The organism is Oricola nitratireducens (genome assembly GCF_014904745.1).
Taxonomy (GTDB): Bacteria; Pseudomonadota; Alphaproteobacteria; order Rhizobiales; family Rhizobiaceae; genus Oricola; species Oricola nitratireducens.
In genome coordinates, this window is record NZ_JACZCS010000001.1 from 281903 (window position 1) to 337995 (window position 56093).

General features: G+C 64.7%; 55 protein-coding genes and 1 tRNA gene (2 of these 56 running past the window's edge). 32 read left to right on the forward strand and 24 right to left on the reverse strand.

Features of this window, described 5'->3' with window-relative positions:
- A protein-coding gene (locus IG169_RS01390) for a 3-hydroxybutyrate dehydrogenase (protein WP_193174349.1) crosses the window boundary here: on the forward strand, window positions 1-155 show its 3' end. 628 nt of this gene lie to the left of the window's left edge; the window shows 155 of its 783 coding nt (coding positions 629-783); the start codon falls outside the window, past its left edge; the stop codon is at window positions 153-155.
- Entirely contained in the window at window positions 152-1276 is a 1125-nt protein-coding gene (locus tag IG169_RS01395; RefSeq protein WP_193174350.1) for a patatin-like phospholipase family protein, read from the forward strand. Before IG169_RS01390 ends, IG169_RS01395 begins: the two co-directional genes overlap by 4 nt.
- On the opposite strand, the gene IG169_RS01400 is transcribed toward IG169_RS01395, so the two are convergent.
- Window positions 1273-1875, reverse strand: a complete 603-nt coding sequence (locus IG169_RS01400; protein WP_193174351.1) for a TetR/AcrR family transcriptional regulator — start codon at window positions 1873-1875, stop codon at window positions 1273-1275. The two genes, IG169_RS01395 and IG169_RS01400, sit on opposite strands and share 4 nt — an antisense overlap.
- A gap of 108 nt (window positions 1876-1983) precedes the next feature.
- Between IG169_RS01400 and IG169_RS01405 the strand changes: the two genes are divergently transcribed.
- The 4 genes from IG169_RS01405 (at window position 1984) to IG169_RS01420 (ending at window position 9263) form a co-directional block, all read left to right on the forward strand.
- Window positions 1984-2457, forward strand: a complete 474-nt coding sequence (locus IG169_RS01405; protein WP_193174352.1) for a (2Fe-2S)-binding protein — start codon at window positions 1984-1986, stop codon at window positions 2455-2457.
- Between the two features lie 4 nt (window positions 2458-2461).
- The gene (locus IG169_RS01410) at window positions 2462-4726 is read left to right on the forward strand and encodes a xanthine dehydrogenase family protein molybdopterin-binding subunit (RefSeq protein ID WP_193174353.1); all 2265 of its coding nucleotides are present in this window, start codon (window positions 2462-2464) and stop codon (window positions 4724-4726) included.
- A 176-nt stretch (window positions 4727-4902) separates the two neighbouring features.
- Window positions 4903-6051: an efflux RND transporter periplasmic adaptor subunit gene (locus IG169_RS01415; RefSeq protein ID WP_193174354.1), complete on the forward strand. Its 1149-nt coding sequence runs from the start codon at window positions 4903-4905 to the stop codon at window positions 6049-6051.
- A 5-nt stretch (window positions 6052-6056) separates the two neighbouring features.
- On the forward strand, window positions 6057-9263 hold the full coding sequence (locus IG169_RS01420) for an efflux RND transporter permease subunit (protein WP_193174548.1): 3207 nt from the start codon (window positions 6057-6059) through the stop codon (window positions 9261-9263).
- A 66-nt stretch (window positions 9264-9329) separates the two neighbouring features.
- Here IG169_RS01420 and IG169_RS01425 read toward each other — a convergent pair whose 3' ends face one another.
- Both IG169_RS01425 and IG169_RS01430 read right to left on the reverse strand, forming a co-directional pair.
- Window positions 9330-9770, reverse strand: a complete 441-nt coding sequence (locus IG169_RS01425; protein WP_193174355.1) for a MarR family winged helix-turn-helix transcriptional regulator — start codon at window positions 9768-9770, stop codon at window positions 9330-9332.
- 216 nt (window positions 9771-9986) lie between these two features.
- Complete coding sequence (locus IG169_RS01430) at window positions 9987-11021, reverse strand: aspartate-semialdehyde dehydrogenase (RefSeq protein WP_193174356.1); 1035 nt, start codon at window positions 11019-11021, stop codon at window positions 9987-9989.
- Window positions 11022-11276: 255 nt separating this feature from the next.
- Between IG169_RS01430 and IG169_RS01435 the strand changes: the two genes are divergently transcribed.
- The gene (locus tag IG169_RS01435; protein ID WP_193174357.1) at window positions 11277-11948 is read left to right on the forward strand and encodes a hypothetical protein; all 672 of its coding nucleotides are present in this window, start codon (window positions 11277-11279) and stop codon (window positions 11946-11948) included.
- A 314-nt stretch (window positions 11949-12262) separates the two neighbouring features.
- Window positions 12263-14128 (forward strand): cation:proton antiporter domain-containing protein, encoded by a 1866-nt coding sequence (locus tag IG169_RS01440; protein ID WP_193174358.1) that lies wholly within the window; start codon window positions 12263-12265, stop codon window positions 14126-14128.
- A gap of 38 nt (window positions 14129-14166) precedes the next feature.
- Here the strand turns inward: IG169_RS01440 and IG169_RS01445 are convergent, their stop codons facing one another.
- The 4 genes from IG169_RS01445 to IG169_RS01460 form a co-directional block, all read right to left on the reverse strand.
- Complete coding sequence (locus IG169_RS01445; protein WP_193174359.1) at window positions 14167-14676, reverse strand: GNAT family N-acetyltransferase; 510 nt, start codon at window positions 14674-14676, stop codon at window positions 14167-14169.
- Window positions 14663-15769 (reverse strand): 3-isopropylmalate dehydrogenase, encoded by a 1107-nt coding sequence (gene leuB, locus IG169_RS01450; RefSeq protein WP_193174360.1) that lies wholly within the window; start codon window positions 15767-15769, stop codon window positions 14663-14665. Before leuB ends, IG169_RS01445 begins: the two co-directional genes overlap by 14 nt.
- 114 nt (window positions 15770-15883) lie before the next feature.
- Window positions 15884-16267: a RidA family protein gene (locus tag IG169_RS01455; RefSeq protein ID WP_193174549.1), complete on the reverse strand. Its 384-nt coding sequence runs from the start codon at window positions 16265-16267 to the stop codon at window positions 15884-15886.
- A 1-nt stretch (window position 16268) separates the two neighbouring features.
- On the reverse strand, window positions 16269-16796 hold the full coding sequence (locus tag IG169_RS01460; RefSeq protein ID WP_193174361.1) for a MarR family winged helix-turn-helix transcriptional regulator: 528 nt from the start codon (window positions 16794-16796) through the stop codon (window positions 16269-16271).
- Between the two features lie 15 nt (window positions 16797-16811).
- Here IG169_RS01460 and IG169_RS01465 point away from each other — a divergent pair, with 15 nt between their 5' ends.
- Window positions 16812-17714, forward strand: coding sequence for an alpha/beta hydrolase (locus IG169_RS01465; RefSeq protein WP_193174362.1), 903 nt, complete (start codon window positions 16812-16814; stop codon window positions 17712-17714).
- Here the strand turns inward: IG169_RS01465 and IG169_RS01470 are convergent, their stop codons facing one another.
- The 5 genes from IG169_RS01470 to IG169_RS01490 all read right to left on the reverse strand — a co-directional run bounded on the left by IG169_RS01470 (window position 17715) and on the right by IG169_RS01490 (window position 22089).
- Window positions 17715-18926, reverse strand: a complete 1212-nt coding sequence (locus IG169_RS01470) for a beta-ketoacyl-[acyl-carrier-protein] synthase family protein (RefSeq protein ID WP_193174363.1) — start codon at window positions 18924-18926, stop codon at window positions 17715-17717. It abuts the gene before it with no gap.
- Window positions 18923-19177, reverse strand: coding sequence for a phosphopantetheine-binding protein (locus IG169_RS01475; protein WP_193174364.1), 255 nt, complete (start codon window positions 19175-19177; stop codon window positions 18923-18925). The genes IG169_RS01470 and IG169_RS01475 overlap by 4 nt, the downstream gene beginning before the upstream one ends.
- A 111-nt stretch (window positions 19178-19288) precedes the next feature.
- Window positions 19289-20116, reverse strand: coding sequence for an Ivy family c-type lysozyme inhibitor (locus IG169_RS01480; RefSeq protein WP_193174365.1), 828 nt, complete (start codon window positions 20114-20116; stop codon window positions 19289-19291).
- Window positions 20117-20208: 92 nt separating this feature from the next.
- On the reverse strand, window positions 20209-20814 hold the full coding sequence (gene leuD / locus IG169_RS01485) for a 3-isopropylmalate dehydratase small subunit (RefSeq protein WP_193174366.1): 606 nt from the start codon (window positions 20812-20814) through the stop codon (window positions 20209-20211).
- A gap of 96 nt (window positions 20815-20910) precedes the next feature.
- Window positions 20911-22089 carry an NAD(P)/FAD-dependent oxidoreductase gene (locus tag IG169_RS01490; RefSeq protein ID WP_193174367.1) on the reverse strand — a complete coding sequence of 393 codons (1179 nt, stop codon included), beginning with the start codon at window positions 22087-22089 and terminating at the stop codon, window positions 20911-20913.
- Window positions 22090-22148: 59 nt separating this feature from the next.
- Here IG169_RS01490 and IG169_RS01495 point away from each other — a divergent pair, with 59 nt between their 5' ends.
- The 4 genes from IG169_RS01495 (at window position 22149) to IG169_RS01510 (ending at window position 25273) form a co-directional block, all read left to right on the forward strand.
- Window positions 22149-23039, forward strand: coding sequence for an HpcH/HpaI aldolase/citrate lyase family protein (locus IG169_RS01495; RefSeq protein WP_193174368.1), 891 nt, complete (start codon window positions 22149-22151; stop codon window positions 23037-23039).
- Between the two features lie 4 nt (window positions 23040-23043).
- Window positions 23044-23250, forward strand: coding sequence for a DUF1737 domain-containing protein (locus tag IG169_RS01500; protein ID WP_193174369.1), 207 nt, complete (start codon window positions 23044-23046; stop codon window positions 23248-23250).
- A 28-nt stretch (window positions 23251-23278) separates the two neighbouring features.
- Window positions 23279-23947 carry a DUF1194 domain-containing protein gene (locus IG169_RS01505; RefSeq protein WP_343225535.1) on the forward strand — a complete coding sequence of 223 codons (669 nt, stop codon included), beginning with the start codon at window positions 23279-23281 and terminating at the stop codon, window positions 23945-23947.
- Between the two features lie 300 nt (window positions 23948-24247).
- On the forward strand, window positions 24248-25273 hold the full coding sequence (locus IG169_RS01510; RefSeq protein WP_193174370.1) for a heme-binding protein: 1026 nt from the start codon (window positions 24248-24250) through the stop codon (window positions 25271-25273).
- Window positions 25274-25286: 13 nt separating this feature from the next.
- Here IG169_RS01510 and IG169_RS01515 read toward each other — a convergent pair whose 3' ends face one another.
- Window positions 25287-25709: a metallopeptidase family protein gene (locus IG169_RS01515; protein ID WP_193174371.1), complete on the reverse strand. Its 423-nt coding sequence runs from the start codon at window positions 25707-25709 to the stop codon at window positions 25287-25289.
- 227 nt (window positions 25710-25936) lie between these two features.
- Between IG169_RS01515 and IG169_RS23940 the strand changes: the two genes are divergently transcribed.
- Genes IG169_RS23940 through IG169_RS01525 form a run of 3 tightly spaced genes read left to right on the forward strand, consistent with a single transcriptional unit; the run spans window position 25937 to window position 31831 of the window.
- A complete protein-coding gene (locus IG169_RS23940; RefSeq protein WP_246717052.1) occupies window positions 25937-26935 on the forward strand; it encodes an ImuA family protein in 999 nt (332 codons plus the stop codon).
- 52 nt (window positions 26936-26987) lie between these two features.
- Window positions 26988-28442, forward strand: a complete 1455-nt coding sequence (locus tag IG169_RS01520) for a DNA polymerase Y family protein (RefSeq protein WP_246717053.1) — start codon at window positions 26988-26990, stop codon at window positions 28440-28442.
- On the forward strand, window positions 28442-31831 hold the full coding sequence (locus tag IG169_RS01525) for an error-prone DNA polymerase (protein ID WP_193174373.1): 3390 nt from the start codon (window positions 28442-28444) through the stop codon (window positions 31829-31831). The genes IG169_RS01520 and IG169_RS01525 overlap by 1 nt, the downstream gene beginning before the upstream one ends.
- A 48-nt stretch (window positions 31832-31879) precedes the next feature.
- On the opposite strand, the gene IG169_RS01530 is transcribed toward IG169_RS01525, so the two are convergent.
- From IG169_RS01530 to IG169_RS01540, 3 genes are all read right to left on the reverse strand, one after another.
- Window positions 31880-32683, reverse strand: a complete 804-nt coding sequence (locus IG169_RS01530; RefSeq protein ID WP_193174374.1) for a glycosyltransferase family 25 protein — start codon at window positions 32681-32683, stop codon at window positions 31880-31882.
- Entirely contained in the window at window positions 32670-34265 is a 1596-nt protein-coding gene (locus tag IG169_RS01535; protein WP_193174375.1) for a glycosyltransferase, read from the reverse strand. The genes IG169_RS01530 and IG169_RS01535 overlap by 14 nt, the downstream gene beginning before the upstream one ends.
- Before the next feature lie 244 nt (window positions 34266-34509).
- Window positions 34510-34584, reverse strand: a tRNA-Gly gene (locus IG169_RS01540).
- Between the two features lie 168 nt (window positions 34585-34752).
- On the opposite strand from IG169_RS01540, the gene IG169_RS01545 reads away from it, so the two are divergent.
- The 6 genes from IG169_RS01545 (at window position 34753) to creD (ending at window position 39527) form a co-directional block, all read left to right on the forward strand.
- A complete protein-coding gene (locus IG169_RS01545) occupies window positions 34753-35274 on the forward strand; it encodes a prolyl-tRNA synthetase associated domain-containing protein (RefSeq protein ID WP_193174376.1) in 522 nt (173 codons plus the stop codon).
- A 36-nt stretch (window positions 35275-35310) separates the two neighbouring features.
- Complete coding sequence (gene trxA, locus IG169_RS01550; RefSeq protein WP_193174377.1) at window positions 35311-36315, forward strand: thioredoxin; 1005 nt, start codon at window positions 35311-35313, stop codon at window positions 36313-36315.
- A gap of 86 nt (window positions 36316-36401) precedes the next feature.
- Window positions 36402-37073 carry an LON peptidase substrate-binding domain-containing protein gene (locus IG169_RS01555; RefSeq protein ID WP_193174378.1) on the forward strand — a complete coding sequence of 224 codons (672 nt, stop codon included), beginning with the start codon at window positions 36402-36404 and terminating at the stop codon, window positions 37071-37073.
- A gap of 35 nt (window positions 37074-37108) precedes the next feature.
- Window positions 37109-37333 (forward strand): Trm112 family protein, encoded by a 225-nt coding sequence (locus tag IG169_RS01560; RefSeq protein ID WP_193174551.1) that lies wholly within the window; start codon window positions 37109-37111, stop codon window positions 37331-37333.
- 43 nt (window positions 37334-37376) lie between these two features.
- Window positions 37377-37967, forward strand: coding sequence for a TetR family transcriptional regulator (locus IG169_RS01565; RefSeq protein ID WP_193174379.1), 591 nt, complete (start codon window positions 37377-37379; stop codon window positions 37965-37967).
- Between the two features lie 123 nt (window positions 37968-38090).
- Entirely contained in the window at window positions 38091-39527 is a 1437-nt protein-coding gene (gene creD, locus IG169_RS01570) for a cell envelope integrity protein CreD (RefSeq protein WP_193174380.1), read from the forward strand.
- Window positions 39528-39536: 9 nt separating this feature from the next.
- Here creD and IG169_RS01575 read toward each other — a convergent pair whose 3' ends face one another.
- A complete protein-coding gene (locus IG169_RS01575; RefSeq protein WP_193174381.1) occupies window positions 39537-40811 on the reverse strand; it encodes a ubiquinone biosynthesis hydroxylase in 1275 nt (424 codons plus the stop codon).
- Between the two features lie 99 nt (window positions 40812-40910).
- Here IG169_RS01575 and tesB point away from each other — a divergent pair, with 99 nt between their 5' ends.
- From tesB to xth, 8 genes are all read left to right on the forward strand, one after another.
- Entirely contained in the window at window positions 40911-41774 is an 864-nt protein-coding gene (gene tesB, locus IG169_RS01580; protein ID WP_193174382.1) for an acyl-CoA thioesterase II, read from the forward strand.
- A 213-nt stretch (window positions 41775-41987) separates the two neighbouring features.
- Complete coding sequence (locus IG169_RS01585; protein ID WP_193174383.1) at window positions 41988-42326, forward strand: P-II family nitrogen regulator; 339 nt, start codon at window positions 41988-41990, stop codon at window positions 42324-42326.
- A 28-nt stretch (window positions 42327-42354) separates the two neighbouring features.
- The gene (locus IG169_RS01590) at window positions 42355-43686 is read left to right on the forward strand and encodes an ammonium transporter (protein WP_193174384.1); all 1332 of its coding nucleotides are present in this window, start codon (window positions 42355-42357) and stop codon (window positions 43684-43686) included.
- Between the two features lie 301 nt (window positions 43687-43987).
- A complete protein-coding gene (locus IG169_RS01595) occupies window positions 43988-44326 on the forward strand; it encodes a P-II family nitrogen regulator (protein WP_193174385.1) in 339 nt (112 codons plus the stop codon).
- A gap of 33 nt (window positions 44327-44359) precedes the next feature.
- The gene (locus tag IG169_RS01600) at window positions 44360-45688 is read left to right on the forward strand and encodes an ammonium transporter (protein WP_193174386.1); all 1329 of its coding nucleotides are present in this window, start codon (window positions 44360-44362) and stop codon (window positions 45686-45688) included.
- Between the two features lie 329 nt (window positions 45689-46017).
- Complete coding sequence (locus IG169_RS01605) at window positions 46018-48486, forward strand: DNA translocase FtsK (protein WP_246717067.1); 2469 nt, start codon at window positions 46018-46020, stop codon at window positions 48484-48486.
- 100 nt (window positions 48487-48586) lie between these two features.
- A complete protein-coding gene (locus IG169_RS01610; RefSeq protein ID WP_246717054.1) occupies window positions 48587-49234 on the forward strand; it encodes an outer membrane lipoprotein carrier protein LolA in 648 nt (215 codons plus the stop codon).
- 109 nt (window positions 49235-49343) lie between these two features.
- Entirely contained in the window at window positions 49344-50153 is an 810-nt protein-coding gene (gene xth, locus IG169_RS01615; protein WP_193174389.1) for an exodeoxyribonuclease III, read from the forward strand.
- Here the strand turns inward: xth and IG169_RS01620 are convergent, their stop codons facing one another.
- Both IG169_RS01620 and IG169_RS01625 read right to left on the reverse strand, forming a co-directional pair.
- Window positions 50154-50612 (reverse strand): Crp/Fnr family transcriptional regulator, encoded by a 459-nt coding sequence (locus tag IG169_RS01620; protein ID WP_193174390.1) that lies wholly within the window; start codon window positions 50610-50612, stop codon window positions 50154-50156.
- Between the two features lie 110 nt (window positions 50613-50722).
- Entirely contained in the window at window positions 50723-51406 is a 684-nt protein-coding gene (locus IG169_RS01625; RefSeq protein ID WP_193174391.1) for a response regulator transcription factor, read from the reverse strand.
- 155 nt (window positions 51407-51561) lie between these two features.
- Here IG169_RS01625 and IG169_RS01630 point away from each other — a divergent pair, with 155 nt between their 5' ends.
- Entirely contained in the window at window positions 51562-52089 is a 528-nt protein-coding gene (locus tag IG169_RS01630; RefSeq protein ID WP_193174392.1) for a L,D-transpeptidase family protein, read from the forward strand.
- Here IG169_RS01630 and IG169_RS01635 read toward each other — a convergent pair.
- From IG169_RS01635 to tsaD, 5 genes are read right to left on the reverse strand one after another with little or no spacing between them, the layout of a single operon-like run.
- Complete coding sequence (locus tag IG169_RS01635; protein ID WP_193174393.1) at window positions 52086-52493, reverse strand: DUF1761 domain-containing protein; 408 nt, start codon at window positions 52491-52493, stop codon at window positions 52086-52088. The genes IG169_RS01630 and IG169_RS01635 overlap by 4 nt on opposite strands.
- Before the next feature lie 55 nt (window positions 52494-52548).
- Window positions 52549-53238, reverse strand: a complete 690-nt coding sequence (locus IG169_RS01640; RefSeq protein WP_193174394.1) for a class I SAM-dependent methyltransferase — start codon at window positions 53236-53238, stop codon at window positions 52549-52551.
- A complete protein-coding gene (locus IG169_RS01645) occupies window positions 53190-53621 on the reverse strand; it encodes an EVE domain-containing protein (protein WP_193174395.1) in 432 nt (143 codons plus the stop codon). Before IG169_RS01645 ends, IG169_RS01640 begins: the two co-directional genes overlap by 49 nt.
- A 52-nt stretch (window positions 53622-53673) precedes the next feature.
- A complete protein-coding gene (locus IG169_RS01650; protein ID WP_193174396.1) occupies window positions 53674-54657 on the reverse strand; it encodes an NAD(P)H-dependent glycerol-3-phosphate dehydrogenase in 984 nt (327 codons plus the stop codon).
- A gap of 24 nt (window positions 54658-54681) precedes the next feature.
- Window positions 54682-55764 carry a tRNA (adenosine(37)-N6)-threonylcarbamoyltransferase complex transferase subunit TsaD gene (gene tsaD / locus IG169_RS01655; RefSeq protein ID WP_193174397.1) on the reverse strand — a complete coding sequence of 361 codons (1083 nt, stop codon included), beginning with the start codon at window positions 55762-55764 and terminating at the stop codon, window positions 54682-54684.
- A 102-nt stretch (window positions 55765-55866) separates the two neighbouring features.
- On the opposite strand from tsaD, the gene hemC reads away from it, so the two are divergent.
- Window positions 55867-56093, forward strand: the start of a protein-coding gene (gene hemC, locus IG169_RS01660) for a hydroxymethylbilane synthase (RefSeq protein WP_428982222.1). It continues 718 nt past the right edge of the window; the window shows 227 of its 945 coding nt (coding positions 1-227); its start codon is at window positions 55867-55869; its stop codon lies off the right edge, out of view.

Genomic DNA, 56093 nt, shown 5'->3' on the forward strand with positions numbered 1-56093 from the left:
CGGTGATCCGCGAGGTGATGCTGGAACGCCAGCCGTCGAAGCAGTTCGCGACGGTCGAGCAGATCGGCGGCACGGTCGTGTTCCTGTGTTCGGATCGCGCCGAGCAGATCACCGGAACGACGATTTCCGTCGATGGCGGCTGGACCGCGCTTTGATTTCCAACGGACGTGGCAAACGCATGAAAACCATCAATCTCGCTCTGCAGGGCGGCGGGTCCCATGGCGCTTTTTCCTGGGGCGTGCTCGACGCGCTTCTGGAAGACGGGCGGCTGGAATTCGAGGCGATATCGGGCACCAGCGCCGGTGCGATGAATGCGGTGGCGCTTGCCGACGGCTGGGCGAAGGGCGGCCGCGACGGCGCGCGCGAATCCCTGCATGAGTTCTGGCAGGCGGTCAGCCGCAAAGGCCGCTTTTCGCCGGTGCAGCGCACTCCCCTCGACGTGATCTGGGGAAACTGGAGCCTCGACCATTCGCCGACCTACCGGTTCTTCGATCTCATGTCGCGGGTCTTTTCGCCGTACGACACCAATCCGCTCGGGCTCAATCCGCTGCGCGACGTGATCGAAGAGCAGATCGATTTCGAGCGGGTGAAGCGTTGTGGCGCGATCAAGACCTTCGTGTCGGCAACTAATGTGTGGACGGGCAAGGTGCGCGTGTTCGGCCAGGAAGAACTGACACCCGACGTGGTGATGGCCTCGGCCTGCCTGCCGACGGTTTTCCAGGCTGTCGAGATCGACGGGGTTCCTTACTGGGACGGCGGGTTCGGCGGCAACCCGGCGCTGTTTCCGTTTTTCTACGAGACGGAGACGCAGGATTGCCTGCTGGTGCAGATCAACCCGATCGAGACGGACAAGACACCACGCTCGGCGATCGAGATCCAGGACCGGATGAACGAGATCACGTTCAATTCAGCCCTGCTCCGTGAATTCCGGGCAATCGAGTTCGTGCGGCGGCTGATCGCCGACAGACGGCTGGACGGCACCAGCTACAGGGCGATCCGGATGCACCGGGTCGCGGCCGATGCGATCGTGGAAGAATTGTCCGCATCGTCGAAGGTCAATGCGGAATGGACGTTTCTGGAGTATCTGAAGGAGATGGGCAGGGCCGCGGCGGCCGATTTCCTTGAACAGAATTTCGACGCCGTCGGAGAACGCTCGACACTCGACCTGACGGAGGAAATCAGTGCGCATGTGCTGCCGCATACGTTGAAAAAGCCGGCCGGAAAACGCATGCGCGAAGCGATGAAACGCATGCGGCCGGGCCGGCCGGCGGCCTAGGAGGATGACTTTGCGGCAGTCAGCGCGCCGGCGACGAAGGACACCATCCTGCGCACGTCGTCCTCGATCGGATCGCCGCGCAGATATTTGCCCTTCATGCCTTCCATCGCCTGCATGACAACGGTCGCGACGGCCTTGGCATCGGTGCCGAGCGGTCCGAGCGCGATTTCGCCGGCCGCTTCTGCCGCGGAAATGCCGCTGGCGATGGCGCCGACCATCTGTTCGCACCATTTTTCCTCGATGTCGCTGGCGACCTCCTCGTTGACGCCCATCAGTTCGGCGCCGTGCGGCGTCGCGTCGATCTTGCGGTGCAGCGACAGGATGCTGCTGTCGAGCGAGTCGTAAAGCCGCTCGGCAAAGGGCTTGTCGCTTTCGAAAGCCGTTCTCGACTGATGGCCGAGCATATCGAGCAGGCTCAGGCTGGCGGCCCGGAAGATTTCCGTTTTGTTACGGAAAACCTGATAGAGCGCGGGACGCGACATGCCAGCCGCGCGCGCAATGTCGTCCATCGATGTCTTCTTGAAACCATAATTGATGAAGACCTCGATGGCCGCGGACACGATCAGGCCGCGTTTGTCAGGGGGTGTCTGGAGCATCATGGGTTGACGTTATGACATTTTTCGTTATTTTGTCAATTCGTCAGGATGCGATCTCCGTAGGGGTGCGGATGCGCGATCCTCAAAAGCAATCCGATAACGGAACCGGCCATGCAGCTCACGATTAATGGTGAATCGCGCGACCTTGACGTCGATCCTGAAATGCCACTGCTGTGGGCATTGCGCGACATCGCGGGGATCAAGGGTCCGAAATATGGTTGCGGCGTCGCGGCTTGCGGCGCCTGCACGGTGATCATCGACGGTATCGCGACGCGGTCCTGCGTGACCGCCGTCGGCGACGTGACCGGCGACGTGCGCACGATCGACGGCCTCGCACAGGGCGAAAAGCTGCATCCCGTCCAGCAGGCCTGGGTCGAGGAACAGGTTCCGCAATGCGGTTACTGCCAGGCCGGTCAGATCATGAACGCCGTCGCCCTGCTCGAAGAAACGCCCAATCCGACCGACGCCGAGATTGATGATGCGATGCAGGGCAATCTGTGCCGCTGCGGCACCTATCCGCGCATTCGCGCCGCGATCAAGCGCGCCGCCGCGCAGATGCCGGCGCAAACGGCGAGCGAGGGCTGATCCGATGGGCAAGATCCTGCGCCGCACCTTCCTGATCGGCACTGGCCTCGTCGCCGGCGGCCTGGCCGTCGGTTACTACGCCGCGAGCCGGCCGTGGCCCAATCCGCTCGAAGACGATCTCGCCGAGGGCGAGGCGACGCTCAATCCCTATGTGATCGTCGGCGCCGACGGCGCGATCACGATCATCGCTCCGCGCGCCGAAATGGGCCAGGGCGTCGCGACGACGCTCGCGGCGCTGGTCGCCGAGGAACTGGGCGTGCCGCTCGACGCGGTGACGATCGAACACGGACCGGCCTCGGGCGCCTACTACAATTCCGCGGTGCTGGAAGAATCCGGGCCGTTTCCGGTCTTTGCCGAGTCGTTCGCCGCCGAGGCAACGCGCAGCGTGTCTGGCAAGCTTGGGGAAGTGCTCGGTCTGCAGATCACCGGCGGATCGTCCTCGGTGCGTGACGGGTTCGACAAGATGCGCCATGCCGGTGCGATGGCGCGCCATCTTTTGCTTGCGGCGGCGTCCGAACACCTTGGCGCCACGCCGGCGAAACTAACTATCGAAGGCCGCGATATCGTCTCGCCGGACGGCGCGCGCGTTTCGATCGGAAAGATCGCATCAGCGGCCGCCGTGCTGACGCCGCCGGCCGAAATCGCGCTCAAGGATCCGAAGGACTGGATGATCCTCGGCAGGTCGCAGAAGCGCGTCGACCTGCATGCCAAGGTGACCGGCGCGCCGATCTTCGGCATCGACGTCGATCTGCCCGGCATGGTGTACGGCACCGTCCGCATGAACCCGCGACTCGGCGCCGGCATTCGCTCTGCCGACACGTCCGCGGCCGAAGCGATGCCCGGCGTCATCAAGGTCGTCCGGCTCGATACCCAGACCGGAACCGGTTTCGGCGTGATCGCGAAAAACACCTGGGCGGCGTTCAAGGCGGCGGAGGCGATCGAGGTCGTATGGGAGGAAGCGCCCTACCCGGCCGATACCGAGTCGATCATGAACGTCTTCCGGGAAACCGCGGCCGGGAGCTGGAACGGTTCCTCGTATCGCGACGACGGTGATGTCGAGCTTGCCTTTGCCGATGCGCCTGCGGATTCGGTGATCACCGCGGACTACGAGGTGCCCTATCTGGCGCATGCCACGATGGAACCGATGAATGCCACCGCGCAGTTCGGTAACGGAGAGCTTACGATCTGGGCGCCGAACCAGATGCCGACGATCCTGCAGACGGTCTGTGCCGGGATCGCGGGAATCAAGTCCGACCGCGTCACCGTCAACACGACTTACCTGGGCGGTGGTTTCGGGCGTCGCGGGGAAGTGGATTTCGCGATCTACGCGACGCTGCTCGCGATGCAGGCGGACGGCAAGCCGGTCAAAGTGACGTGGACGCGCGAAGAAGACATGACGCACGACACGTACCGTCCCGCGGCGGTCGGCCGGTTCCGCGCCCGGGTTGCCGACGGCGTTCCACAGGCGCTCGACATGCGCATCGCCACGCCTTCGATCATGAAGAGCATGGGGCGGCGGATATTCCCTTCGATGCCGATGGGCGGGCCGGAACGGCTATTGACCGAGGGCGCATTCGACCAGCCCTACACGATCGCCAATTACCGGGTGACCGGCATCGAGACGGCGATGGCGGTTCCGGTCGGTTCCTGGCGCTCGGTCGGCAATTCCTTCAACGCGTTCTTCCACGAATGCTTTCTCGACGAGATCGCGGCAAAAGCCGGTCAGGACCCGATCGCGCTTCGGCTGAAACTGATGGCGAACTATCCGCTTGCCGTGGCGGTGATGGAAAAACTCGCCGGGATTTCGCATTGGGACGAGGCCCTGCCGGACGGCAAGGCAAAGGGCGTCGCCTTTACGCTTTCCTTCGGATCGTGGGTGGGCGAAGTCGTGCAAATCGCGCAGGCGCCGGACGGCATACGGATCGAAAAGGTCTGGGCCGTGGCCGAAATTGGCCGCGCGCTCGATCCCGGCATCGTCACGGCGCAGATCGAATCCGGCATCGTTTTCGGCCTGTCCTCGGCGATCGGCCAGGCGATCACCTTCTCAGACGGCATGGTCTCGCAAGAGAATTTTTACGACTATGACGCCATGCGAATAAGCCAGTGCCCGCAATTCGAGGTGGCGATCCTGGAGAATTCGCAGAAACTCGGCGGGGTTGGCGAAATCGGCACGCCGCCCTCAATTCCCGCGCTGGCGAATGCCGTCCATGCGCTGACGGGACAACGGATAAGAAGCCTCCCCCTCAACAGGGAGGTGAATTTCGCGTAATCGGATGTCAAACGGCTTTGTGTGCCGAAGCATGCACACCGGAAAAGACAATCGATTCTGCAAATTTTCGAAAACGACCAGTCAAACGGTCGAAACTATTGAACAAGGACTGGCCTGCGGCCATTTGACACCAAATGCGCCGCGCCCGCCTTTTCCGATGACCTGTAGAGACGAACATGAAAATCAATCGTTATCTGGCCATACTTGTTTTCCTGGGCTCGGCCGCCTGGATCGCGACCGGCGAATTTTCCTTCGTGGGAAGCGCGGCGGGGAACGAAGGCGAGCAAACCGCGGAGACCGGAGCGGCAGCGACGGAGAATTCCGCTGATGCCGCCGAGGCGCTGCAGACGGTCGGCGTGGCGGTGATTCCGCAAATCCAGCACGCCCGTTCGATCAAGATTTCCGGCGTCACCCAGGCCGACAAGTCGACCACGCTGACGGCGCGCGCCGGCGGGATCATCGGCGAGCTCGACGTCAAGCAGGGCGATGTCGTCAAGCAGGGCGACGTGATCCTGCGGATCGCACCGGAAGGCCGCGACGCGGCGGTACGGACCGCGGCGCAGCTGCTCGAACAGCGCAAGGCCGAGGCGAAGGCGACCAAGAGCCTTGTCGCAAAAGGAACCCTGCCGACGCTGCAGGGCGATGTCGCGGTGTCGGCACTGCGTTCCGCCGAGAGCCAGCTCGAAGCGGCGCAGGCGGAACTCGACCGGCTCGACGTGGTCGTGCCCTATGACGGGGTGATCGACGTTCTGAGTGTCGAGGAAGGCGCATCGGTGGACGGCGGGACGCCGGTCGCTAAACTGATCGCGCTCGATCCGATCATCGGTGTCGGCGAAGTCAATGAAAGCGATCTCGGCGTGGTGCGTGTCGGCGCCAGGGCGGATTTGCGTCTGGTCACCGGCGAAATCGTGAGCGGCACGATCCGCTATGTCAGCCGCGCCGCACAGGCCGCGACCCGCACCTATACGGTCGAGGTCGAGGTGCCCAATCCCGATCTGAAGATTCCGGCCGGCATGACGACGGAAGTCATCCTGCGCGGCGATCCGGTGCTGTCGACCCCGGTGCCGCGCTCGGTTGTGGCGCTGAACGATGCCGGCGAACTCGGCGTGCGGACGGTCAATGACAAGGATGAGGTCGAGTTCCATCCGATCGACATTGTCGACGATTCGACGGGCGCGCTGATTCTCGGCGGAATTCCCAAGGGCGCGCGGGTGATCGTCGCCGGGCAGAATTTCGTTGGCGACGGCGCGAAGGTGCATCCCGTCGAGGCCGATGGCGAAACCATCAAGCGGCTGGTCGAGGAAGCGACCACGGGAGCCATGTGACGATGATGAGTTTCCTCGAAATCGCCGTCAGGAATGCGCGCCTGACGATCACCGCGCTGGTGTTCTTCCTGGTCGCCGGCACGGTGGCCTATCTCAACATTCCCAAGGAAGCCGAACCCGACGTCCAGATCCCGGTGATCTATGTGAGTCTCGCGCTGCAGGGCATTTCGCCGGAGGACGCCGAGCGATTGCTGGTGCGGCCGGTCGAGACCCAGGTCAAGAACATCAAGGGCATCGACAAGATCACGTCCAACTCCTACCAGGGCGGCGGCAATGTGATCATCGAGTTCGAGCCGAGCGCGGATCTGTCGTCCGCGCTCGAGGACGTCCGATCCAAGGTCTCCAACGCCAAGCGGGAATTTCCGGCCGGGACCGACGAGCCGTCGGTCAATGAAGTCAACATCTCCGAATTTCCGATCCTCGTGGTGACGCTTTCCGGCAACGCGCCGGAGCGGGTTCTGACGCGTGCCGCCAAGGAAATGCGTGACCGATTCGAGGAAGTCTCGGGCGTCCTGGAAGCCAAGCTTCAGGGCTCGCGCGACGAAATGGTGGAAGTAAACATCGATCCGGTGAAACTCTCCTCCTACAATCTCCGGCTCGACAACCTGATCGGCGGCGTCAACGCCAACAACCAGCTGGTCGCGGCGGGCACGCTGCAGGGCCAGGAGGGCAAATACGCCGTCAAGGTTCCGGCGCTGATCGAAACCGTCGAGGACGTCGCCAACCTGCCGATCGCGGCAAGCGGAAACGCCGTCGTGCGCGCACGCGACCTCGCGACGATCCGCTCGACCTTCGAGGACGCGACGTCGATTGCCCGTCTCAACGGCAAGCCGGCGATCGCGATCGAGGTGTCGAAGCGCACCGGCGCGAACCTGATCGAGACCGTCGACGGCGTGAAAGCGGCGGCGGAGGAGTTCAAGTCGCTGCTCCCGGCCGGTGTCCAGGTCAGCTACAGCCAGGACAAGTCCAAGGACATCCGCACGATGCTCGAGGACCTGCAGAATTCGGTGCTGACCGCGGTGATTCTGGTTTTCATCGTCATCCTGTATTTCCTCGGCATCCGTTCTTCGGTCCTGATCGGTCTGGCGATCCCGACCTCGTTCCTGATCGGCATCCTCGCGCTCTCGGTCGCCGGCTACACGGTCAATATCGTCGTGTTGTTCAGCCTGATCCTCGCGGTCGGCATGCTCGTCGACGACGCAATCATCGTGACCGAATATGCGGAACGGCGCATGACGGAGGGCACGGCCTCCGGCCCGGCCTTTGCGGAAGCGGCGCGGCGCATGTTCGGCCCCGTCGTCGTGGCGACTGCGACCCGGATCGCGGCCTTTTCGCCGCTCCTGTTCTGGCCCGGCATCGTCGGCGAGTTCATGGGCTATCTCCCGATCACGCTGATCGCGACGCTTTCGGCCTCGATTCTCTACGCGCTGTTTTTCGCGCCGACGCTCGGCTCGATCTTCGGGAAGGCGCATGTCGAACCGCGCAAGCCGGACGGCCTCTACATGATGGTCGTCAAGAAGGCGGTGCGGCATCCGGTCATCACGCTTTCATTGGTCGCGATCCTGATGGTGACGATCGTCGTCGCCTTCGCGAAATACAACAAGGGCACGGAGTTCTTCCCGAACGTCGAACCGGATTACGGCCTGGTCTATGTGCATGCACGCGGCAACCTGTCGCTCGACGAGCAGGACGAAGCGGTGCGCATGGTCGAGAACCGCATGCTCAAATGGCCGGGCATCAAGACAGTCTATACCCGCGTCGGGGCCTCGAATGGCGGCGGCTTTGGCGGCAGCGTCGACGAGGACGTGATCGGCACGATCCAGTACGAATTCGTCGACTGGCGCGAACGCAAGGGCGCGAGCGAAATCCTGACCGATCTGCGCGGCGCGCTGCGCGGCCTGCCCGGCATCGAGGCGGAGGTCTCGGTTCCCGAAGCGGGCCCGCCGCAGGGCAAGCCGATCCAGGTGGAGCTTTCGGCCGAGAATCCGGAAGGTCTGGACGGCGCGGCGCAAACGGTGGCGAACTATCTGCGCACGCTCCCCGAGGTGATCGACCTGTCGGACGGCCTGCCGCCGCCGTCGATCGACTGGGAGCTCAAGGTCAACCGCGCCGAGGCCGCGAAATACGGCATCGGTCCGGGTTCGGTCGGCACCGTCGTGCAGCTCGTGACCACCGGCCTGAAACTCTCCGATTATCGCCCCGCGGGCGCCGACGATGCCGTCGACATCCGCTTGCGGCTGCCGGAGGACCGGCGCACGCTGTCCATGCTCGACCAATTGCGCATCGAGACGGCGCAGGGCGCGGTGCCGCTGTCGAATTTCGTCAGCCGTGAACCGGCGCGCAGCCTCGGCACGCTGAAGCGGATCAACACGACACGCACCATCACGGTTTCGGCGAATCTCGTCGAAGGCGTGCAGGACGCGGAGATGCAGGCCAAGGTCGCCAAGGCATTGCCGACCCTGAACCTGCCGGAAAACGTCCGCTGGAAGCTGGCCGGCTCGAACGAGGAAAGCGCGAAAGCCTCGGCCTTCCTCGGCCAGGCCTTCGGCGTGGCGATCTTCCTGATCTTCGCGCTGCTGCTGGCGCAGTTCAACCGCTTCACCTATGTGTGGCTGGTGCTGACCGCCGTGGTGATGTCGACGGTGGGCGTGCTGCTCGGCCTGCTGGTGATGCAGATGCCGTTCGTCATCGTCATGACGGCGGTGGGCACGATCGCGCTGGCGGGCGTCGTGGTGAACAACAATATCGTGCTGATCGACACCTATGTGCATCTGCGATCGGAAGGCTGGGACAAGCTGGACGCAGTGCTCGAAACCTGCCGCGAGCGCGTGCGCCCGGTCATGCTGACCGCGGTCACCGCGATCCTCGGCGTGCTGCCGATCGCCTTCGGCGTCAATCTGGCGATCCTCAGCCACGAGGTGACTGTCGGCGCGCCGTCGACGCAGTGGTGGATCGCGCTGTCGAGCGCCATCGTCTTCGGCCTCGCCTTCTCGACCATGCTGACGCTGGTCGTGACGCCGTCGGCGCTGATGCTGTTTACGCGCGACAACGCCTGGAACGCCGACGAGCGCAGCCTGCTCGCCAAGATGTTCCGCCGCAAGCCCAAGGGCGCGGCGCAGGATACCGAGGCGGGCGAAGCCGCACCGGCATCCGGCCCGGCGCAATCCGAGCCGGCGGAACCCTTCGAGGAATTTCCGAAGGCCGCCGAATAGGCGGAGCGCAAGATCAGAAGCAGGGCCGGCCGGGAAACCAGCCGGCCCTTTTTCGTGGCGAGATCGTCAGGACAGGTGGATCAGGTCGGCGCGCAGGCGGTCGGCGCTTTCGATCAGGCTTTCCAGATCGCGATGCGCGGCGCGCCACAGCGGGTAGGCCTCGGCGAGAAGCGCGTGACCCTTGTCGGTCAGGGCGAGGCGGCGGCTGCGGCGGTCTTTCGGATCGGGCGAGACCGTCACGAGACCGCGGCGTTCCAGCGGTTTCAGGTTCGCCGTCAGCGTGGTGCGGTCGATCGCCAGAAGCGACGCCACGTCGCCCATGACCGGCGGTTCCGGCCGGTTCAGCGACATCAGCAGCGAGAACTGCCCGTTGGTCAGGCCGAGCGGGCGGAAAACCTCGTCGAAACGGCGCGCGACGACGCGGGCGGCGCGCTGCAGATGCAGGCACAGGCAGTTGTCGCGGACTTCGAGCGTTGCTTCGCGGGGGAATGGGTGCTGTTTTGGCATTTTTCAACTATATTGATATCAACATAACTATCCAGCCCCTTCCCGGTTTTCCACGGGACTTGCTGCGGCTCGCCCGAGGAGGATGTCTATCTGTGCATCAACCAGGTCGCCCAGCACCTGCCGATCATCTTCCCGGTCGAGAAGGCGGTGGCGGAGGCATGAAAAAGGCCGGAAGGTTTCCCTCCCGGCCTGCGCGCTCTTTTTGTAAGCAATAACTTACGCTGCCTGCTTCTTCGGCTGGATCAGGTGCCGGTTGACCAGCAGTTCGGCGATCTGGACGGTGTTCAGCGCCGCGCCCTTGCGCAGGTTGTCGGAGACGACCCAGATGTTGAGGCCGTTTTCGACGGTCGCGTCCTCGCGGATGCGGCTGATGAAGGTCGCGTCCTCTCCCGCGCTCTCGTAGGGCGTGATGTAGCCGCCGTCCTCGTGCTTGTCGATGACGATGCAGCCCGGCGCCTCGCGCAGGATGTCGCGGGCCTCGTCGGCCGAGATCGGCTTTTCGAACTCGATATTGACCGCTTCCGCATGGCCGATGAAGACGGGAACGCGCACGGCGGTGCAGGTGACCTTGATCTTCGGATCGAGCATCTTCTTGGTTTCGGCCAGAACCTTCCACTCTTCCTTGGTGTAGCCGTCCTCCATGAAGACGTCGATGTGGGGGATGACGTTGAAGGCGATGCGCTTGGTGAACTTCTTGTTTTCCAGCGAATCCGAGACGAAGACGGCGCGGGTCTGCGTGAACAGCTCGTCCATGCCTTCCTTGCCGGCGCCGGAGACCGACTGGTAGGTCGAGACGACGATGCGCTTGATCGTCGCCGCGTCATGCAGCGGCTTCAGCGCGACGACGAGCTGGGCGGTCGAGCAGTTCGGATTGGCGATGATGTTGCGCTTGGTAAAGCCCGAGATGGCGTCGGCGTTGACTTCCGGCACGATCAGCGGAACGTCCGAATCGTAGCGCCAGGCCGACGAGTTGTCGATGACGACGCAGCCCTTGGCGGCGATCTTCGGAGACCATTCCTTCGAGACATTGCCGCCCGCCGACATCAGGCAGATATCGGTCTCGGAAAAGTCGTAGTTCTCCAGCGCCTGAACCTTAATCAGCTTGTCGCCATAAGAGACTTCCTGACCCATCGACTTGCGCGATGCGAGCGGCACGATCTTGTCGGCGGGAAAGCCGCGCTCTTCCAGGATATTGAGCATTTCGCGACCGACATTGCCGGTTGCGCCAACGATAGCGATTACGAAGCCCATGGCTTTTCTCTTTGCTCCTCTCTCCCCTTTGCATTGGCAAGCACCACTCATCCCGCCCCCGGGAGAGTGTGGGGCGGAGCGGTCAGATCGTCTTGGTGGTTTTCGACGCTGTAGTGCTCATGGTGGCCGCGTTTTGATGCAGTGCGGCGAAAAAGTCAATCGCCGAGCTGTGCGCGAGGGCACATCGGGCCGCGCCCGTCGATGGCACGCTGGGGCCAAAGCCGGCGGAAATCCGCCCGCACACAGGAGGATACCATGCGCCTATTTGCCAAAATTGCGATTGCCGCCGCGCTTCTTGCCGGAGCGACCGGTGCCGCGAGCGCCGATTTCCTGCGTTGTCCGCTCGAGCAGGCGCGCCGGACGATCACCGATCCCTTGCCGTCCGGCTGGTGGACGACACCGCAGGTCAACCGGCTGTCGGAGACGAAGATCCAGAATATCGGCGGCAATCCGGCCCTGTTGTGCATCTACGGATCGTCGGGCAGCGTCCAGCGCGAACAGCCGCGCGGCCAGACCTGCCGGGCGGCGCGCGGCGGTTTCAACTGCCAGGCCTCGGGCGGGGGCGGCGGTCCGCGCACCGTGGCGACCGGCGGCCTCGACATTCCGCAAACCTACCTGTTCGATCTCGACCGCGGCGCGGTGACCCAGGCGGGTGCGGATTTCTGGTTCCAGGCCGAAACGCGGGCCCTGCTCTATCTCGTGCCCCGCAACGGCGCCAAAATCGGCGTCGGCAACCGCTCCAACCGCGGCGCCGTCGGCTGCGCTGCGGCCCGGATGACGACCGAGCGCGTCTCGCTGAGCGATCTCCCGGTCGGCAGCTACATTTGCGCGCGCACCAATGAAGGCCGCGTTTCGCAATTCCGTATCAACGCGATTTCCGGCGGTTCGCCGAAGACCCTGTCGATCGGCTTCACCACCTGGCAATAAGCTTCTCAAAGGCGCCCGGCGTTTTCGCCGGACGCTTGCGTATTTGCCGCCCGGACTTCTCCGGCAAGCCGCGAAAGGCTCGCCGCATCGAGACGCAGGGCGACTTTTGTTTCTGAATAGCGGCGGCATGGCGCGCGTGGAAGCGGAACACGCCCTCATTCCATGTCCCGGTGGCGAGACAAGACCGCTTCTGCAACGTCAATCCGTGCCCTGTTGCCGGCGTCCCGGACAAAATACGCGGGGCGGCTATATTCCGTTGCGAGCCGCCCCATTTTGGGCAGACTTGCGTAATTGCCGCCGGAGGGGATGATCCGATGACCGATTTTCTGCTGCTTGCCTTCGTCTTTCTCGTAGCGGGGGTGTTGTCCGTTCCGGTCGCCACGCGCCTCGGGCTCGGTTCCGTACTCGGCTATCTGATCGCGGGGATCGCGATCTCGCCGGTGCTGGCGCTGCTCGGCGTCGACGTCTTGTCGATCCAGCATTTCGCCGAATTCGGCGTCGTGATGATGCTGTTCCTCGTCGGGCTGGAACTGGAGCCGAAACTGCTGTGGCAAATGCGGGCCAGGCTGCTCGGTCTCGGCGGCGTACAGGTGCTCGGGACAGCGCTCGCCGTCATGCTCGCCGCAATGGCGCTCGGCGAGCCATGGACGGTGGGGCTCCCCATCGGGCTGGTGCTGTCGCTCTCGTCCACCGCGATCGTCCTGCAGACTTTGAACGAGAAGGGGCTGATGCGCAGCGACGGCGGCCAGTCCAGCTTCGCGGTTTTGCTGTTCCAGGACATCGCCGTCATTCCCATGCTTGCGCTGATCCCGCTGCTGGCGCTGCCGGAGCTGGTCGACGCGCAACATGCGGCGGCGGGCGGTGCGGAAGCGGCCGGTCACGGCGACGCGATGAGCCTGGTCGCCGGGTTGAACGGTTGGCAGACGGCGCTCGTCACGCTGGCGGCGATCGGCGTCGTCGTCATCATCGGCAGTTACCTGACGCGGCCGCTGTTCCGCTTCATCGCAAGCGCGCAATTGCGCGAGTTGTTCACGGCGACGGCTCTGCTGATCGTTATCGGAATCGCATTGCTGATGTCGCTGGTCGGCCTATCTCCGGCGCTCGGCACCTTCCTCGCCGGCGTCGTGCTGGCGAACAGCGAATACCGGCACGAGCTGGAATCCGATATCGACCCGTTCAAGGGATTGCTGCTCGGCGTGTTCTTCATGAGCGTCGGCGCCGGCATCAATTTCGGCTTGCTTTCGGAAAATCTCACGCTGACCGTCGGGCTCACGCTCGGCCTGATGCTGACGAAAGCGCTTGTGCTGTATGTGCTGGCGACGGCATTCAAGCTGCGCGGCACGGATCGCTGGCTGTTCGCGCTCGGCCTCGCGCAGGCCGGAGAATTCGGGTTCGTGCTGCTCTCGTTTACGGTCGCCAACGCCGTCATACCCGCCGCGATCGGCGACCAGCTGCTGCTCGTGGTGGCGCTGTCCATGCTGCTGACGCCTGCGCTTTTTATCCTGTACGACCGGGTGATCGCGCCGAAATTCTCCGCGGATCAGGAGCGCGAGGCCGACGCCATCGACGAGGACAACCACATCATCATCGCCGGGCGCGGCCGGGTGGGCGGCCTTGTGGAGCGGATGCTCAATGCCGCCGGCTACAAGGCGACGGTGATCGACTACAATTCCAGGACGATCGAGAATCTCGGGCGCTTTGGCGTTAAGGTTTATTACGGCGATGCCACGCGGCCGGACCTGCTGCACTCTGCGGGCGTGGAGCGGGCCAAACTGTTCGTCATCGCCATCGACGAACGCGATCAGATCACCGAGCTGACAAAATATCTTCTCCAGAACTATCCGAACCTGCACGTGATGGCCCGCGCGGTTGACCGCGACCACGTCTACGACCTCTATTTCGCCGGCTGCCGCGACATCATCCGCGAAACCTATGACAGCTCCATCCGCATGGGCCGGTCGGCCTTCGAAGCGCTGGGCATCGAAAGCCATCACGCGCGGGCGATGGCTGCGGCTTTCGACGAGACGGACCGCAGGTCCATGGTCGAGGTGGCGGATGTCTACGATCCCGCGATCCCGGTCGCGGAAAACGAGGCCTATATCGCGAAAGTGCGCAAGATAACCGGCGAATGGCAGCCGGCGTTGCACAAGCAGATGGAAGAGATCCGCGGTTCCGGCTGACCGGCTCAGACGGCAGCGGCCGGCGCGTCGAACATTGCCTAGCGCGCTTTGCCCCGCGCGGCGGCCAGCCTTTCGAGGCTCGGCGTCTCGAAGCGCAGCGCGACCTTCTGGCGCTGGATCGCCGCGCCTTCGCGCTCGTAGAAACGGATCCCGGCATCATTGCCGGTCGCGGTGGTCAGGTCGATGCGCTCAATATTTTCGGCGAGGCAGAATTCCGCGAGGAAGACGAGCAGCTCGTGGCCGACGCCGCGGCCGCGCGCCGTCGGGGAAACGAACAGTTCCTTCAGGTAGAGCGCGGCGGCCAGCCCCATGGCCGGCGGCGTCACCGCGACGCTGGCATAGCCCTGCGCGGCGCCGCCGACGAAGGCAACAACGAAAAGGGCATTGCCCGGTTTCGCCTCGAGCCAGCCGGCGACAGCGGTCCCGATTTCCGCGGCGGTTTCCGTTTCCTCGCCATAGTGGCGCTTGGTCTGTTCCACCAGGCCGGCGATCGCGTCGCGATCGCTGGATTCCGCCCAGCGGACGGTGATGGCGTCAGGCGCCGGCATAGGCCTTCAGCACGGCGTCGCCCATCTCGGAGGTCGTCACCTTCGTGCAGCCCTCCGACATGATGTCGCCGGTGCGCAGGCCTTGGTCCAGCACTTGCGAGATCGCCTTTTCGAGGCGGTCGGCCTCGGCGATCATGTTGAACGAGTAGCGCAGGCACATCGCGAAGGAGGCGATCATGGCGATCGGGTTGGCGATGCCCTGGCCGGCGATGTCCGGCGCGGAGCCGTGCACCGGCTCGTAAAGCGCCTTGCGCTTGCCGGTGACCGGGTCGGGCGCACCGAGCGAGGCCGACGGCAGCATGCCGAGCGAGCCGGTCAGCATTGCGGCGACGTCGGAGAGCATGTCGCCGAACAGATTGTCGGTGACGATGACGTCGAACTGCTTCGGCCAGCGCACCAGCTGCATGCCGCCGGCGTCGGCCAGCATGTGGGTCAGCTCGACGTCGGAATATTTCGCCTTGTGGATCTCGGTCACGACGTCCTTCCACAGGACGCCCGATATCATGACGTTGTGCTTTTCCATCGAGCAGACCTTGTTGGAGCGGGTGCGCGCCAGCTCGAAGGCGACGCCGGCAATCCGCTCGATCTCGAAAGTGTCGTAGACCTGCGTGTCGATGCCGCGCTTCTGGCCGTTGCCGAGGTCGATGATCTGTTTCGGTTCGCCGAAATAGACGCCGCCGGTCAGTTCGCGCACGATCAGGATGTCGAGACCCTCGACGACTTCCGGCTTCAGCGACGAGGAGGCGGCAAGCGCCGGATAGCAGATCGCCGGGCGCAGATTGGCGAACAGGGCCATGTCCTTGCGCAGGCGCAGGAGACCGGCTTCCGGGCGAACCTCGTAGGGCACGCCATCCCATTTCGGGCCGCCGACGGCGCCGAACAACAGGGCATCGGCCGCCATCGCCTTTTCCATGTCTTCTTCGGAGATCGCCTGGCCGTGCGCGTCATAGGCCGATCCGCCGACGAGACCCTCGTCGATCACGAAACCCGTGTTCTCGGTTTCGTTCATGTGGCCGATCAGCTTGCGGACTTCGGCCATGGCTTCGGGACCGATGCCGTCGCCGGGCAGGAGAAGGAGGGAACGTGTCGTCATGGATGGGATACCTGATGGAATGAATGATCGGGAGACGGCATAGAGGCAGTGCGGCGGGAATTCAACCGCGATGGCGCAAGCATGGCGGAACAGGGCTTGTGGTGCGGCGTTTCGTCAGCCCTTGAACGCCGTGACCTCGATTTCGACCTTCATCTCCGGGCGGATCAGCCCGGCGACGACCATGGTCGCGGCGGGCCTGATGCCGGCGAAAAATTCGCCGAGGATCGGGAAAACCTTGTCGGCATAAGCGGGATCGGTCACGGTGTATTGCGCGCGCACGATGTCGGCGCGCGAAAACCCGGCCTCGGCGAGCGTCCGGTCGATCGTGGCGAGGGTGTTTGCCGTCTGTGTCTCGACGTCATCGGGCATCGTCATGGTCTCGTAATCGTAGCCGGTCGTGCCGGAGACGAAACACCAGCCGCCCTGGACGACGGCGCGCGAATAGCCGGCCTGTTTCTCGAAGGGCGAGCCGGTGGAAATCAGCCTGCGGTCGGACATGTCACTCACTTTCGGTTTCTTCGGCGGCGGACTGCATCTCCAGCAGGCGGGCAACGATGCGGCGCATCGCATCACCGACCATCTCGCACTCCTCGGGCGTCGTCGCCGACATCATGTCGTCGATGATCGCCGCCTGGATGACGATCGCGCGGTCGGCAAGCGCGCGGCCCTCCGCGGTTAGATAGAGGCGCAGCACGCGCTTGTCGGCGGGGTCGGCCCGGCGCTCGACGAGGCCGCGTTTTTCGAGCTGCGGCAACAGCATCGTCATGTTGGAGCGGCCGACGAACAGTTTCCGGGCGAGATCCTGCTGGCTGATGCCGGCGCTGCGCACGAGGTTCACCATGATGTCGAGATGGGGGGTCTTGAGATCGAGCGGCCTCAGTTGACGCGCGAGTTCCTGCTGGACGAGATGGCAGGCGCGCGCCACCGCGACCCAGTTCTTGAATCGCGAGTTCTCCCACATCGCCGGTTTCGTTTTGGCTTCTTGCTTTTCGTTCATGGTTGTACTATTCTGTTCAATATTGAACATAAAGGATCTGACGCGATGTTGCACGCGCGAGACCGGATTGCAAAGAGCCTGATCGCATATTGCGGAACGCGCTGGCCGAACGCCACGGCGGATTACGCGTTCCGGATCTTCAGCCGCACCGCCCGGCCGCGCGGCAGGGTGCTTGCCGGCGGCATGCCGGAAGGCATGGAGCCGCTGATGCTGCAGACGCCGAGCGGGCTTGTCGCGACATGGCATCTCCCGGCCGAGCACCCGGACGGCCGCAAGGCGTTGCTTGTTCATGGCTGGAACTCCCGCTCGCTGCACCTGCTGGCGCTGGCGAAATCGCTCAACGAACAGGGTATCGACGCCGTCCTCGTCGACCTGCCGGGCCACGGCGCCTCGACCGGGCGGCACCTGCATCTCGGCAAGGGCATCGCGGCGGTCGACGCGGCCTGGCGCCACTATGGACCGTTCGACACCTTCATCGGCCATTCCTTCGGCGGCGCGGTCGCGCTCAACGCGGCGCTCGGGTCGGCGATGTGCATCCCGGCGCGCCGGCCCGACACGCTGGTGATGATCGCCGCGCCGAATTCGATGCCGGCTTTCTTCCGCTGGTTCGGCCGGCGAGCCGGCCTGCCGCAAGCGGCGCAGGCGGCGCTGGAGCGCAAGGTCCTGACGATTCTCGGCCAGTCGCTGGATCTGTTCGTCGCGTCCGACCAGCTGAAGGATTACGACCGGCCGGTGCTCGTCGTCCACGACATGGACGATACCGACGTGCTCTATGCCGATGCGCTGCGCATGGCGCGCGCCGGACGGCATGTCGCCCTGCATACGACGAGCGGGCTCGGACACCGGCGGGTGCTGAAGGATCCGGGCGTGCATGCGGCGGTCTGCGATCACGTCAGGGGCGCGGCAAGGCCGGACCAGCCGCTGGCGCTCGTCGAGGATTGCGCCTGATCAGACGGCCTTGAAGGCGATCACCGAATTGGCGCCGCCGAAGGCGAAAGCGTTCGAAATGGCCACCGAGACCTTGCGCTGGCGCGCGACATTCGGCGTCACGTCGAGATCGCATTCCGGATCGGGCTCGGAGTAGTTCACCGTCGGCGGAATGATACCGTCGCGGATCGCCTGCAGGCAGGCGATGGCCTCGATCGCGCCGGAGGCGCCGAGGCAATGGGCGTGCATGGATTTCGTCGAGGAAACGGAGAGCGCGTCGGCATGCTTGCCGAAAACTTCCCGGATCGCCTGGGTCTCGATGCGGTCGTTACCCATCGTCCCGGTGCCGTGGGCGTTGATGTAGTCGACGTCGGCCGGGTCCAGCCCGGCATCGGCCAGGCAGTCGCGCATCGCGGAAGCCGGCCCTTCCACGGTCGGCGCGACGATGTCGCTGGCGTCCGCCGACAGGCCCGCGCCCGCGATCTCGGCCAGGATCGGCGCGCCGCGGCGCTCGGCGCTCTCGAGCGTTTCCATGACCATGACCCCTGCCCCGTCGCCGAGAACCAGGCCCTCGCGGTCCGCCGAAAACGGCCGGCAGGCTGTCTTTGCGAGGATGCGCATGGATTCCCAGGCCTTGACGATGCCGTAGGAAAGCGAAGCATCCGACCCGCCGGCGACGATGGCGTCGGCGCGGCCGGCACGCAGCATGTCGAGCGCGGTCGAAAACGCGTCATTGGAGGACGCGCAGGCCGAGGTGACGCCGTAAACGGGGCCCTTGAGGCCGTGGATCATGCTGGTGTGAACCGCCGCGGAGGCGGGCATGGCCTTGGGGACGGCGAAGATGTCGGTGCGTTTCTTGCCTTCAAGGAAGATGGCGCGATACGCCTCCTCGATCGCGTCGCCGCCGAAAACGCCGACGCCGATGACCGAACCGATGCGCATGTCCGGCCGTTCGCGCGCGTCCAGGCCGGCCTGGCGCAGCGCCTCACCGGCGGCGAGCGCCGCGAGCAAGCCGAAACGGCTGATCGAGACCAGCTTGCGCTTGTCGAAATCGTGCTCGGGCAGCTCCGCGATCTGGCCGGCGATGGCGGTTTTCAGGTCATGCTTGTCGGGTATCGTCAGCGGACCGATTCCGCAGACGCCGTTGCGCATGGAATTCCAGATTTCCGGGGCATTCTTGCCGAGGCAGCACAGGCCACCGATGCCGGTGACCACGACGCGTTTCCTGTTCATTCAGCTGCCTTGGCGACCATCTCCGCAACGGAATGGGCGACGTCGGACACCGTCTTGAGGTTGTCCCACGCGGTTGCCGCGTTCATGTCGATCTCGATGTCGTATTCGTCCTCGAGATCGAAAATGATTTCGGCGAGATCAAGCGACTGGATGTCGAGGTCTGTCAGAGCGGTGTCGGGCTTGATTGTCTCCGGCTCGATGCCGGCCTTGTCGGCGATAATGCGTATCGTCGTGTCCAGTACTGCCGTCATCCCTCACCTCGATTGTTGCAGCGGCCGGCAAAAGCCGGCCGTCCCCCCAGCCCCTTTTTGCGCTTAAGCAAAAGGCCGTGTCAATGTCGGTGGGCGGCTGCTTCCGCAGTGTCAGGGGATAGCGAGGCGCTTCAGTTCTCCGCGTGCCATATCGGGCCAGTTTGCGGGATTCGGCCATTGCGCGACCGCGTTGCCGCGAATCTGCGCAAACCATGCTTTCCGTGCATCGAGATCGACGACCAGCAGCGAATCCGCGCCGCCGCAATTGTGCGGCACGCAACCGGATGTCGCGTAAATTCCGTCGGCGATCTTTTCCATTTCGGAAGAAACGCGAAGCCCAAGCGCATATTCGGCGAGATCGGAACCAAGGGTTTTCAACGCGTAACCGTAGAATTCCTGGTTGGAGAAATATGCCTCCGGGTGGATCGCCGGTTTGGCGGCAAGGTCGTCCCAGCCGGTCCCGGGTTCGGGCACGAAGCGCAGCATGCCGGCGGTCCGGAAACCGTCCTGCGGCGTCCAGCGGCGGACCGGCATCTCCTCGCCGGGTCCGACCCAGGGCGCGAAGATGATCGCGTAGTCGGACACGGCCGGCAGCGGCCAGCCGCAATCGCCGGGCAGTGAATCGGTGTTGACGCCGCCGTTTCCGTCGGGCCAGACGATAAGCGTGTTGGCACCGCAGGCATTGCCGCCGGGACCGATCGAGATCAGGGCGACATCGGTGCCGGCGACATTCGCGGTGCGGTCGAAAAAGGCCTGGAAGTCGCGGCCGATTTCCTTGCCGTTGTAGCTGACGACCTTTTCGTAATCGGGAGTTTCGGCGATCGTGAGCGTTCCGCCGGCAAAGGGAAGTTCCTCGGGCGGCGTATCCTGCGCCAGGGCGGGCGACGCCAGCGCCATGCCGAGAAGGCAGGCGGTCACAAATCGTTTCGGTGTCTGCATTCCAGCCTCCTCTGCCGCGCGAACGGGGCCGCAAAAAAGACGGCCGGAAGGTGAATGCCTCCGGCCGTCCGGTAAAATCCCGATGATGCGGGTCAGGCCCAGGGGCGGTTTTCGGCCAGCTTCGCTTCGTAGCTGTCGATCTTCGCTGCCTTGGCCATGGTCAGGCCGATGTCGTCGAGGCCGTTCAGGAGGCAATGCTTCTTGAAGGCGTCGATATCGAACCTGACCACGCCGCCGTCGGGGCCGTGGATTTCCTGCGCCTCGAGATCGACCGTCAGCGTGGCGTTGGAGCCGCGCTCGGCGTCGTCCATCAGCTTGTCGAGATCTTCCTGGGAGACGACGATCGGCAGGATGCCGTTCTTGAAGCAGTTGTTGTAGAAAATGTCGGCAAACGACGTGGAGATCACGCAGCGGATGCCGAAATCGAGCAGCGCCCAGGGCGCGTGTTCGCGCGACGAGCCACAGCCGAAATTGTCGCCGGCGACGAGGATCCTGGCGTTCCGGTAGGCCGGCTTGTTGAGAACGAAATCCGGATTCTCGCTGCCGTCCTCGTTGTAGCGCATTTCGGCGAACAGGCCGGTGCCGAGACCGGTGCGCTTGATGGTCTTCAGATAATCCTTCGGGATGATCATGTCGGTGTCGATATTGACGATCGGCAGGGGCGCGGCGACGCCGCTCAGCGTGGTGAACTTGTCCATCGTTTTCGCTTTCCGTTCGGAATTGTTGGCACGGCCTTAGCAAAGCGCGCGGAAAAAATGAAGCATTCTCGTCGCGGTGGCCGGTCTTGATGCCAATCAGATGATGTTGCGCTCGGCAAATCGCCGGCCGGCGGCGATCCTGTCCGGTGAAAAGGCGGTGCAATCGGTCGTACGGAATTGCCCGAACAGGATGCGCTCGGCGAGCGCTTCCGCCGCCGAGGGCGCCTGCTGGACGCCGTGGCCGGAAAAGCCCGAAATCACGTAAAGCCCGCCACTCTCCGCAACCGGGCCGATCAGGGCGTTGCGGTCGAAGGGATTGTACTCGTAGTGGCCGGCCCAGGCCGATTGCAGTTTCAACGCCTCGAAGGCCGGAATGCGCGTCGCCAGCAGCGGCCAGATGCTGTCCTCGAAAAGCGGCCAGTCCGGTTCGAAATCCTGCGGATCGGCCGGGCCGTCTTCGTCGGGATGAGGCGACATGCCGGTGATGTAGCCGTCGCCCTCGGGCCGGACATAGAGGCCGGAGGGATCGACGGTAAGCGGCATCTCGGCGTAACGCTCCCGGGCATGGAAGAAAAAGACCGTGCGCTTGCGCGGTTCCACGGGCAGGTCGAGGCCGGATGCCCGCGCGAGCGCGCCGGAGGACGGACCGGCGGCGATGACGGCGGTATCGCAGGCCCAGCGGCTGTCATTGGCGAGCCGGATCCCCGTCACCCGGCCGGCCGTGTTCTCGATCTCGGCGACTTCGCCGGTGACCAGCGACACCCTGCAGTTCGCCTTCAGGGCGCGGCGGAAGGCGGACAGCAGCGCCATGGCGTCGAACCAGCCCTCGCCCGCAAGGCCGAGCGATCCGGCGGCGACGCCATCGGTGTTCAGCCAGGAAAACCGCTCCTGAAGACCGACCGGATCGAGCAGCACGACGTCGGCGCCGCATTGTTTCTGCACCGCGTGATTGGCGGCCAGCGTCTCGCGCCCGGCTTCGCTCGCCAGCAGCAGATAGCCGTTTTCGTGAAAACCGACATCCGTTTCGAATTCGAAATGATCTGAAGCCTTGTTCAGAAATTCGAGCGTGCGTCGCGACAGGGCGATGTTTTCGGCCAGCGAGAATTGTTGCCGGATACCGGATGCCGACAGCGCGGTGGCGGCCTGCGCAAAACCGGGATCGCGCTCGAAGACGGCAATATCGCCGTCATAGCCGAGCCGTGCCAGATGCCAGGCCGTCGCAGCGCCGGCCAACGCGCCGCCGATGATCGCGATGTCGCAAGTGTGATGCGTCATGAAACACCCCGTTCGTTCCGCCACTTGCGGCTCTCACCGCAATATTGTCAAACGTCTTCATGACCAGACGCCCGCTTCGCCTCCGCCGCTCCGTCCTCTATGTGCCCGCCTCGAACGAGAAGGCCGTGGCGAAATCGGAGACGCTTGCCTGCGACGCCATCATCTACGATCTCGAGGACGCTGTCGCACCGGCGGCCAAGGAGGATGCCCGCGAGCGATTGCGCGATCATTTCGGGGCGCATCCGCAAAGCGCCCGCGAACGGGTGATCCGCATCAACGCGTTGTCGAGCGAATTCGGAGCGGAGGATTTTCTCGCTGCCCGCGCGTGCAAGCCGGATGCGATCCTGATCCCGAAAGTGGACGTGCCGCGTGACATCGCCGATGTGGCCGACATGCTGACGGAGACGGATGCGGCCGACACGATCCGGCTGTGGGCGATGATGGAGACGCCGAAGGCGATCCTGAACGCCGCGGCGATTGCGGATTGGGGCGAAACGGAAGGCTCACGGCTCGATTGCCTGGTCGCCGGCTCGAACGATCTTGCCAAGGATCTGCGCCTGCCCGGACCGAACCGCGCCGTTCTGCAGCCGATGCTGATGGAACTGGTGGTCGCGGCGCGCGCCTTCGGGCTCGACATTCTCGACGGCGTCTTCAACGCGTTTCGCGACGAGGAAGGCTTCGCAGCCGAATGCCGGGAAGCCGCCGGCATGGGTTTTGACGGCAAGACGTTGATTCATCCGTTGCAGATCGAGGGCGCGAACGCCGCATTCGGCATATCACCCGAGCGCGAGGCGGTGGCCGCCTCCATCGTCGCCGCCTTCGACCGTCCCGAAAACAGGGACGCCGGGGTGATCAGCCTTGACGGGCGGATGGTGGAACGATTGCATCTGGAAGACGCCCGACGCACGCTGGCGCTTGCCGCCAGGCAGCGCGGACAGGAAGAGGATTGACGCCATGCAGCTCTATCGATTGCTGACCGGTCCGGACGACGCCACTTTCTGCCACAAGGTGACCGATGCCCTGAACAAGGGTTGGTCGCTGCACGGTTCGCCGTCCTATTCCTTCGACCCGGACACGCATGCGATGCGCTGCGCGCAGGCGGTGGTGAAGACCGTCGAGGGTAAGGAGTACCATCCGCTGATGAAACTGGGCGAGCAGTAGGAGCGGCGGCATCCAGCCGGCTCTCGCCATAGCGCTTGCCGTCCTTTTTTCCGGGACGGCGGCGGCGAATGCGCAATCGCGCTGCGGCCTGTCGCTGGTGCTTGCGCTCGACGTCTCCTCCAGCGTCGATGCCGATGAATTCACGCTGCAGATGAGCGGGCTTGCGCGGGCGATGCGCGACGAGACGATCCGGGGCGCGATCATCGAGGCCGGCGGCATCCAGGCGATGGCGTTCGAATGGAGCGGACGCTTCCAGCAGGTCGCGGTCGCGCCGTGGACATTCCTGCGCTCCGACGCGAACATCTTCGCCTTTGCCGACCGGATCGAGGCGCATGTGCGCGGCTTCGACGAATTCCCGACGGCGCTCGGCTATGCGCTCGGCCATGCGGCGATCCAGCTTTCGCGGGCGCCGCTTACATGCACCCGCACGGTTGTGGACGTATCCGGCGATGGCGTCACCAACGAGGGCTACGAGCCGGCGACCGCCTACCGCAATTTCGATTTTTCCAACATCACCGTGAACGGCCTTGTGATCGAGGGCGAGAAGCCCGATCCGGTCGCCTATTACCGCGCCGAAGTGATCCACGGGCCGGGCGCCTTCGTCGAGGTGGCGCGCGATTTTTCCGATTACGAGGCGGCGATGAAGCGCAAGCTGTTGCGCGAGATCAATGGTGCGGCGCTGTCGATGGCCGAATGAAAGGCGCCGGGTATCGCCAAAGACGTGCTGCGCATGCGTTTTCGGGGGCAAATTCCCCAGAGTAAGGTGGCTTCCTCCAAATTTATTTTTTCCGTATTGTTGGCACGAAATCGGATAAGAGCTTTCATCGGGCGGGAAAGTGATTGATTTCCAACTTAAAATATAATAGCTTAACTCTTAATTCACCACAAACATAAACTATTATAAACTACAATTATTGTCATTTTTAATATTTGTAATCTCTGTACTTCGTTCTTCTCTTAGACTGGTTGCCTTCTGATCCAGTCGCAGGAGGGAGCCATGCTGAACGAGTCGAGAATCCGGGAACTCAAATCCGTCGGGCGCTACGTCGAACTTGCGAAATCCGGCGATGACGACCTTGGTCCGCTGAAACTGTTGCCGGGCACCTGGAAGAATCTGCCGGATATGGCCGGCCGGGGCTGGAACATGATCGCCCTGCCGTTCTCGTCGGCGCCGGGCGGCCAGATCGACTATCGCCTGCTGGTCAACCAGTTCAACGAGGAACTGAAGTTCACGCTTGTCGACAAGGCGGTGCCGAATCGCGGGATTGAAGAAGGCACGCCTGCCACGAATACCGACCAGCTCGTCGTCACGCTCGACTATGAGCAGATGATCACGCAGATCGCGGCTGACGACCGACCGTCGAGCGGACTTGCTGGCGCTCCGAATCTGGCGATCCACCACGAGCCGGGCCTTTGGCTGCACATGACGAATTTCACCACTGGCGGCCTCGATATCGCTCGGCTCGCGACCATCCCGCATGGCGATAGCGCCCTCGGGCTCGGAAAGAGCGAGATTTTCAGCGGGCCTCCGACGATCCCGCCGGTCAACGGCCTGCCGATCGGCGTCCTGCAGGACCTTGCGGCCAATCCGTATCTCGGGCCTTACAAGGAATTCAACGACACGCCGTTTCCGGGCAACGTAACCGCGCCGGGCTTTCCGGGCTTCAATCCGGTTGAGCCGCATCTGCTTCTGACCGGTGGTGTGCCCGGCACCGTCGCGCGTACGACCAGGCTGGAGGTCAATACCACCGTCGAGACCGGCGGGATCTCGAACATTCCGTTCATCGTGAAACAAGCCAATGCAACCGAAATGACCTCGACCTTCTGGATCCAGGAGCTCGAAGAGACGGACGCTTCGGGCGGTCCGATTGTCATCCTGCAATATCTGCAGGTCGTGCTGCTGGATTTCTTCCCGCGCAGGGATGGCCAGGACGGGCTGATTCGGTGGCCGCATGTCAGCATCAACACGATGAAAAAGGTCGCCGAGCCCGATTACGGAAGGGCCGAAATGCCGGTCGCATAAGGCGCGCCGGCGTCTATTCGGCCGCTTCCTCGATGGCTTCCATGTCGGAGTCGCTCAGGCCGAAATGATGGCCGAGCTCGTGGATCAGCACGTGGGTGATGATATCGCCGAGCGATTCCTCGTTTTCCGACCAGTAATCGAGGATGGCTCGGCGATAGAGCGTGATGCGGTTGGCCTCTTCGCCGGTGCCGGGATTCCAGCGCTCGGCGATGCCGCGGCCCTCGAACAGGCCGAGCAGGTCGAAGGGGGTCTCGAGGCCGAGATCGTCGCTGATCTCGTCGGTCGGGAACTCGGCGACGAAAATCTGAATGTCGTTCGTCAGATCGCGGAATTCCTGCGGCAAATGCGCGTAGGCGGTCAGCGCGATCGATTCGATGGTGGCGAGATCGGGCGAAAGGCGGTCGGCCCAGTCGCCGCTCTGGTCTGTGCGGTCCATGGCGTTTTTTCGTTGTGTTTCCGGCCCTCTATATAGTGTCTTTGAGGAAGGTGCGAGGGGGTGGACCGCGTCGCGACATTCGAGGAATAAATTCTTTTTTGCCTTTCTCTTGACTCTCCGGCAGTTTGCCGGAATCAATAGGAACATAACAAGAACATGACTGGCATTGCGCGGGTGAAACGCGCGGGCCGGCAGGATTTTGAAACAGGAAAGACAGGACGAACGCCATGGCGTCAGCAGCACGCGCCACGGCGCGGGCGACGCTTTTGTCCTTGCGCCGGCAGATCGCCTCCATCGAGCAGACGCCGCCGGCCCTTGCCGGCGAAGAGCGGGGCTGGGCGGACGCGCAGGATGCGGAGCGGGCGGCCCTTCTCGCCACCGGCGCGGTGGATTTCGACCGGGAGCTTGGCGGCGGGATCGCGCTTGCGAGCCTCACCGAAATCCATGCCCGCACGGCGCGCGATGCGGGGCTCGCGACCGGGTTCGTTGCCGCGCTGCTGTCACTGACCGGGGCGCCGGCGTTTCTGGCGCGCGATCCGGTGCTGTGGATCGGCGCGCCGGGGGTCTTTGCCGAAGCCGGCGCGCCGCACGGACGGGGCCTTGCCGCGCTCGGCTTTGCGCCGGAGCGGCTGCTCACGGTCGAGCCGAAAAGGCTCGTTGACGCGCTCTGGGTCGCCGAAGAGGCGGCGCGCACGCGCGGGCTTGCCGCCACCATTCTCGACATGCGCGGCAATATCGGCGGGTTCGGCCTGCGCGAGACGCAGCGCCTCAACCGGCGCGCGCAGGCGTCGGGTCGTCTCGTCCTGCTGCTGCGCCAGTCGGCGGAGGCCGAGGCGAGCGCCGCGCCGCTCCGTCTCGTCGTCGCGCCCTCCCCTTCCGCGCCGCTGACTGTGCTGGCGGGCACGGCGCATGCGCGCGCGGTGCCAGGCGGAATCGGGCCGCCGGGCTTTGCCGTGACGATCGAGAAGAACAAGGCCGGTCCCGCCGGGCGGACCCATTTCATCCACTGGAACAGCCATGAACGCCATTTTTACACCGAACAGGCCCGCCGCGGCGGGACACGCCCTGCCGGAACCGCTGCGGACGGGCCGGGCGGCACGCTCGTCGCCTTCCCCCGCGCCGGTTCCGGGTCAGCGCATCCTGGCGCTGAGCTTTCCGTATCTGGCGACAGACCGCATCGCGCGCGGGCGCCTCGGCAAGGCCTGGCGGCAGAAGAAGCCTCCTGAGGCGGGGCGGCCGGCCCCGCCGCTGGTCACCGCGCACAAGGAGAAGAACGCCATGCGCATCGCCAGCCTCGACGAGGCGGCCGAGACGCGGGGCCTGCGCCGCGGTCAGGGGCTGGCCGATGCGCGCGCCGCCCATCCCGATCTCGACATCGTGCCCGCCGACGCGCAGGCCGACCGCCGCCTGCTCACCGCGATCGCCGACTGGTGCGACCGTTACACGCCGCTGGTGGCGCTCGATGCGCCGGACGGCCTCTTCCTCGACATTTCCGGCTGTGCGCATCTTTTCGGCGGCGAGCACGGTCTCGTCGCCGATCTTCTGGCGCGGCTGTTCGAACAGGGTTTCGCGGTACGGGCGGCGGTCGCCGCGACGCCCGGCGCGGCCTGGGCAACAACCCGTTTCGCATCCGGAACGCTCTGTATCGACCGGGGCGCGGAGGCGCCCGTTCTCGCCCCTTTCCCTCTGGCCGCGCTCCGGCTTGACGCCGAGACGCTGGCCGGGCTCGCCAAGGTCGGGTTGAAGACCGTCGGCCAGCTCATCGATGCGCCGCGCGCGCCGCTGGCGCGGCGTTTCGGGCGGCAGTGCCTGCTCCGGCTCGACCAGGCGCTGGGCGCGGTCGACGAAGCGATCTCGCCGCGCCTGCCGGTGCCGGCCCTGTCGGTGGAGCGGCGGCTTGCCGAGCCGGTCGGGCGCACGGAAGACGTCGAGCATTTGCTGATGGCGCTGGCGACCGGCTTGAAAACCGGCCTGGAACGCAGTGGCGCCGGTGCGCGGGCGCTGGAATACACGCTGTTCCGCGTCGACGGCGCGGTCTACCGGCTCTGTGTCGGGGCATCGCGGCCGGTGCGCGATCCCGAGACCATCGTCAAACTGTTCCGCGAACGGCTCGCCGCCATGGGTGACGAGATCGATGCCGGCTACGGCTTCGACGTGGTGCGGCTCAACGTGCTGGCCAGGGGAGAGCTTGCGGGAGAGCAAAGCGATTTCGCGCGCGCCGGCGAAGACGATCCCGATGTCGCCCTCTTGCTCGACCGCATCGCCGCCCGGCTCGGCGACGGCGCGTTTCCCGATACCCGGCATCCGGTCGGCCAGGCCGTTGCCGTCGAAAGCCACGAGCCGGAACGCGCCGAGACCCGCCGGCCGGCGAGCGCAGCGCGATTTCCTTTGCCGGCAAAACAAAACGTCCTGCAACCCGCTTCTCCGCGGCCCGCGCGGCTGCTCACCGTTCCCGAACCGGTCGAGGTCGTCGCCGGGGTGCCGGAAGGCCCGCCACTGCGTTTCCGCTGGCGGCGCGCGCTCTATCAGGTGGCGAAGGCGGAAGGGCCGGAACGCATCGGCGGCGAGTGGTGGGGTGACGAAGCGCCCGCCGATCTTTGTCCCGTGCCGCGCGACTATTACCGCGTCGAGGACGAGGCCGGGCGGCGCTACTGGCTGTTCCGCAGGGGGCTCTACGGCCCGGCCGGGCGCGGCGTCCAGCCGCAATGGTTCATGCACGGGATGTTTGCCTGATGGCGTCCGAGCCCGGCTATGCGGAACTGGCCGCCGCGTCGAATTTCTCGTTCCTGCGCGGCGCGTCGCATCCGGAAGAACTGGTGGTGACGGCCCGGCGTCTCGGTCTTGCCGGGCTCGGGCTTGCCGACCGCAACACGGTGTCCGGTACGGTGCGCGCCCACATGGCGGCAAAAGAGGCCGGGCTCGAATACCGGCCCGGCGCGCGCCTCGTCTTCTCCGACGGTACGCCGGACGTGCTCGCCTATCCGCGGGACCGGCGCGGCTGGGGCCGTCTCTGCCGCCTACTGACGGCCGGCAATCTGCGCGGCGAGAAGGGCGCACCGGTGCTTCTGCGCGCTGACCTGTCCGAATGGGGCGAGGGATTGTCGCTCGCCGTGCTGCCGAAACCGGACAGGCTCGACGAAACCTGCCTGTCTGTCCTGCAGGATCTGAAGGGCGCCTTCGGCCGCTCCGTCCGTCTCGCCCTGACTCCCGCCTATGACGGGCGCGACCGGATGACGCTGGAAGCCAGCCGCGCGCTGGCGCAGGCATCGGGGGTGAAGCTGATGGCCGTCGGCGATGTCACCTGTCACGATGCCGCGCGCCGCTCGCTTGGCGACGTGCTGGCCGCAATCCGCGAACATGTGCCGCTCACCGAGGCCGGTTACCTTCTTTCCGCCAATGGCGAACGGCATCTTAAGCCGGCTACTGAAATGGCGCGACTGTTCCGCGCCGAACCGGCGGCCGTCGCCGAAAGCCTCGCGTTTTTCGGCGAACTCGGTTTCTCGCTCGACGCGTTGCGCTACCAGTATCCGGACGAACCGTGCGGCGACAGCGCCTCGCCGCAGGAGGCGCTGGAGCGGCTTGCCTGGGAAGGCGCGCGGACACGTTACGGGGAAAATATTCCGGACCGGATCGCCGGCCAGATCCGGCACGAGCTCGCCTTGATCGCCGAACTCGATTACGCGCCTTATTTCTTGACCGTGCACGACATCGTGCGCTTTGCCCGATCGCAGAACATATTGTGCCAGGGGCGCGGTTCGGCGGCCAATTCGACGGTCTGTTTCTGCATCGGCATCACCGAGGTCGATCCGGTGCTGACCGACCTGCTGTTCGAACGCTTCATCTCGCCGGAACGGCGCGAGCCGCCCGATATCGACGTCGATTTCGAGCACGAGAAGCGCGAGATCGTGATCCAGTACATCTACGAGAAATACGGCCGTGACCGGGCCGGGCTGGCGGCGACCGTGATTACCTACCGGGCGCGGTCGGCGGCGCGCGAGGTCGCCAAGGCCTTCGGTCTGTCCGAGGACGTCTCGGCCGCGATCTCCGGCTCGGTCTGGGGCTGGTCGAACGTCGATCTCGGCGAGCGCGAGGCGAAGGCGGCCGGTCTCGACATGAGCGATCGCACGACGCAGAACGTGCTGAAGCTTTCCTCGGAGATCATGGGGTTTCCGCGCCATCTGTCGCAGCATGTCGGCGGCTTCGTCATCACGCGCGACCGGCTCGACGAGGTGGTGCCGATCACCAAGTCGGCGATGGACGGGCGCACCATGGTCGAGTGGGACAAGGACGACCTCGATTCGCTGGGCATCCTCAAGATCGACATCCTGGCGCTCGGCATGCTCACCTGCATCCGCCGCGCCTTCGACCTGCTCGAAGATCACTACGACCGGCCGCTCACCCTGGCATCGATCCCGAAGGAGGAGGCCGAAGTCTATGACATGGTCTGCCGGGCCGACACGCTCGGCGTCTTCCAGATCGAGAGCCGCGCCCAGATGACGATGCTGCCGCGGCTCAGGCCGCGCAACTTCTACGACCTCGTCATCGAGGTGGCGATCGTGCGGCCCGGGCCGATCCAGGGCGACATGGTGCATCCCTATCTCAGGCGCCGGCAGGGCAAGGAGCCGGTCTCCTATCCGAGCCGGGAACTGGAAGCGGTGCTCGGCAAGACATTGGGCGTTCCCCTGTTCCAGGAACAGGCGATGAAGATCGCCATCGTCGCCGCCGGTTTCACGCCGGGCGAGGCCGACAGGCTGCGCCGCGCCATGGCGACCTTCCGGCGTGTCGGCACGATCCACACCTTCCAGACCAAGATGATCGAGGGCATGGTGGCGAACGGCTACGAGGCGGATTTCGCCGAGCGCTGCTTCCGCCAGATCGAGGGGTTCGGCGAATACGGCTTTCCCGAAAGCCACGCCGCCTCCTTCGCGCTGCTGGTCTATGCGTCGTGCTGGCTGAAGGCGCATTATCCGGACGTCTTCTGCGCGGCGATCCTGAACGCCCAGCCGATGGGCTTCTATGCGCCGGCGCAGCTGGTGCGCGACGCGCGCGAACACGGCGTCGAGATGCGGCCCGTCGACATCAACGCGTCCGGCTGGGACAATGCGCTGGAAGATCGCGACGCCGACGAGCCGGATGCGCCCGCGCGGATCTCGCCGCGGCATCGCGAGATGCGCGACGTCATCCAAACGCAAAAAGCGGTGCGGCTCGGCTTCCGGCAGGTCAAGGGCCTGCGCGAGGACGAGATCGCCCACCTGATCGACCGGCGCGGCGGCGGCTACGATTCGGTGCGCGACCTGTGGCTGCGCTCGGGGCTTGCCCGCGCGCAGATCGAGCGGCTGGCGGATGCCGACGCTTTCCGCTCCATCGGGCTCGACCGGCGCGGGGCGCTCTGGGCCGTCAGGGCGCTGGACGAGAAATCGGCCGAGGAGCACCTGCCGCTGTTCGAGCGGCCGGCGCTGGTCCGCGATCCCGACGAGGCCGGCATCGAGATCGCCGGCGAGGCCGAGGTGGCCTTGCCGCCGATGCCGCCGGGCGAGCAGGTGGTGCATGACTACCGCTACCTGTCGCTGTCGCTGAAGGCGCATCCGGTCTCGTTCCTGCGCCGTCACCTCGATGCCATGGGCGTGCTCAGGCACGAGAAACTGGACGATATTTCCACCGGGCGGCGCGCCGATGTCGCGGGGCTGGTGCTGGTTCGCCAGCGCCCGGGCTCGGCCAAGGGCGTCATCTTCATGACGCTGGAAGACGAGACCGGTGTCGCCAATGTCATCGTCTGGCCGAAAGTCTTCGAGCGCTACCGGGCGCTGGTGCTGGGATCGCGGCTGGTGCGCGTCACGGGAAAGCTGCAGAACGAGATGGGCGTCATCCATATCGTCGCCGACCGGGTGGAAGATCTGACGCCGCTGCTCGCCGATATCGAGACGGAGGGCATCGGCGACGGGGGGCTGGCGAATGCCGACGAGGTGCGACGGCCGGTGATCGAGATCCGCGAGAAGCTGAAGCCACGCTCGCGGCTTGCCCAGCTCCTGAAGGAGGCGCCGCAGCTGCGCACCGATTACGAGACGCTGAAACGCTCGGAAGCCTCGGCCAGGGTTCTGCCGAAAGGCCGGAATTTCCATTGAGACCGGAGCCGGGCAATCATTCCCGGATGGCTGGCAAGCGCGGGCCGCTCAGTCGGAACTGCCGAAGCGCCGCATCAGGCGTTCGCGCTGCAGCTGCAGCCGCGTCCTGATTTTCCGGTCGGCCGTCAGCAAATTGCCCCAGATACTGCGCACAAGCCGGTAGGTTTTCGTCTGGTCGCGGTCGGTGTTGACGAGGCTGCCGCCGAGGCGTTCGCTGACCTCGGTCACCGGATTTCCCGGCACGGACCAGATATCCAGGCCGAGTTCCCAGAAATATTTCACATCCTCGTCGACCGGCCGGAAGATCCTGTCGCGGGCGAGAAACTTCTCCGCGCCGCGTCTCGAGATCAGATAGGCGACCATGCCGGCGGTCGGCGAGCGCCATTTGACCAGCTCGATCCCGTCTATGCGGCGGGAAAACATCGGCCGGTTGACCGCCCGTTTCTCGAAATCGAACAGCTTGACGATGTCGCGATCTTCAAGGACGGCGGGCCAGCTCTCCAGTACGCGCGACACCTGCCCGACGTCCCGGAATCCGAAATCGTCTTCCAGGATGAAGGCCGCCGCATGATCGCTGTCGAGAAGACGGCGCCAGGCCAGCCTGTGGCTCGCATAGACGCCGACCTCGGTGCGCGAGATCGGCCGCTTGCAGCGCCGCCTGTTGATTGCGGCGTCATAGAGCTCGTCGATGATCGTATCCTCGGCGATGAAGCCGTCCACGAACTCGGTCTCCAGCGCGATGGGCAACCGGTTCAGCTCCGCCATCGCCGAACTGCGGCGTTCGGCGGGCGATTTTCGGCAGGTGACGACCTGCACGACCAGCGAGCCCGGTCTTTCGTCAGCTTTTGACATGGAATATCTCGACATTCGGCAGGCCGCAGGGTGTCAGTCCGAAATCGCTGGCGAGCCGCCCGAAGGCTTCCGTCTCGATCAGGTCGTCATAAGGAATCGCCGGAAATTCCAGACCGGCGCGATGGACCGAAGCATGCACCAGAAGCATGGTCCCGCCCACCGACGACAGCGGCGCCTCATCGAGGAAGCGCAGGTCGTGCAGATGACGGCGGTTCTGGAAATCATCCGGTGGCTGGAAGATGCCGTCGATCATGTATTTGTAATAATGAGACTTTTTCGGCTTGCCGATTTCAAGGAAATTGTTGAGGTCATAGCTCCGGCCACCACTTTCTGTCACGCAGTTCGGCGTCACGATCTTGCGATTGCGCGACAGCAGGACCGTCAGGATGTCACGCGGGACATCGCACACGTCGACATCCAGCCACAAGACCCACTCGTCTCGCGCGGTCAATCCGTGCCGGATCAGGTGGTTGCGCGCACGGGCGATCGCGCCGCGCCGCTTCCTCTGCCATTCCGGTTTCCAGCGCTCCGCGCGCGGCAGTGCCAGGCCCGTGGCGTAATGCAGGATCTCGATGCCGCGAAAGGCGGATGCATGCGCGTCGCGCTGGCGCTCGAGCATCTCGCGCGAGCCGTCGGCGCTGTCGCCTTCGCAATAGACCAGCCGCAATTTTTCGGCCGGATAGTCGAGGGAGCGGATCAGTTCCATGTTGCGTTCGATGAAGGGCGCGCCGTCGCGCACCGGCACGAACACCGCCACATCCGGGCGATTGCCCGGATCGAAAGGCGGCAGGGGCGAGAGAAGCTGTCCGGCATCGATGCGAGACTGCGCGGCCGTGCGCGTCAGTCCTGCCGGCCTCGTCGCGTCGACGCGCCATTTCCGCAGCTTGCCCTTGAGCTTCTCGAATCGCGTCTCCTTGCGGTCATGGAACCATGTTCCGGCCCAGTTGTGGCGGGAGAGGCGTAAATGCGAATAGGGTCCGCGGGGCTTTTCGGGCGATTCCCGGCGTTCCTTGTCTGTCGGCGCGAACAAGTGGCAGGAATGCAACGCCAGTTCGTCGCGATGCGGATAGGCGGCGATCGCGCCGGAAAACATCAGCGGCCCGGTGGAACCGAGTACGTCCTTCGGCCCGGCGTGGCGGCACTTGCGCGTGTCGTCGATGACATGGCGCCAAAACGGATGGCCCGCCGGGCTCGCCATGGTGCCGTTGAAATACAGCCGCTTCATGCCGAGCGAGGCCGCTTGTTGCCAGTGGGTACCGGGTTCCTCGCAAAGGATCACGCGGTCGTCGCCGGCGAGGGGATCGAACCCGGCAAGGCAGTCGGTATCCATGTCGGCATAGACGCCGCCGAAGCGGTAGAGCAGCAGGTAGCGTCCGAGATCGGCGCGCTGCACCGCATTGGGATAGGCGTTGTAGAGTTCGAGCAGGTCGGGAAACTCGGCGCGCACGAAGGCCAGCAGGTCTTCATCCGTCCAGAGCGTGTATTGCCATCCCGGATTGCGGGAAATCCAGCTTTGCGGTGTGCCGCGGTTTTCCCGATAAGTCCGTTCATGCCAGGTCTGGTGAATTCTTTTGGGTATCATCAGGGAGTACGAAATCCGACGGCTTGTCCATTGGCTCTGCGCGAGGACATCGCGCCGCCATACGACAAATATCGACGGCCTGCCAGATCGTGGACGGTTAAATTCCGGTTCGGCCTGTCCGGCATCCGCGCACCGGCCGCCGCAAGGGCAGGGCTCGACTGTCGACATGGATGATCCCGACATCGGGCGCAAGCGTCGTCTGCCGCGGCGGCGCTCTGGCATCGTATGATTCTGTCTGGAAAATTGGAGCGGGCGATGAGATTCGAACTCACGACCCCAACCTTGGCAAGGTTGTGCTCTACCCCTGAGCTACGCCCGCTCGGCGAGCCGGAAACGGCTGCCGCGCTCTATGCCGCAAGCGCCGGGCGAATGCAACAGCAAATTTGGCATCCCGGCGCATGAGTTCTTGCCGCGCCCGGATGCGCGCCTTGCCAAGCGCCGCCGCATCCCCCTATTGAAGCGTCACGGCACGAATGGAAGCGGTTTGATGGACGGCAACGCCATGAAAACAAGAGATGACCTGTTTGCCTTTCTCGATGGCCTCGGCATCGCGGTCACCACGAAATACCATCCGCCGGTCTTTACGGTGGAGGAATCGAAGGCGCTGCGCGACGCCATCCCCGGCGGGCACACCAAGAACCTGTTCCTGAAGGACAAGAAGGGGCGGCATTTCCTGCTCACCGTCGACGAGGACGCGGTGATCGACCTGAAGACCGTGCATACGCTGATCGGTGCGAGCGGGCGGGTCTCGTTCGGCAAGCCGGACCAGCTGATGGCGTATCTCGGCGTCATTCCGGGCGCGGTGACGGCCTTCGGGGTCATCAACGACAGCGGCCATGCGGTGACGCTGATCTTCGACGAGGCGCTGATGGCGCATGACGTCATCAACGCCCACCCGTTGACGAACGACGCGACGACATCGATCGCGAGCGAGGACATGAAACGCTTCGTCGAGGCGACGGGCCACGATCTCCATATCTTGAAACTTGCATCCGAAAACGCGACATAAGCGAACGAAAAAGCACTCGGTGCGAAGGAAAAAACGATGAATTCGAACGATAATCCGTTCGCCGCCGGCCAGAGCGGCTACGGCGCGCAGCACGTGGAATTCGGCGGGGCGGGCAATGGCGCCGCCGCGCCGGCGATGGCGGGTGGTCCGGTTGCGTCCGGCGAGCTGATCAAGGACACGACGACGGCGGACTTCCAGCAGGACGTGATCGCCGAATCGCGCAACCAGCCGGTGCTGGTCGATTTCTGGGCGCCGTGGTGCGGCCCGTGCAAACAGCTGACCCCGCGTCTTGAGGCGGCGGTGAAGAATGCCGGCGGCAAGGTCAAGCTGGTGAAGATGAACATCGACGATCATCCGGCCATCCCGGGCCAGATGGGCGTGCAGTCGATCCCGGCGGTCGTGGCCTTCCACAATGGCCAGCCGGTCGACGGGTTCATGGGCGCGGTTCCGGACAGCCAGCTGAACGAGTTCATCGCCAAACTGGCCGGCGCCTCGAAGGGCGGCGAACAGGAAAAGGCGCTGGAACAGGCGCTTGAGGCGGCCACGGCGGCGCGCGAGGCCGGCGATCTCAACCAGGCGGCACAGATCTACCAGATGATTCTGCAGCAGGTGCCCGACAACGCGCCGGCCTATGCGGGCCTGGCCGGCATGCTGCTCGACGCCGGCGAGAGCGAACAGGCCAGGCAGATGGTCGAGCAGGCGCCGGAGGCAATCGCCGGCTCGACCGAGCTGGCGTCGGTCAAGGCGCGCATGGAGCTCGCGGAAAAGGTCGAGGGTCTTGGCGATCCGGCCGCGCTCGAACGGCGTCTCGCCGCCGATCCGGCGGATCACGACGCGCGCTTCGATCTCGCCCAGATCCGCAACGCCACTGGCGACCGTGAGGGCGCGGCGGACCTGCTGCTCGACATCATGGCGGCCGACCGTGAATGGCGCGAGGACGGCGCGCGGCTCGAATTGCTGAAGTTCTTCGAGGCCTGGGGCCCGACCGATCCGGCGACCGTGAAGGCGCGGCGGAAGCTGTCGAGCATATTGTTCCGCTGAGCGGGGTTGCCGAACGCCCTTGAGTTCGGCGGCTCGCGCTCCAGATTCGAAAGCGGATCGCGGTCAGGGAGGATCGCTACAGGGCAATGCAGGCAGGAAACATGACATATAGCACCGCAAGGGATGTGCCGGAGACGGTTCCTGTGTTCCCGCTGTCGGGCGCGCTGTTGCTGCCGGGCGGCCAGATGCCGCTGAACATCTTCGAACCGCGCTACCTGGAAATGATCGATGCGGCGCTGCGTGGCGACCGCGTGATCGGCATGATCCAGCCGAAATTCAGCGGCGACACCGGGAAGCCGGAAAAACCCAATCTCTGCGCGGTCGGCTGTCTCGGGCGTATCGCTTCCTTCGCCGAAACCGGCGACGGGCGCTACATCGTCTCGCTGCAGGGCATTTGCCGCTTCCGCATCGCCGAGGAACTCAACGGTCGCCTGCCGTTCCGCCAGTGCCGGATCACGCCGTTCGTGTCCGATCTCGATGACGGCCACGAGGCGGAATGCGTCGACAGGGAGGAACTGCTGCGGGTCTTCCGCGCCTATCTCGACGCCAACGAACTGGAGGCGGACTGGGACAGCGTCAAGCGCGCCGGCAACGAAACGCTCGTCAACGCCCTGTGCATGATGTCGCCCTACGGGCCGGCGGAAAAGCAGGCCCTGCTCGAGGCGCCGGACCTGAAAAGCCGCGCCGAGACGCTGATCGCGCTGACGGAGATGGCGCTGGCGCGCGACAAGGATGACTCCGGCAGAATGCTGCAATAGGATTTTCGCGTTCGGAGAGAACGGGACGGCAGATGATGCAGGACACCGAAAAGCAAAATACCGGCAAGAAGGAAGACCGCGGCGACGAGATCGACCCGAAGCTGCTGGATCTCCTCGTCTGCCCGCTGACCAAGACGCCGCTGCATTTCGACAGGGAGCGCTGCGAACTCGTCTCCGAGGCGGCGAAGCTCGCCTATCCGGTGCGCGGCGGCGTGCCGATCATGCTGCCGTCGGAAGCGCGTTCCCTCGACAATCCGTAATCGTGAGATAGGCTGGCGTCGAACCGAATCGGGAAAGCGGCAGGTGACTGACAAGCCAAGACGCAAGCGTGGCGAGGCAAAACGCGAGGCGCTGGTCCAGGCGGCGGCGGAACTGTTCTGGACGCGGGGCTACGAGGCGGCGAGCCTCGCCGATATCGCGGCGGCATCCGGCGTTCCGCTCGGCAATGTTTATTATTACTTCAAGACCAAGGCCGATCTCGCTCAGGCGGTCGCCGATCTTTTCGTCCACCAGACCGAAACGCTGATCGAGGAGGTCAGCGCCGAATCACCGGAGCCGCGCCAACGGCTGAAACTGCTCGTGGCGCGGCTGCAGTCGTCGCAGCAGAGCCGCGTGCGGCACGGCTGTCCGATCTTTTCGGCGACGCGAGATTTCCGGCCGACCATGGCCGAACAGTCGGCGCGGGCCGCGGAGAGCTTTTCGCTGCTGACCGGCTTCGTGGCGACGGAGCTCGGCCGGGCCGGGCTCAGGCCGGCGATCGCATTGTCGCGGGCGCGCGCCGTCATCGCCGACTGGCAGGGCTCGATCGCGCTGGCGCATGCGCTTGGCGAACCGCCGGTGCTGGCGGAGTGTTTCCCGCGCATCGAACGCACGCTGGGGCTGGCCTCCGCCTGATTTCGGCCACCATCTGTCCATCGCAACACCCCGAAATGACCCTCTTGCGGGCCGATTTCAGCCGCGATGATCACACTTCGTTACGGCCGTTCAACCTTCGGACCCGATGTGGAGGGAAGTCACATGGCCGAGACCGAAAGCTATGATGGTACAGTGCAAGGCGGCGCGGATGCCGCATCCCCGATTTCGCAGGCGGCGAGCATGGCGCCGTTCTTCATGCGCAGCCTTGGCGTGAAGTTCTTTGTCCTCGGCGTTCTCGTCGTCATGCTGTCCGTGCCGCTTTTCGCGGTATGGCTGCTGGTACAGGACCGCGAGGCGAATTTCCGCCGGGCAACGGCGGAGATCGGCCGGCAATGGGGCGGCGCGCAGACGCTTGCCGGCCCCTTTCTGGAAGTGCCGGTCACCGTGTTGCAGCCCGGCGGAAAGGAGGGCGAAGCGCCGCGCGAGGTGACACGCAAGGTGCTGATCGCGCCAAACCGTCTCTCGGTCGATGGCAAGGCGGCGACGGATACCCGCAAGCGCGGCATTCACGAGGCCGTCGTCTACCAGGCCGATCTCGCCATGTCGGCGACATTCACCGCGCCGGATTTCGAGACGCTGCCCTACCCAGCGGGCGGCGCCGACTGGTCGCGGGCGCGCATCGTTGCCGGCATATCCGACCTGAAAGGCATCGAGACCCTGTCGCTCAGGGCGAACGGGCGCGAAATTGAGGCTATCGAACCGGGACTGGGCGCCGTCTATGGCGATTCCCATTCCGGGCTCAGCGCGCCGGCCGGGCTGGACGCTGACTTTGGCGCCGGGGGCCGGACGCTGGCGGTCGATATGGCGCTCGGCCTGAAAGGGTCGCAGGAAATCCGTTTCGTGCCGGCGGGCGACCGGACGACGGTGACGCTCGCCTCGTCCTGGCCGCATCCGAGCTTTTCCGGCGCATTCCTGCCGCAGTCACGCAGCGTGGCGGAGGATGGTTTCAAGGCGAGCTGGAGCGTGCCGAAACTGGCGCGCGAGATTCCGCATCTGGAGCTTGCCGGCGCGCAGGTCTTTTCGCGGCAAACCGAAAGCGCCTTCGGCGTGCGGTTCTACCAGCCGGTCGATTTCTACAAGCAGGTCGACCGCGCGGTAAAATATGGCGTCCTGTTCGTATCGATGGCGTTTCTCGTCATCTTCGTGATCGAGATCGTCGCGAAGGGCCGGATGCATCTGGTGCATTATGCGATGACCGGCATGATGATCGTCGTCTTCTACACGCTGTTGTTGGGGCTGGCCGAATTCGTCGGCTTCACGATTGCCTATGCCGTCGCCGCGGGCGCGACCGGCGCGGTGATCGCGGGTTTCGTCGCCTCGCTGTTTCCCGGACGGGTGTGGACGCTGGCGGCCTTTGGCGGGTTTTCGGCGCTTTACGGCTTTCTCTATGTCGTGCTGCAGTTGGCCGAAGCGGCGCTGCTCGTCGGCAGCGTGACCGGCTTCGTCATCCTGACGGTGCTGATGTTCGCCACCCGCAACACCGACTGGAGCGGGCACAAGCCGCTCGCGGCCGGGGGCGTGGCGTCTCGGGCACACTGACAGAACCGTTCAGATCGGTTCGCCGCGCAACAGCCGCGGAGCGGGGCCGGAGAGACCCGCCGCCTGGCCGATGAAGAAGCCCTTCAGGCCGGGCATGCGGTCGACGAGGCCGAGACCGATGTCGCGGACCGCGCGCAGCGGCGTGAAGTCGTTGGAGAACAGCCGGTTCAGCACATCGGTGGTGACGCCCATCTGCCAGGTGTCGAAGCGCCGCCAGCGCTCGTAGCGCTGCAGCACGTCGAGCGCGCCGATATCGAGGCCAAGCCGGTCGGCCTCGACGATGGTTTCGGCCAGTGCGGCGGCGTCCTTGAAGCCGAGATTGAGGCCCTGGCCGGCGATCGGATGGATGCCGTGCGCGGCGTCGCCGATGAGCGCGAAACGCGGCTTGACGAAGTCGCGGGCCAGCGTCAGGCCGAGCGGATAAGCCCGCTTCTGGCCCTCGACATGGATTTCGCCGAGTTTCAGGCCGAAGCGCTTCTCCAGTTCGAAATCGAAGGTAAAATCGTCGGCCTTGAGGAGGCGCTCGGCATTTGCCGCCGTTTCCGACCAGACGATGGAGGAGCGGTTGCCCTTGAGCGGCAGGATGGCGAAGGGGCCGGCGGGCAGGAAATGCTCCTCGGCGCGGCCTTCGTGCGGGCGCTCATGCGCGATGGTGGCGACGATGCCCATCTGGCCGTAGTCCCAGTGGACCGTCTTGATGCCGGCAAGGGCGCGTAGCGCCGAGCGGGCGCCATCGGCGGCGACGAGCAGCCGGGTCTTCAGTTCCTCGCCGTCGGAGAGCGTCACGGTCAGCGGCGCGCCCGGAGCCTCCTCGGAAAATCCCGAGACGCCGACGCCCTGGCTGATCGTCACGCCGCAGGCCTCGCATTTTTCGCGCAGCGCCCCGTTCATGGTCACGTTCGGCACCATGTGGGCGAAGGGTTCGCCCGGCGCGACCTCGCCGTCGAAGGTCAGGAAGACCGGGCGCACCGGATCGCCGGTGCGGCTGTCGGTGACGATCATCTCGCGGATCGCTTCGGCATCGGGCAGGATCTTGTCCCAGCAGCCGAGCTCTTCCAGCATACGGATCGCGGCGGCGGCGATGGCCGAGGCGCGGCCGTCCTTCTTCCAGACGCCTTCGGGCGCCGGATCGACGATCCGGATCGAAAGATGCGGCGCGGCATGGGCGATCGCGGCGGCGGCGGCAAGGCCGACATAGCCGGCGCCGGCGATCAGGACGTCGAGCGGGCCGCTCGGTTTCCGGCGCGTTTTGGCGGCGGGTTTGCGTTTCGTTGCTGCCGGCATGGGCGTCTCCGTTTGCGGCCGGGCCGCGGCCGCGATCTTGACTTGTCCGGTTCCACCTGTAGCAAAGCGCGATGACATATCCAAACCGGATTACCCGCCATGTCTTCTGCCGTTGAGGAACTGATTTCCATTCTCGATCTGGAGCCGCTGGAACGCAATCTGTTCCGTGGTCGCAGCCCGCAATCGGGTTGGCAGCGCGTGTTCGGCGGCCAGGTGATCAGCCAGGCGCTGGTCGCCGCCCAGCGCACCGTCGAGCCGGACCGCCACGTCCATTCGCTGCATTGCTATTTCATGCGGCCGGGCGATCCGGAAGTGCCGATCATCTACGAGGTCGACCGGATCCGCGACGGAAAGAGCTTCACGACGCGGCGCGTCGTCGCTATCCAGCACGGCGAGGCGATCTTCTCGCTGTCGGCCTCGTTCCAGATCGACGAGCCGGGTCTCGAGCACGCGATCGAGATGCCGGAAGGGATACCGGCCCCGGAAACGCTGCTGTCCGAGAAGGATCTTGTCAGCCAGTTCATCGACCAACTGCCGGAAGCGCTGCGCAAATACTGGCAGCGCGAACGGCCGATCGAATTCAAGCCGGTGTCGCTGACCCATTACATGACGCGCGAGAAACTGCCGCCGAAGCAGCATATGTGGATCCGCGTTACCGGTCCGGTGCCGGACGACCGCGCGCTGCAGGCCGCGGTCCTGGCCTATCTGTCCGACATGACGCTGCTCGACACGTCGCTGTTTGCGCATGGGCGCTCGTTCTTCGACCGCGACATCCAGATGGCCAGCCTCGACCACGCGATGTGGTTCCACCGCCCGCATAAGCTCGACGACTGGTTCCTCTATACCCAGGACAGTCCGAACACGTCGGGTGCGCGCGGCTTCACGCGCGGAGCGATCTACGCCCGCGACGGCACGCTGGTCGCGTCCGTCGCCCAGGAAGGCCTGATCCGGTTGCGCGGCTAGTTTCCCGTATTCAGCGCATTCTGCCTAAGTTTTGTGCAAAAATTGAAATGACGCTCAATTCATGGGCGTTTTCAGTCCGATTTTTGATCGCGATACATAAAAAAGCCTTTCGCTTGTTCCGATGCGCGATTTGGCACGGGTTTTGAATCCTGTTCGCCGACCGGAATGTTTCCGGCGAGGTACGGTGTGCAACCGTCTCGAAAGGATGGGCGAATGAAAATCATCATGGCTATCATCAAGCCGTTCAAACTGGACGAGGTGCGAGAAGCCCTCACCGGGATCGGCATTCAGGGCCTGACGGTCACCGAAGTCAAAGGCTTCGGGCGACAGAAGGGCCATACCGAAATCTATCGCGGCGCCGAATATTCGATCGCCTTCCTGCCAAAGCTGAAGATCGAGGTCGCGGTTGACGACGACCTCGTCGAAAAGGTGATCGAGACCATCGCCGGCGCGGCCAAGACCGGCCAGATCGGCGACGGCAAGATCTTCACGATTTCCATTGAAAGCGCCGTGCGCATCCGCACCGGCGAAACCGATTCCGATGCGTTGTGATGCGCAGGAACAAGCGGGGCTTAAACCGATGATCTCACGATTCCGCACAGGCGCACTGGCGCTTGCAACTCTTCTCATCTCCTCGTCCGCCGTGCTCGCGCAGGAAGCCGCCGAGGTGGCCGGGCCGATCGTGGACAAGGGCGACGTCTCCTGGATGATGACGTCCTCGCTCCTAGTCCTGTTCATGATCGTCCCGGGCCTGGCACTGTTCTATGGCGGCCTCGTGCGCTCCAAGAACATGCTGTCGGTCCTGATGCAGTGCACGCTGATCACCTCCGTCGTCATGATCGTCTGGGTGCTGTGGGGCTACTCCTTCGCTTTCGGCGGAGCCGGCACCTATTGGGGTGGCATGTCCAAGCTGTTCCTCGCAGGCGTGACGCCGGATTCGACGGTGGCGACCTTCACCGACGGCGTCGAACTGCCGGAATACGTCTTCATCGCCTTCCAGATGACCTTCGCGGCCATCACCCCGGCGCTGATCGTCGGCGCCTTTGCCGAGCGCGCCAAGTTCTCCGGCGTGATGCTGTTCACCGTGCTGTGGGTGACCTTCATCTACTTCCCGATCGCGCACATGGTCTGGGGCGAAGGCGGCCTGATCCTGGACTGGGGCGCGCTGGACTTCGCCGGCGGCACCGTCGTTCACATCAATGCCGGCATGGCGGGCCTGATGTGGGCGCTGGTGCTGGGCAAGCGCGTCGGTTTCGGCAAGGACAACATGGCGCCGCATTCGATGACGCTGACCATGGTCGGCGCCGCGATGCTGTGGGTCGGCTGGTTCGGCTTCAATGCTGGCTCCAACCTGGAGGCGACATCGGGCGCCACCCTGGCGATGCTGAACACCTTCGTCGCCACGGCTGCGGCCGTCGTCTCCTGGTCGATCGTGGAAAGCGTGACGCGCGGCAAGGCCTCCGGCCTTGGCGCAGCGTCGGGCATGGTGGCCGGTCTGGTCGCCATCACGCCGGCCTGCGGCTCGATCGGGCCGGTCGGCTCCATCGTGCTGGGCCTGATGGTTTCGCCGATCTGCTACTTCTTCGTCACCACGATCAAGTCGAAATTCGGCTATGACGACAGCCTGGACGTATTCGGCGTGCATGGCATCGGGGGCATGGTCGGCGCGATCATGACCGGCGTGCTGACGGCTTCCAGCCTCGGCGGCATCGGCTTCGGCGAAGGCGTCACGATGGGCGCCCAGGTCATGGCCCAGTTCAAGGGTGTTATCGTGACCATCCTGTGGTCCGGCATCGGTTCGCTGATCCTGATCTACATCACCAAGGCGATCACCGGTATCCGCGCCACCGAGGAAGCGGAACGCGAAGGTCTCGACCTCGCCTCCCACGGTGAATCGGCGTATCACGCCTGAACCATCGGGCGACCGACATGATCAGACCCGGGCTCCGGCCCGGGTTTTTGATTCCAATGCCTGATTTTTAAGCGATATCACATATATGCCTGTTTTTATGGCACGATACGGACGCTGCATTGCAGCAATTATCGCGCTACTATCTAATATCCTATATTTCTCAGTGGGTTGTGCTTTTTCTGCGCGTTTGGCACGCGTCTTGAATCGTGAGGAGTGACGGCGTCCGGCAGGCTCTGCCGTGCCGCCATCACGACCACCGGCCCCATACGGCCGGCGCATTGAAAAAAGGGAAACACAGCGCATGAAAATAGTCATGGCCATCATCAAGCCCTTCAAACTGGACGAGGTGCGCGAAGCCCTCACCGGGCTTGGCGTCCAGGGCCTGACCGTCACCGAGGTGAAGGGGTATGGGCGTCAGAAGGGGCATACGGAAATCTATCGCGGAGCCGAGTACGCAATCAGCTTCCTGCCGAAGCTGAAGATCGAGCTCGCGGTGGATGACGACATGGTCGAGAAGGTTATCGAGGCCATCTCCGGCGCCGCGAAAACCGGCCAGATCGGAGACGGCAAGATCTTCACCTACGCCATCGACCACGCCGTCCGGATCCGCACCGGCGAGACCGATTCCGAGGCGCTTTAAGGCGCGAGACAGTTACTCAGGAGTTCATCTAACATGACTATGTCCAAAGGTTTCAAATATGGCCTGGCCGGTCTCGCCGCAGCCGCAGTGCTGTGCGCAGCGCCGGTGATGGCGCAGGAGACCGAGGCGCCGGCCTATGCGCTGGCAGCCGATACGGCCTATATCTTCAACACGCTGCTGTTCCTCATCGGCGGTTTCCTCGTGATGTGGATGGCGGCCGGTTTCGCCATGCTGGAAGCGGGCCTCGTGCGTTCCAAGAACGTCTCGATGCAGCTGTTGAAGAACATCGCGCTCTACTCGGTCGCCGGCCTGCTCTACTGGCTGATCGGCTACAAGCTGATGTATGTCGGCGTCGACGGCGGCTTCATCGGTTCGTTCGGCCCCTACAGCTTCGACCCGGTCGGCGGCGACGCCCTCGACACGGGCTACTCGACGGCGTCCGACTGGTTCTACCAGATGGTGTTCTGCGCCACCGCGGCCTCGGTCGTCTCCGGCACGCTCGCCGAGCGCATCCGGTTGTGGCCGTTCATGATCTTCACCGTCTTCCTGACCGGCCTGTTCTACCCGATCACCGGTTCCTGGCAGTGGGGCGGCGGCTGGCTGTCCGTCCAGGGCTTTTCCGATTTCGCCGGTTCGACGCTGGTTCACTCGGTCGGCGGCTGGGCTGCGCTTTCCGGCGCCCTGATACTCGGCGCGCGCAAGGGCAAATACGGCGCCGGCGGCGAAATCAACCCGATGCCGGGTTCGTCGATGCCGCTCGCCACGCTCGGCACCTTCATCCTGTGGCTCGGCTGGTTCGGCTTTAACGGTGCCTCTCAGCTCGCCATGGGCACGATCAGCGACGTCACCGACATCTCGCGGATCTTCGCCAACACCAACCTGGCGGCTGCCGCCGGCGTGGTCGTTGCGATGCTGCTCACCCAGCTGATCTACAAGAAGGTCGACGTCACCATGGCGCTGAACGGCGCGCTGGCCGGCCTCGTCGCGATCACCGCCGAGCCGCTCGCTCCGAGCGTCCCGGTCGCGATCTTCGTCGGCGGCGTCGGCGCAGCGATCGTGGTGTTTGCGGTGCCGCTGCTCGACAAGCTGAAGATCGACGACGTCGTCGGCGCGATCCCGGTCCACCTGCTGGCCGGCATCTGGGGCACGTTCATCGTGCCGCTGTCGAATGCCGACACCAGCTACGGCGTGCAGCTTCTCGGCATCGTCGCTGTCGGCATCTTCACCTTCGTTGCTTCCGGCATCCTGTGGTTCGTCCTGAAGGCGACCGTGGGTATCCGCGCAAGCGAAGAGGAAGAGGAAATGGGCATGGACAAGGCCGAAATCGGCGTCGAAGCCTACCCGGAATTCTCTCGCGGCTGAGGCCGCGGGCGAACACCGGGGACGGACGAAACCTCCTCCCTTCGTCCGTCCCCGCTATTGATCCCGTCGTGATGTTTATCATCACACCAACTGGCCCGGTCTTTCGACCGGCCCTTTTTTGTCCGGCGAAACGCGCTGGCGCCGCCGCGCTGATGGATGGTTAATGCCTGTTTAACCAAGCTTTACTAGGCTGCCGCAGGAAAAATGCGTCTGCCGTGGGGGCAGGCAAACGACGGGAATACGGGATGCGGGCCGATCACGCCATTTCAGTATCAGCGGACCGGGCGATTGGGCGGGGCCATCGTGGCGACCGCACGCTTTCCGCCGGAATGACCGCGCTTTTACGCCGCCAGCTGGAGATCGCGTCCGGCGCTCTGCTGTGGCTGCTGAGCACTTTTGTCTTGTTTTCTCTGGCCACGTGGAACGCCGGCGACCCGAGCTGGAGCTTCGCGGCGGACACACCCGTCAGCAACGCGATGGGCTATCCCGGCGCGGTCGTGTCGGATCTGCTGATGCAATTTTTCGGCATCGCCGCGCTGCCGGCGATGCTTCCGCTCGTCTTCTGGGGCTATGCGCGCATTCGCGGTCACTACTGGTCGCACGCGGCGCGCCGCCTGATGGCGTGGCCGGTGGCCGCAATTCTCGTCGCCGCGATGATCGGGTGCTTTTCGGTTACCCGCCACTGGCCATTGCCAACCGGTCTCGGCGGGGTTTTCGGCGACATGGTGCTGCGGCTTCCGGGCATGATGACCGGCGGCTATCCGACCGGCTGGGTGCGCTTCCTGGCCTTCCTCTTCCTGGCGCCGGCGGCGGTCTATGCGCTTGCCGTTTCCTGTGGCTTCCTGTGGCGGGGCGCCGAGGCAATCGACGAGGATGACGATGAGGAAACCGGCCGGGGCGGCCGCTTCGTCACCATCGGCGCCCTGATCCATGGCTTCTATACCGTGCGCGCCGGGCTGCGACGCGCGATTTTCGGCACGAAGCGCCATGCGAAGCCCGTGCGTAGTCGCGCGGTCCACCGCGAGGCCGGTCCGCGCGTCGAACCCGATTTTGCCGCCGGTCCCGAGGCCGCGTTCGATCCCGATTTCGACATCGGCGAAGACGAAGAGGACGATTGGGACGGCGCGCAGGACTGGGCGCCGGCATCGCCACGCGGCGAGGCAGTGCCGGCCGACGCGCCCGCAACCGGCCCGTCGGCGCGCGTCACCGCGCCCGCACCGAAGCCGAAACAGAGCGTTCGCGTGCAGCGCGAGGCGCAAGTGAGCTTCATCCATGACGGCGGTTTCGACCTGCCGTCCATCCATCTTCTCGCCGAGCCGAAAAACGTCGGCCGCGACGCGAGCCTTTCGCCTGAGGCGCTGGAACAGAATGCCCGGCTGCTCGAAGGCGTGCTGGAGGATTTCGGCGTGCGCGGCGAAATCATCCACGTCCGGCCCGGCCCGGTCGTCACGCTTTACGAACTGGAGCCGGCGCCCGGCATCAAGTCGTCGCGCGTGATCGGTCTGGCCGAGGACATCGCCCGCTCGATGAGCGCGATCGCCGCGCGCGTCGCCGTCGTGCCCGGCCGCAACGCCATCGGCATCGAACTGCCGAATGCGCGCCGCGAGACGGTGTTCCTGCGCGAACTGATTTCCTCGCAGGCCTATGACAGCTCCAAGGCGAAACTGGCGCTGACGCTGGGCAAGACGATCAATGGCGAGGCGGTGATCGCCGATCTCGCCAAGATGCCGCACCTGCTTGTCGCGGGCACGACCGGCTCGGGCAAGTCGGTCGCCATCAACACGATGATCCTGTCGATCCTCTACAAGATGACGCCGGAGGAATGCCGGCTGATCATGATCGACCCGAAAATGCTGGAACTGTCGGTCTATGACGGCATTCCGCATCTGCTGACCCCGGTCGTGACCGATCCGAAAAAGGCCGTCGTGGCGCTGAAATGGACCGTCCGCGAGATGGAGCAGCGCTACAAGAACATGTCGAAGATCGGCGTGCGCAACATCGACGGCTTCAACGCCAAGGTGAAAGAGGCGGCCAAGAAGGGCAAGGACATCTCGCGCACCGTCCAGACCGGCTTCGACCGGGAGACCGGCGAGGCGATCTACGAGACCGAGACGCTCGATCTGGAGCCGATGCCCTATATCATCGTCATCATCGACGAGATGGCCGACCTGATGATGGTCGCCGGCAAGGACATCGAGGGCGCGGTGCAGCGGCTGGCGCAGATGGCGCGCGCGGCCGGCATCCACGTCATCATGGCGACGCAGCGCCCCTCCGTCGACGTCATCACCGGCACGATCAAGGCGAACTTCCCGACGCGCATCTCGTTCCAGGTGACGTCGAAGATCGACAGCCGCACGATTCTCGGCGAGCAGGGCGCAGAACAGCTGCTCGGCATGGGCGACATGCTCTACATGGCCGGCGGCGGGCGCATCCAGCGGGTGCACGGACCGTTCGTCTCCGACCGCGAGGTCGAGGAGATCGTCGCCCATCTGAAGATGCAGGGCGTGCCGGAGTATCTCGAATCGATCACCGAGGACGACGACGAAGACGGCGGCGACGCCGGCGGTTCGGGCGGCGGCGGCGGACTGGAGGATTCCGACGATCCCTACGATCAGGCGGTGGCCGTCGTGCTGCGCGACAAGAAGGCCTCGACCTCCTATGTCCAGCGGCGTCTCGGCATCGGCTACAACCGCGCGGCCTCGATCATCGAACGGATGGAGCAGGAGGGGATCATCGGTCCCGCCAACCATGCCGGCAAGCGCGAGATTCTCGTTCCGACCGAAGATGACGAGATGTGAGGCCGGGCCGTTGCCGCGCTGTGGCACATGCCACAGAGAAGCCAAACTGTATGCCTAACCATCGCGGCAAACGGAAATGGAAGAGGCCAGGGAGCGTCTCATGACGATTCGGAAAAATACGGGCATGACGCGGCGGAGCGTGGTGTTCGGCGCGATCGTGGCCGGTGCCTTCGCGGCGATGCCGCTGTCGGCGGCGACCGCCGCCGCGGACACGGCCCAGCAGATCGCGGATCACTTCGCGCAGGTGAAGACCATGGCCGGCGAGTTCGTGCAGTTCGGACCGAACGGCGAACAGACCGGCGGCAAGTTCTATATCGAGCGGCCCGGCAAGATGCTGTTTCTCTACGAGAAGCCGTCGCCGATCCGCGTCGTCGCCGACGGCTCGTCGCTTGTCGTCAACAACAAGAAACTCAACACCTGGGACATCTATCCGCTCGGCAAGACGCCGCTGAAGGTGCTGCTCGGCGACAAGATCGACCTGTCCGGGAGCCGCGTGCGCAGCGTCAGGCAGGACGACGACCTGACGACGATCGTCATCGGCGACAAGCAGCTGTTCGGCGACAGCGAGATCACGATGATGTTCGATCCCAAGAGCTACGATCTGCGCCAGTGGACGATTCGCGACGCGCAGGGCAAGGACACGACCGTGATGGTCTACAACGTCCAGCAGGGCGTGAAATTCGGCGCCAAGACCTTCGAGGTTCCCTATGGGCGCATCCGCGACCAGCGGCAGAAGCGCAGCCAGTAGGCGCAAGCGAAATCGCTAAATTGTGGGCGGCCGGCGCGATTCGCGATCCGGCCGCTTGTCATTGCGGTGACCGGCTGAAAGAAGAAAGGGACCTTTTTCGGGGAATCCCATGACATTTTCAGTCGCTACCTGGAACATCAATTCCGTCCGCCTTCGCCTGCCGATGGTCGAGTCGTTTCTCGAAACCTACCAGCCCGACGTGCTGTGCCTGCAGGAAACGAAATGTCCGAACGACCAGTTTCCGTTCAAGGCGTTTCGAAAACTAGGATACGAACATGTCGAGATTCATGGCCAGAAGGGCTATCACGGCGTCGCCACGATCTCGAAATTCCCGCTCGAAGAGGTCGAAAGCCGCGATTTCTGCGGGATTGGCGACACGCGCCATCTCGACTGCATCGTCAAGGCGCCGAAACGGGCGGTGCGCATCCACAATTTTTACGTGCCGGCCGGCGGCGACGAGCCGAATCCGGACATCAATCCGAAATTCGCCCACAAGCTTGGTTTTCTCGACGAGATGCGCGCGATCACCGCGGATCCGGGTGCGGCCGACTCGGTGATCCTGGTCGGCGATCTCAACATCGCGCCGCTCGAAACGGATGTGTGGTCGCACAAACAGCTGTTGAAAGTCGTCAGCCATACGCCGATCGAGACCGAGACGCTGGAAGATCTGCGCAGAGCCGGCGGCTGGTCGGACCTGATGCGGGTCTTCATTCCGCCGGAAGAAAAGATCTTCACCTGGTGGAGCTACCGGGCGAAGGACTGGGACGAATCCGACAGGGGCCGCCGCCTCGATCATGTCTGGGGATCGCCGGATCTGGAGCCGTTTCTCTCCGACATCACCGTGCTGCGCGAGGCGCGCGGATGGGAAAAACCCTCCGACCATGTGCCGGTGATCGCGAAATTCGCGCTCTGCGGCTAATCAGTCGTCGCTGAAGCGTTCTTCGAGGTCGCCGATCTGGTCGAGCAGGTTGCACAGGCGCACCGAGAGCTGCTGGTGGAGCGCCGCCGCGGTTTCCGGATACTCCTCCAGCATGCGCCGGAACAGGCTGCGGTTGACGCGGATGACTTGGGTTTCCACTGCGGCACAGGCGCCGGTCAGGCGCTTCGTCTCGGTTATCAGCGCCAGTTCGCCGAGAATCATCCCCGGACCGACCTGCCTGATGACGAGGCGGCCGCGCGGTGTCTCGCGGAACAGGTCGATTTCACCGGACACGACGATATAGCCGCATTCAGCGTTCTGGCCTTCGCGATAGAGCTCGCGGCCGCGCGCGATGGTGAGGCGCTCGGCACCGAAGGCAAGCAGGCGCAGCTGCTCGGCGCTCAAATCCTCGAACAGCGAAACACCGGAAATAATGCGAATATCGTCTTCAAGCGACAATGGCTGGATCCGCCGGACGTAACATCAGTGATTGCCGCTGTTACATGACGGATTCGCGAATGAAAAGTCCACGCCCGAACATCAATCCGGCGGTGTATGCCGGCAAACAGTCAGGGATTGAGTTTGTAGCCGCCGCTTTCGGTGACGAGGATCGCCGCATTGGAGGGATCGCGCTCGATTTTCTGGCGCAGGCGATAGACATGGGTTTCCAACGTATGGGTCGTCACGCCGGAATTGTAGCCCCAGACTTCCTCCAGCAGCGTATCGCGCGTGACCACCTTCCTGTCGGCCCTGTAAAGATATTTGATGATCGCCGATTCCTTTTCGGTCAGCCGGATCTTCGATCCGTGGCCGTCGATCAGCAGTTTCTGGCTCGGCTTGAAGGTGTAGGGCCCGACGACGAAGGTCGCGTCCTCGCTCTGCTCGTGCTGACGAAGCTGGGCGCGGATGCGCGCCAGCAGGACAGCGAACTTGAACGGCTTGGTGACATAATCGTTCGCGCCGGCCTCGAGCCCGAGAATAGTGTCGGAATCGGTGTCGTGGCCGGTCAGCATGATGACGGGCGCCTTGAAGCCGGACTTGCGCAGGATCTTGACGGCCTCGCGGCCGTCCATGTCGGGAAGGCCGACATCGATAATCAGGAGGTCGATCACGCTACCGCGCGCCGAGTGGATGCCCTTGGTGGCGCTCCCCTCCTCCAGAACGACGAATTCCTCGTAGAGCGAAAGCTGTTCGACCAGCATTTCGCGAAGATCTTCGTCGTCATCGACCAGAAGAATTGTTCTTGGATTCATCGATTATCTTACCTCGGTCCCGGAGTGTCAGGCAGCCTCACACTATGCACAAGTTCCCTGTCATGAAAATGTGAACGATAAAAGCACCTCACGAAGCATTGCACCAAGATGTGATTGCCTAAAAAGGTGAACGAAAAAGGGCGGACGGAAAACCGGTGATTTCAACGATCCATGTGCGAAGGGCGCCGCGCGATGCGCGCCGGGGGCTGCTTTTGGCGGAAAACAGGGTCTTTGCCTGCGCGCTGGGACGCAGCGGCATGCGTCCGGTCAAGCGCGAGGGCGACGGGGCGACGCCGATCGCCGGCATGCGCATCGTTTATGGCTGGTACCGTGCCGACCGGCTGGTGCGGCCGCATTCCGGGCTTCGCCTGCGCGCGATCACGGCGCGCGACGGCTGGTGCGACGCGCCGGCGGACCCGAACTACAACCGGCCGGTGCGCCTGCCGTTTCGCGCCGGCCACGAGACGATGACGCGCGACGACCGGCTCTACGACGTCTGCCTCGTTCTCGACTGGAACCTGCCGCCATTCGGGCGCAAGCGCCATGCCGGGTCGGCGATCTTCCTGCATCTCGCCCGGCCGGATTTCGGCCCGACGGAAGGCTGTATCGCGGTCGCGCCGGAGGCGATGCGCTGGCTGTTGCCGCGCATCGGGCCGGAAACGGTCGTGAAAGTGATCGCCTAGACGCCGAAGGCGCCGATGATGCCGCCCATCAGGAGCGCCACGATCAGCCAGTGAATGCCGTCGATGATCGACAGGTTCCAGCCGAAACCCTGGTAGCGCTGGTTGACCGTCAGCGTGGTGGCCATGAAGCCGAGCCAGACGAGGGCGCCGGAGATCAGCCCGTTGCGAATCGTGATCTCGCCCTGGCCGAGATGGCCGATGATGCCCGCCAGGGTCCAGGCCATGATGAGTTCGCTGATGAAGCTCGTGGCGATGAGCGTGATCGACATCTTGGCATTGGCGGGCTCGATCCGCGCCGCCTTCATCCATGCCTTGCCGAATGCGCCGTAATAGATCGCACCGGCCAGAAAAGCCGCGACGGCTGCGACCAGAACCGCGACATAATTGACTCCGCCAAACGCCATTGAGTGTCCTCCCGAAATTCTCCCGTGGCGAGAAAACACCGGAGCGGCAAAAAACTCAAGCGAATCGCCACACGCTCGTCTTCTTGACCTCGGCGTCCTCCAGCGCCCGGGTGACGGGAACCTCGTAGGCGGCGAGCGGGAACAGGCGTTCGCGCGGCAGGTAGGAACGGCCGGGATCGCCGACGAGGACGGCGGTGCCGCGCGCGGCGAGCATCTCGAACCAGGGAACGACCGCCGCGCTCATCTCGCGGTCGAAGAACACGTCGCCGGCCAGAACGACATCGGCGTCGAGCGCCGTGTCGCCGACGAGATCGCGACCGTCATAGGCAATCGCGACGCCGTTGAGGCCCGCATTCAGGCCGACGGCGGTTTCGCAAAACGGATCGATGTCGTTTGCCGTCACTGCGGCGGCGCCGGCACGTGCGGCGGCGATGGCGACGAGGCCGGAACCGGAGGCGAAATCGACCACGCGGCGGTCCTTCACGCGGTCCGGATGATCGAGGACATAGCGGGCAAGGCCCTGCCCGCCGGCCCAGGCGAAGGCCCAGAAAGGCGGTTCCAGGCCGATCGCCTGCAACTCCTCTTCGGTGCGATGCCAGAGATCATGCGCCTCGTCGGCCAGATGCAGCCGGATTTCGGGCACATGCGGCGGCGCCATGATTGCGGTGTTGGCGCGGATGAACTCCGTCTTGTCCATCACATCGGCGGATTGTCGAGGCCGCCCATGCGGCAGACTTCCAGCCATTCCGCCTCGGTGACCGGCTGGACGGAGAGGCGCATGGAGGTGACCAGCGACATCTCGGCAAGCTTCGGATTGGCCTTCACGTCCTTCAGCGTCACCGGCTTCGGCATGTCGCAGACCGCCTTGACGTCGACGCACTCCCAGCGCGGATCGTCGGTGGTCGAATCCGGATGGATCTCGTTGCAGACCTCGGCGATGCCGACGACCTCGAGCCCCTCGTTGGAATGGTAGAAGAAGCCCTTGTCGCCCAGCTTCATCGCCCGCATGTTGTTGCGCGCCTGGTAGTTGCGGATGCCGTCCCATTCCTCGCCGGCCTCGCCCTTCGCCTTCAGCATCTCCCAGGAAAACTTGAACGGTTCGGACTTGAACAACCAGTAATTCGCCATGCGATGCCTCCGGGATTTCGTTTCGCCCTAGCTAGCGAAGCGGGCGGCGGCGTCAAGTCTCGGTCTTGAGCGGGCGCGACATCAGCCCGTCCACGGCCTGGTTGATGGTGATGTTGCCGGCGAGAATGGCGTCGACGGCGGCGATGATCGGCGCGTCGAGGCCGTGTTCGCGGGCCAGTTTCGCGGCGACCGAGGCGGTGAAGACGCCCTCGGCGAGCGGGCGGCGGGCGAGGTCCTCGCCGCGCGCCAGCGCCGCGCCATAGGCGAAATTGCGCGATTTCTCCGAACCGCAGGTGAGGATCAGGTCGCCGAGGCCGGAGAGGCCGGCCAGGGTCTCGGGCCTGGCGCCAAGCGCGGCGGCGACGCGCTGCAGTTCGGCGAAACCGCGCGTGGTCAGGGCGGCGACGGCGCTGGCGCCGAGACCCGCTCCGTGCACGATACCGGCGGCGATCGCCAGCACGTTCTTCAGCGCCCCGCCCAGTTCGACGCCGATCAGGTCATCGGCGGCATAACAGCGCAGCGTCCGGCTCGACAGGATTTCGGCAAGCGATTTCGCCCGTTCCAGATCGTGCGCGGCCACGGTCACCGCTGTCGGCAGTCCGGCGGCGACGTCGGCGGCGAAGCTCGGGCCGGACAGCACGGCGGAGCGGTCGCGCCCGGCGATCTCGTCGATGATCTCCGACATGGTCTGGCCGGTGGCACGGTCGATGCCCTTGGCGGTGGAGACGAAGATCGCGTCCGGCGCGGCCCTGTCGAGCATGCCGCCGAGGAAATCGCGCAGGGACTGCGCCGGCACGGCAAGGACGATTACGCCGGCGCCAGCGAGCGCGGCGCCGAGACCCGTCGTCGCGGCCAGATCGCCTGGCAGGGCGATATCGCCGAGATAGCGCGGATTTCGGTGCCGCTCGTTGATGGCGGTCACCGTTTCCGCATCGCGGCCCCAGAGCATGCAGCCGCGTCCGGTGCGCACGAAGGATGCGGCGAGCGCCGTGCCCCAGGCGCCGGCGCCGAGCACGGCGATGCGATCTCCGCTCATGTTCTCCACCTCACGCCGTCTCCCTCACGCTTTAGCCCCTCGCCGCCCGGCGCCGATCAGCGCCTCGGCATCCTGGTCGAGCGGCCAGCGCGAGCGCGGCGCGATGTCCATGCCGCTGACGGCGCCTTGCTCGAAATGTTCCAGTCCCGCCCAGGCGATCATCACCGCATTGTCGGAGCACAGGTCGAGCGGTGGCGCATGCAGCGTAAAGCCGTTCTGCGCACAGGCATCCGCCAGCATGGCGCGGATCGCGCCGTTGGCGGCGACCCCGCCGGCAATGACGAAATCGGCCGGGCCGTCCGAGACATCGGCGCGGTATTTGTCGAAGGCGCGGGTGACGCGGTCGCGTAGCGTGTCGGTGACGGCGGCCTGGAAGGAGGCGCAGAGATCGGAGACGTCCCGGTCCGTCAGGGGCGCAAGCGCGGTTGCCTCGCGGCGCACGGCCGTCTTCAGGCCGGAGAAGGAGAAATCGAGCCGGTCCTCGCCCTTCATCGGGCGCGGCAGGGCGAAGCGTTTCGGATCGCCGGTTGCGGCTTCGCGCTCGACGGCGGGGCCGCCCGGATAGGGCAGGCCGAGCAGCTTGGCCGTCTTGTCGAAGGCTTCGCCGAGCGCGTCGTCGATGGTCGTGCCCCAGCGGGCGTAGTCGCCGAGGCCCCGGACCAGCAGGATCTGGCTGTGGCCGCCGGAAACGAGCAGCAGCAGATAGGGAAACTGCAGGCCGTCGGTCAGGCGCGGCGTCAGGGCGTGGCCCTCGAGATGGTTGACGGCGACGAGCGGCTTGTTCCTGGCGGCGCAGATCGCCTTGGCGGTCATTACGCCGACGAGCAATCCGCCGATCAGGCCGGGCCCGGCCGTTACCGCGACGGCGTCGATGTCGTCGAGCGTGGTATTTGCCTCGGCGAGCGCGCGGGCGATGATCGCGTCGAGGCCCTCGACATGGGCGCGCGCGGCGATTTCCGGCACGACGCCGCCATAGGCGGCGTGGTCGGCGATCTGGCTGTAGACGGTGTTCGACAGGATCTCGCCGGGCGAACCGGGGCCGGCACGGCGGACGACCGCCGCCGCGGTCTCGTCGCAGCTCGTTTCGATGCCAAGCACGGTCGTCATGGGGTCCGGGCCGCTTCTCGGAATGCCGCGTCACCGGGCGCGGTTGCCGATGCGCGGAATTGGGGTTACCTGTCCGGCTTCGGGTAACACGGAACGGCAGGCTTGCAAACAGTAATGGCAGCGGACGAAAAGATCAGGATCGGCACGCGGGGAAGCCCGCTCGCACTGGCGCAGGCGCACGAGACGCGCGACCGGCTGATCGCCGCGCATGCCATCGCGCCGGAGATGATCGAGGTCGTCGTGATCTCCACGGCGGGCGATCGCATCCAGGACCGGCCGCTGGCCGAGGTCGGCGGCAAGGGCCTGTTCACGCTGGAACTGGAGGAACA

Bases quoted from the DNA above. Each gene is read 5' to 3' on its own strand.
- IG169_RS01455 (WP_193174549.1), bottom strand. From the start codon at position 16,267: ATGTCCGACCGCAGGCTGATTTCCACCGGCTCGCCCTTCGAGAAACAG.
- IG169_RS01590 (WP_193174384.1), top strand. From the start codon at position 42,355: ATGATCTCACGATTCCGCACAGGCGCACTGGCGCTTGCAACTCTTCTC.
- IG169_RS01555 (WP_193174378.1), top strand. From the start codon at position 36,402: ATGCAGGCAGGAAACATGACATATAGCACCGCAAGGGATGTGCCGGAG.
- IG169_RS01640 (WP_193174394.1), bottom strand. From the start codon at position 53,238: ATGGCTGGAAGTCTGCCGCATGGGCGGCCTCGACAATCCGCCGATGTG.
- xth (WP_193174389.1), top strand. From the start codon at position 49,344: ATGACATTTTCAGTCGCTACCTGGAACATCAATTCCGTCCGCCTTCGC.
- IG169_RS01530 (WP_193174374.1), bottom strand. From the start codon at position 32,683: ATGTCAAAAGCTGACGAAAGACCGGGCTCGCTGGTCGTGCAGGTCGTC.
- IG169_RS01435 (WP_193174357.1), top strand. From the start codon at position 11,277: ATGCGCCTATTTGCCAAAATTGCGATTGCCGCCGCGCTTCTTGCCGGA.
- IG169_RS23940 (WP_246717052.1), top strand. From the start codon at position 25,937: ATGGCGTCAGCAGCACGCGCCACGGCGCGGGCGACGCTTTTGTCCTTG.
- leuB (WP_193174360.1), bottom strand. From the start codon at position 15,769: ATGACGACACGTTCCCTCCTTCTCCTGCCCGGCGACGGCATCGGTCCC.
- tsaD (WP_193174397.1), bottom strand. From the start codon at position 55,764: ATGACGACCGTGCTTGGCATCGAAACGAGCTGCGACGAGACCGCGGCG.
- IG169_RS01405 (WP_193174352.1), top strand. From the start codon at position 1,984: ATGCAGCTCACGATTAATGGTGAATCGCGCGACCTTGACGTCGATCCT.
- IG169_RS01635 (WP_193174393.1), bottom strand. From the start codon at position 52,493: ATGGCGTTTGGCGGAGTCAATTATGTCGCGGTTCTGGTCGCAGCCGTC.
- IG169_RS01425 (WP_193174355.1), bottom strand. From the start codon at position 9,770: ATGCCAAAACAGCACCCATTCCCCCGCGAAGCAACGCTCGAAGTCCGC.
- IG169_RS01600 (WP_193174386.1), top strand. From the start codon at position 44,360: ATGACTATGTCCAAAGGTTTCAAATATGGCCTGGCCGGTCTCGCCGCA.
- IG169_RS01410 (WP_193174353.1), top strand. From the start codon at position 2,462: ATGGGCAAGATCCTGCGCCGCACCTTCCTGATCGGCACTGGCCTCGTC.
- IG169_RS01490 (WP_193174367.1), bottom strand. From the start codon at position 22,089: ATGACGCATCACACTTGCGACATCGCGATCATCGGCGGCGCGTTGGCC.
- IG169_RS01480 (WP_193174365.1), bottom strand. From the start codon at position 20,116: ATGCAGACACCGAAACGATTTGTGACCGCCTGCCTTCTCGGCATGGCG.
- IG169_RS01500 (WP_193174369.1), top strand. From the start codon at position 23,044: ATGCAGCTCTATCGATTGCTGACCGGTCCGGACGACGCCACTTTCTGC.
- IG169_RS01430 (WP_193174356.1), bottom strand. From the start codon at position 11,021: ATGGGCTTCGTAATCGCTATCGTTGGCGCAACCGGCAATGTCGGTCGC.
- IG169_RS01470 (WP_193174363.1), bottom strand. From the start codon at position 18,926: ATGAACAGGAAACGCGTCGTGGTCACCGGCATCGGTGGCCTGTGCTGC.
- IG169_RS01650 (WP_193174396.1), bottom strand. From the start codon at position 54,657: ATGAGCGGAGATCGCATCGCCGTGCTCGGCGCCGGCGCCTGGGGCACG.
- IG169_RS01515 (WP_193174371.1), bottom strand. From the start codon at position 25,709: ATGGACCGCACAGACCAGAGCGGCGACTGGGCCGACCGCCTTTCGCCC.
- IG169_RS01510 (WP_193174370.1), top strand. From the start codon at position 24,248: ATGCTGAACGAGTCGAGAATCCGGGAACTCAAATCCGTCGGGCGCTAC.
- IG169_RS01440 (WP_193174358.1), top strand. From the start codon at position 12,263: ATGACCGATTTTCTGCTGCTTGCCTTCGTCTTTCTCGTAGCGGGGGTG.
- IG169_RS01400 (WP_193174351.1), bottom strand. From the start codon at position 1,875: ATGATGCTCCAGACACCCCCTGACAAACGCGGCCTGATCGTGTCCGCG.
- IG169_RS01605 (WP_246717067.1), top strand. From the start codon at position 46,018: ATGACCGCGCTTTTACGCCGCCAGCTGGAGATCGCGTCCGGCGCTCTG.
- IG169_RS01415 (WP_193174354.1), top strand. From the start codon at position 4,903: ATGAAAATCAATCGTTATCTGGCCATACTTGTTTTCCTGGGCTCGGCC.
- IG169_RS01585 (WP_193174383.1), top strand. From the start codon at position 41,988: ATGAAAATCATCATGGCTATCATCAAGCCGTTCAAACTGGACGAGGTG.
- IG169_RS01535 (WP_193174375.1), bottom strand. From the start codon at position 34,265: ATGATACCCAAAAGAATTCACCAGACCTGGCATGAACGGACTTATCGG.
- IG169_RS01475 (WP_193174364.1), bottom strand. From the start codon at position 19,177: ATGACGGCAGTACTGGACACGACGATACGCATTATCGCCGACAAGGCC.
- IG169_RS01610 (WP_246717054.1), top strand. From the start codon at position 48,587: ATGACGATTCGGAAAAATACGGGCATGACGCGGCGGAGCGTGGTGTTC.
- IG169_RS01465 (WP_193174362.1), top strand. From the start codon at position 16,812: ATGTTGCACGCGCGAGACCGGATTGCAAAGAGCCTGATCGCATATTGC.
- IG169_RS01545 (WP_193174376.1), top strand. From the start codon at position 34,753: ATGGACGGCAACGCCATGAAAACAAGAGATGACCTGTTTGCCTTTCTC.
- IG169_RS01595 (WP_193174385.1), top strand. From the start codon at position 43,988: ATGAAAATAGTCATGGCCATCATCAAGCCCTTCAAACTGGACGAGGTG.
- trxA (WP_193174377.1), top strand. From the start codon at position 35,311: ATGAATTCGAACGATAATCCGTTCGCCGCCGGCCAGAGCGGCTACGGC.
- IG169_RS01460 (WP_193174361.1), bottom strand. From the start codon at position 16,796: ATGTTCAATATTGAACAGAATAGTACAACCATGAACGAAAAGCAAGAA.
- IG169_RS01560 (WP_193174551.1), top strand. From the start codon at position 37,109: ATGCAGGACACCGAAAAGCAAAATACCGGCAAGAAGGAAGACCGCGGC.
- IG169_RS01445 (WP_193174359.1), bottom strand. From the start codon at position 14,676: ATGCCGGCGCCTGACGCCATCACCGTCCGCTGGGCGGAATCCAGCGAT.
- IG169_RS01520 (WP_246717053.1), top strand. From the start codon at position 26,988: ATGCGCATCGCCAGCCTCGACGAGGCGGCCGAGACGCGGGGCCTGCGC.
- IG169_RS01645 (WP_193174395.1), bottom strand. From the start codon at position 53,621: ATGGCGAATTACTGGTTGTTCAAGTCCGAACCGTTCAAGTTTTCCTGG.
- IG169_RS01625 (WP_193174391.1), bottom strand. From the start codon at position 51,406: ATGAATCCAAGAACAATTCTTCTGGTCGATGACGACGAAGATCTTCGC.
- tesB (WP_193174382.1), top strand. From the start codon at position 40,911: ATGTCTTCTGCCGTTGAGGAACTGATTTCCATTCTCGATCTGGAGCCG.
- leuD (WP_193174366.1), bottom strand. From the start codon at position 20,814: ATGGACAAGTTCACCACGCTGAGCGGCGTCGCCGCGCCCCTGCCGATC.
- IG169_RS01420 (WP_193174548.1), top strand. From the start codon at position 6,057: ATGAGTTTCCTCGAAATCGCCGTCAGGAATGCGCGCCTGACGATCACC.
- IG169_RS01495 (WP_193174368.1), top strand. From the start codon at position 22,149: ATGACCAGACGCCCGCTTCGCCTCCGCCGCTCCGTCCTCTATGTGCCC.
- IG169_RS01575 (WP_193174381.1), bottom strand. From the start codon at position 40,811: ATGCCGGCAGCAACGAAACGCAAACCCGCCGCCAAAACGCGCCGGAAA.
- creD (WP_193174380.1), top strand. From the start codon at position 38,091: ATGGCCGAGACCGAAAGCTATGATGGTACAGTGCAAGGCGGCGCGGAT.
- IG169_RS01525 (WP_193174373.1), top strand. From the start codon at position 28,442: ATGGCGTCCGAGCCCGGCTATGCGGAACTGGCCGCCGCGTCGAATTTC.